General features: G+C 44.3%; 46 protein-coding genes and 2 pseudogenes (2 of these 48 cut by a window edge). 15 read left to right on the top strand and 33 right to left on the bottom strand.

The genetic code is table 11. The annotated features are described in order from the left end of the window. The 3 genes from AC3CH3_RS19270 to AC3CH3_RS19260 form a co-directional block, all read left to right on the top strand. On the top strand, nt 1-611 hold the end of the coding sequence (locus AC3CH3_RS19270; RefSeq protein WP_488539020.1) for a PTS transporter subunit EIIC. 823 nt of this gene lie to the left of the window's left edge; only the last 611 of its 1,434 coding nucleotides appear in the window; its start codon lies off the left edge, out of view; the stop codon is at nt 609-611. A gap of 106 nt (nt 612-717) precedes the next feature. Next, nucleotides 718-1,686, top strand: a complete 969-nt coding sequence (locus tag AC3CH3_RS19265) for a sugar kinase (RefSeq protein WP_488539019.1) — start codon at nt 718-720, stop codon at nt 1,684-1,686. Nucleotides 1,687-1,690: 4 nt separating this feature from the next. Next, nucleotides 1,691-2,320, top strand: coding sequence for a bifunctional 4-hydroxy-2-oxoglutarate aldolase/2-dehydro-3-deoxy-phosphogluconate aldolase (locus AC3CH3_RS19260; protein ID WP_102433567.1), 630 nt, complete (start codon nt 1,691-1,693; stop codon nt 2,318-2,320). A gap of 98 nt (nt 2,321-2,418) precedes the next feature. On the opposite strand, the gene melR is transcribed toward AC3CH3_RS19260, so the two are convergent. Then, entirely contained in the window at nt 2,419-3,423 is a 1,005-nt protein-coding gene (gene melR / locus AC3CH3_RS19255) for a transcriptional regulator MelR (protein ID WP_488539018.1), read from the bottom strand. A gap of 328 nt (nt 3,424-3,751) precedes the next feature. On the opposite strand from melR, the gene melA reads away from it, so the two are divergent. The 3 genes from melA (at nt 3,752) to AC3CH3_RS19240 (ending at nt 8,909) form a co-directional block, all read left to right on the top strand. Next, the gene (gene melA, locus AC3CH3_RS19250; protein WP_488539017.1) at nt 3,752-5,104 is read left to right on the top strand and encodes an alpha-galactosidase; all 1,353 of its coding nucleotides are present in this window, start codon (nt 3,752-3,754) and stop codon (nt 5,102-5,104) included. 71 nt (nt 5,105-5,175) lie between these two features. Further along, nucleotides 5,176-6,594 (top strand): melibiose:sodium transporter MelB, encoded by a 1,419-nt coding sequence (gene melB / locus AC3CH3_RS19245; protein WP_488539016.1) that lies wholly within the window; start codon nt 5,176-5,178, stop codon nt 6,592-6,594. A 104-nt stretch (nt 6,595-6,698) separates the two neighbouring features. Further along, complete coding sequence (locus AC3CH3_RS19240; RefSeq protein ID WP_488539015.1) at nt 6,699-8,909, top strand: hypothetical protein; 2,211 nt, start codon at nt 6,699-6,701, stop codon at nt 8,907-8,909. Between the two features lie 123 nt (nt 8,910-9,032). Here AC3CH3_RS19240 and AC3CH3_RS19235 read toward each other — a convergent pair. Further along, nucleotides 9,033-9,292: pseudogene (locus AC3CH3_RS19235) on the bottom strand (DUF5062 family protein). 83 nt (nt 9,293-9,375) lie between these two features. Between AC3CH3_RS19235 and AC3CH3_RS19230 the strand changes: the two are divergent. Next, nucleotides 9,376-9,456, top strand: a pseudogene (locus tag AC3CH3_RS19230) (helix-turn-helix domain-containing protein); the annotation flags it as partial. Nucleotides 9,457-9,703: 247 nt separating this feature from the next. Here the strand turns inward: AC3CH3_RS19230 and AC3CH3_RS19225 are convergent. The 5 genes from AC3CH3_RS19225 to AC3CH3_RS19205 form a co-directional block, all read right to left on the bottom strand. Further along, complete coding sequence (locus AC3CH3_RS19225) at nt 9,704-11,128, bottom strand: aspartate kinase (protein ID WP_488539014.1); 1,425 nt, start codon at nt 11,126-11,128, stop codon at nt 9,704-9,706. Nucleotides 11,129-11,206: 78 nt separating this feature from the next. Continuing rightward, a complete protein-coding gene (locus tag AC3CH3_RS19220; RefSeq protein WP_010431969.1) occupies nt 11,207-11,593 on the bottom strand; it encodes an ectoine synthase in 387 nt (128 codons plus the stop codon). A gap of 13 nt (nt 11,594-11,606) precedes the next feature. After that, nucleotides 11,607-12,872, bottom strand: coding sequence for a diaminobutyrate--2-oxoglutarate transaminase (gene ectB, locus AC3CH3_RS19215; RefSeq protein WP_076644928.1), 1,266 nt, complete (start codon nt 12,870-12,872; stop codon nt 11,607-11,609). A 35-nt stretch (nt 12,873-12,907) separates the two neighbouring features. Next, complete coding sequence (gene ectA, locus AC3CH3_RS19210) at nt 12,908-13,441, bottom strand: diaminobutyrate acetyltransferase (RefSeq protein ID WP_076644929.1); 534 nt, start codon at nt 13,439-13,441, stop codon at nt 12,908-12,910. 468 nt (nt 13,442-13,909) lie between these two features. Then, nucleotides 13,910-14,170 (bottom strand): DUF5062 family protein, encoded by a 261-nt coding sequence (locus tag AC3CH3_RS19205; RefSeq protein WP_065677671.1) that lies wholly within the window; start codon nt 14,168-14,170, stop codon nt 13,910-13,912. 449 nt (nt 14,171-14,619) lie between these two features. Between AC3CH3_RS19205 and AC3CH3_RS19200 the strand changes: the two genes are divergently transcribed. Further along, a complete protein-coding gene (locus AC3CH3_RS19200) occupies nt 14,620-14,835 on the top strand; it encodes a hypothetical protein (RefSeq protein WP_026012328.1) in 216 nt (71 codons plus the stop codon). Between the two features lie 133 nt (nt 14,836-14,968). Here AC3CH3_RS19200 and AC3CH3_RS19195 read toward each other — a convergent pair whose 3' ends face one another. The 7 genes from AC3CH3_RS19195 to AC3CH3_RS19165 all read right to left on the bottom strand — a co-directional run bounded on the left by AC3CH3_RS19195 (nt 14,969) and on the right by AC3CH3_RS19165 (nt 21,446). Then, nucleotides 14,969-15,715, bottom strand: coding sequence for a phosphatase (locus AC3CH3_RS19195; RefSeq protein WP_019824519.1), 747 nt, complete (start codon nt 15,713-15,715; stop codon nt 14,969-14,971). A gap of 18 nt (nt 15,716-15,733) precedes the next feature. Continuing rightward, nucleotides 15,734-16,468, bottom strand: coding sequence for a nucleoside/nucleotide kinase family protein (locus AC3CH3_RS19190; RefSeq protein WP_019824521.1), 735 nt, complete (start codon nt 16,466-16,468; stop codon nt 15,734-15,736). An 8-nt stretch (nt 16,469-16,476) separates the two neighbouring features. Next, on the bottom strand, nt 16,477-16,995 hold the full coding sequence (locus AC3CH3_RS19185; protein WP_167353367.1) for an MltR family transcriptional regulator: 519 nt from the start codon (nt 16,993-16,995) through the stop codon (nt 16,477-16,479). A gap of 56 nt (nt 16,996-17,051) precedes the next feature. Further along, nucleotides 17,052-18,323: a zinc-binding dehydrogenase gene (locus AC3CH3_RS19180; RefSeq protein ID WP_488539013.1), complete on the bottom strand. Its 1,272-nt coding sequence runs from the start codon at nt 18,321-18,323 to the stop codon at nt 17,052-17,054. A 50-nt stretch (nt 18,324-18,373) separates the two neighbouring features. After that, nucleotides 18,374-19,777 (bottom strand): PTS mannitol transporter subunit IIBC, encoded by a 1,404-nt coding sequence (locus tag AC3CH3_RS19175; RefSeq protein ID WP_488539012.1) that lies wholly within the window; start codon nt 19,775-19,777, stop codon nt 18,374-18,376. Nucleotides 19,778-19,802: 25 nt separating this feature from the next. Then, nucleotides 19,803-20,246, bottom strand: coding sequence for a PTS sugar transporter subunit IIA (locus tag AC3CH3_RS19170; RefSeq protein ID WP_488539011.1), 444 nt, complete (start codon nt 20,244-20,246; stop codon nt 19,803-19,805). Between the two features lie 543 nt (nt 20,247-20,789). Beyond that, nucleotides 20,790-21,446, bottom strand: a complete 657-nt coding sequence (locus AC3CH3_RS19165; RefSeq protein WP_488539010.1) for a Qnr family pentapeptide repeat protein — start codon at nt 21,444-21,446, stop codon at nt 20,790-20,792. Nucleotides 21,447-21,764: 318 nt separating this feature from the next. Here AC3CH3_RS19165 and AC3CH3_RS19160 point away from each other — a divergent pair, with 318 nt between their 5' ends. Next, on the top strand, nt 21,765-22,343 hold the full coding sequence (locus AC3CH3_RS19160) for a TetR/AcrR family transcriptional regulator (protein ID WP_488539009.1): 579 nt from the start codon (nt 21,765-21,767) through the stop codon (nt 22,341-22,343). 99 nt (nt 22,344-22,442) lie between these two features. Here the strand turns inward: AC3CH3_RS19160 and AC3CH3_RS19155 are convergent, their stop codons facing one another. From AC3CH3_RS19155 to AC3CH3_RS19090, 14 genes are all read right to left on the bottom strand, one after another. Further along, the gene (locus AC3CH3_RS19155) at nt 22,443-23,690 is read right to left on the bottom strand and encodes an anaerobic sulfatase maturase (RefSeq protein ID WP_488539008.1); all 1,248 of its coding nucleotides are present in this window, start codon (nt 23,688-23,690) and stop codon (nt 22,443-22,445) included. A 118-nt stretch (nt 23,691-23,808) separates the two neighbouring features. Next, on the bottom strand, nt 23,809-25,554 hold the full coding sequence (locus tag AC3CH3_RS19150; RefSeq protein ID WP_488539007.1) for an arylsulfatase: 1,746 nt from the start codon (nt 25,552-25,554) through the stop codon (nt 23,809-23,811). 75 nt (nt 25,555-25,629) lie between these two features. Beyond that, nucleotides 25,630-26,046: a tetratricopeptide repeat protein gene (locus tag AC3CH3_RS19145; RefSeq protein ID WP_488539006.1), complete on the bottom strand. Its 417-nt coding sequence runs from the start codon at nt 26,044-26,046 to the stop codon at nt 25,630-25,632. Between the two features lie 159 nt (nt 26,047-26,205). Next, nucleotides 26,206-27,411 carry an iron-containing alcohol dehydrogenase gene (locus AC3CH3_RS19140; RefSeq protein WP_488539005.1) on the bottom strand — a complete coding sequence of 402 codons (1,206 nt, stop codon included), beginning with the start codon at nt 27,409-27,411 and terminating at the stop codon, nt 26,206-26,208. Between the two features lie 215 nt (nt 27,412-27,626). Next, the gene (locus tag AC3CH3_RS19135; RefSeq protein ID WP_488539004.1) at nt 27,627-28,070 is read right to left on the bottom strand and encodes a hypothetical protein; all 444 of its coding nucleotides are present in this window, start codon (nt 28,068-28,070) and stop codon (nt 27,627-27,629) included. A 43-nt stretch (nt 28,071-28,113) separates the two neighbouring features. Next, entirely contained in the window at nt 28,114-29,529 is a 1,416-nt protein-coding gene (locus AC3CH3_RS19130; protein WP_488539003.1) for a coniferyl aldehyde dehydrogenase, read from the bottom strand. A gap of 275 nt (nt 29,530-29,804) precedes the next feature. Continuing rightward, nucleotides 29,805-30,287, bottom strand: coding sequence for a MarR family winged helix-turn-helix transcriptional regulator (locus tag AC3CH3_RS19125; protein WP_017632044.1), 483 nt, complete (start codon nt 30,285-30,287; stop codon nt 29,805-29,807). A gap of 362 nt (nt 30,288-30,649) precedes the next feature. Further along, nucleotides 30,650-31,861 (bottom strand): choline ABC transporter ATP-binding protein, encoded by a 1,212-nt coding sequence (gene choV / locus AC3CH3_RS19120; protein WP_488539002.1) that lies wholly within the window; start codon nt 31,859-31,861, stop codon nt 30,650-30,652. A gap of 2 nt (nt 31,862-31,863) precedes the next feature. After that, complete coding sequence (gene choW / locus AC3CH3_RS19115) at nt 31,864-32,706, bottom strand: choline ABC transporter permease subunit (protein WP_009845976.1); 843 nt, start codon at nt 32,704-32,706, stop codon at nt 31,864-31,866. Nucleotides 32,707-32,801: 95 nt separating this feature from the next. Next, nucleotides 32,802-33,773, bottom strand: a complete 972-nt coding sequence (locus tag AC3CH3_RS19110) for a choline ABC transporter substrate-binding protein (protein WP_004732435.1) — start codon at nt 33,771-33,773, stop codon at nt 32,802-32,804. Between the two features lie 145 nt (nt 33,774-33,918). Then, nucleotides 33,919-35,646, bottom strand: coding sequence for a choline dehydrogenase (gene betA, locus AC3CH3_RS19105; RefSeq protein WP_488539001.1), 1,728 nt, complete (start codon nt 35,644-35,646; stop codon nt 33,919-33,921). Between the two features lie 72 nt (nt 35,647-35,718). Continuing rightward, nucleotides 35,719-37,179, bottom strand: coding sequence for a betaine-aldehyde dehydrogenase (gene betB / locus AC3CH3_RS19100; RefSeq protein ID WP_488539000.1), 1,461 nt, complete (start codon nt 37,177-37,179; stop codon nt 35,719-35,721). 119 nt (nt 37,180-37,298) lie between these two features. Then, nucleotides 37,299-37,901: a transcriptional regulator BetI gene (gene betI, locus AC3CH3_RS19095; protein WP_004732441.1), complete on the bottom strand. Its 603-nt coding sequence runs from the start codon at nt 37,899-37,901 to the stop codon at nt 37,299-37,301. Nucleotides 37,902-38,332: 431 nt separating this feature from the next. Further along, the gene (locus tag AC3CH3_RS19090) at nt 38,333-39,430 is read right to left on the bottom strand and encodes an alpha/beta hydrolase (RefSeq protein ID WP_488538999.1); all 1,098 of its coding nucleotides are present in this window, start codon (nt 39,428-39,430) and stop codon (nt 38,333-38,335) included. A gap of 287 nt (nt 39,431-39,717) precedes the next feature. Here AC3CH3_RS19090 and AC3CH3_RS19085 point away from each other — a divergent pair, with 287 nt between their 5' ends. From AC3CH3_RS19085 to AC3CH3_RS19065, 5 genes are all read left to right on the top strand, one after another. Next, complete coding sequence (locus AC3CH3_RS19085) at nt 39,718-40,422, top strand: response regulator (RefSeq protein ID WP_488538998.1); 705 nt, start codon at nt 39,718-39,720, stop codon at nt 40,420-40,422. Nucleotides 40,423-40,458: 36 nt separating this feature from the next. Then, nucleotides 40,459-41,778 (top strand): sensor histidine kinase, encoded by a 1,320-nt coding sequence (locus AC3CH3_RS19080; protein WP_488538997.1) that lies wholly within the window; start codon nt 40,459-40,461, stop codon nt 41,776-41,778. A gap of 135 nt (nt 41,779-41,913) precedes the next feature. Next, the gene (locus tag AC3CH3_RS19075) at nt 41,914-42,189 is read left to right on the top strand and encodes a hypothetical protein (RefSeq protein ID WP_017065177.1); all 276 of its coding nucleotides are present in this window, start codon (nt 41,914-41,916) and stop codon (nt 42,187-42,189) included. A gap of 592 nt (nt 42,190-42,781) precedes the next feature. Next, a complete protein-coding gene (locus AC3CH3_RS19070; protein ID WP_488538996.1) occupies nt 42,782-45,151 on the top strand; it encodes a M4 family metallopeptidase in 2,370 nt (789 codons plus the stop codon). Nucleotides 45,152-45,302: 151 nt separating this feature from the next. Further along, nucleotides 45,303-46,859 carry a M28 family metallopeptidase gene (locus AC3CH3_RS19065; RefSeq protein ID WP_488538995.1) on the top strand — a complete coding sequence of 519 codons (1,557 nt, stop codon included), beginning with the start codon at nt 45,303-45,305 and terminating at the stop codon, nt 46,857-46,859. Nucleotides 46,860-47,002: 143 nt separating this feature from the next. Here AC3CH3_RS19065 and lhgO read toward each other — a convergent pair whose 3' ends face one another. The 4 genes from lhgO to AC3CH3_RS19045 all read right to left on the bottom strand — a co-directional run bounded on the left by lhgO (nt 47,003) and on the right by AC3CH3_RS19045 (nt 53,309). Next, nucleotides 47,003-48,217, bottom strand: a complete 1,215-nt coding sequence (lhgO, locus tag AC3CH3_RS19060) for an L-2-hydroxyglutarate oxidase (RefSeq protein ID WP_488538994.1) — start codon at nt 48,215-48,217, stop codon at nt 47,003-47,005. A gap of 25 nt (nt 48,218-48,242) precedes the next feature. Continuing rightward, nucleotides 48,243-50,420 carry a TRAP transporter permease gene (locus AC3CH3_RS19055; protein WP_488538993.1) on the bottom strand — a complete coding sequence of 726 codons (2,178 nt, stop codon included), beginning with the start codon at nt 50,418-50,420 and terminating at the stop codon, nt 48,243-48,245. A gap of 213 nt (nt 50,421-50,633) precedes the next feature. Next, nucleotides 50,634-51,647 (bottom strand): TAXI family TRAP transporter solute-binding subunit, encoded by a 1,014-nt coding sequence (locus AC3CH3_RS19050; RefSeq protein ID WP_010432072.1) that lies wholly within the window; start codon nt 51,645-51,647, stop codon nt 50,634-50,636. A 318-nt stretch (nt 51,648-51,965) separates the two neighbouring features. Beyond that, nucleotides 51,966-53,309 carry a sigma-54-dependent transcriptional regulator gene (locus AC3CH3_RS19045; RefSeq protein ID WP_010432074.1) on the bottom strand — a complete coding sequence of 448 codons (1,344 nt, stop codon included), beginning with the start codon at nt 53,307-53,309 and terminating at the stop codon, nt 51,966-51,968. Between the two features lie 208 nt (nt 53,310-53,517). Between AC3CH3_RS19045 and AC3CH3_RS19040 the strand changes: the two genes are divergently transcribed. After that, on the top strand, nt 53,518-55,599 hold the full coding sequence (locus AC3CH3_RS19040; RefSeq protein ID WP_488538992.1) for an ATP-binding protein: 2,082 nt from the start codon (nt 53,518-53,520) through the stop codon (nt 55,597-55,599). Nucleotides 55,600-55,719: 120 nt separating this feature from the next. Here the strand turns inward: AC3CH3_RS19040 and AC3CH3_RS19035 are convergent, their stop codons facing one another. Beyond that, nucleotides 55,720-57,671, bottom strand: the 3' portion of a protein-coding gene (locus tag AC3CH3_RS19035; RefSeq protein ID WP_488538991.1) for a family 20 glycosylhydrolase. It continues 499 nt past the right edge of the window; the window shows 1,952 of its 2,451 coding nt (coding positions 500-2,451); its start codon lies off the right edge, out of view; the stop codon is at nt 55,720-55,722.

Raw genomic sequence — 57,671 nt, 5'->3', positions numbered from 1 at the left:
TGACTTCAACCATCACACTATCATTTGTTGGCCCTGCGGGTATCTGGCTAAGTAATGGCGCGGGTTGGGTAATGAGTTCACTACTGGAAATCTCTCCGACGTTAACAGGCTTTGTTTTTGGTCTGACTCGTCCTATTACCATCGTATTTGGCATCCACCACAGCATGACGCCGATTAGCCTGAACAACTTTGCACTGTATGGTAAGGATTTACTTATGCCAATCATGTGCTTAGGTAACATGGCAATTGCTGGTGCGACAATGGCAATCTGGCACAAGCAACGCAAAACGGTTTCGAAAGAGCAATCTTCAATTACGATGGGCTCAAGTGTTACCGCTATCTTAGGCATCACGGAACCGGCTCTATTTGGCGTCCTAACCAAATACACCAAAGCGATGATGACCGCGAGTTTAGCAGCAGGTGTGTTCGGTGCTATCTCGGTAACGATAGATACTCACTTAACCAGCTACATTCTTTCTTCTGTGTTCAGCTTGCCGGCTTACCTTGCAGGCGGCACACAGAACTTTATCCAAGCGATTATGGGTGTGGTTGGTGTGTTCGCACTGTCTTATGTTCTAACGCTGTTGTTCGTGAAACTAGACAACAAATAAGACCTCCTCCCAACCTATTGGGAACAGAATCAACGTGGCTACTTTCCTTGTAGCCACGTTCCATCATTTATACCTAGCAATACCAATCTTTCTGTAAGGGCACACTATGAGCCACATTGCGATTATCGGCGAGTGCATGATAGAACTGAACGGCGCTCCATTCGGTACCATGCAACAGACCTATGGTGGGGATACGCTCAACGCCGCTGTTTATTTGAACCGAAGTGCCACCAGCTATTCCTGTTCGTCAGATACACCTATGATTCGTACCAGTTATGTCACAGCGCTAGGCTCAGACGCTATCAGTCAACAGATGCTTAACCGATGGCAAGATGAAGGGCTATCAACTGATTTCGTACTGATTGACGAGCAGCGCTCGCCAGGCCTGTATCTGATTCAATTAGACGACGTTGGTGAACGCACATTTCTGTATTGGCGTAATGACTCGGCTGCTCGCTACATGGTACAGCACCCAAATTTCGACAAAATAACCGCCCAACTTGAAGATGTCGATATGGTGTTTTTGAGTGGAATCTCTCTGGCGATCTTGCCTCATGGCGATCAACTAAAGTTACTCACTATCATCCAAGGTCTACGTGAACGTGGCGTGGCCATCGCCTTTGATAGTAACTACCGACCAAAGTTGTGGGACTCACAAGACGCAACCAAAGAAGCTTATCAGCTTGCCTATAAAGCGACGGATATCGCCTTAGTCACCTTCGACGATGAGCAACTGTTATGGCAAGACCCCCAGCCACAAGACACCATAAAAAGACTGCATACACTCGGCGTCAAAACCGTTGTTGTAAAGCTTGGTGCTGAAGGCTGCTTGATCAGTGAAAACGCTGAAGCTGAGCCCGTAAACATCACAACGACACCTGTCGAGACTGTGGTTGATAGTACCTCTGCTGGCGACTCTTTTAACGGTGGTTTCTTATCTTGTTACCTCTCTGGAGGTTCTGTTTCAGAAGCCTGCCAACAAGGTAATGCACTAGCGAGACTAGTGATTCAGCACCACGGTGCAATTATTCCAAAAGCCATCACCGACACTCTTTCAAACCCTATTAAGAAGTAAACCCATGCCTACAATTAATGACCAATTAAAAGCACTTAAAGTTATCCCTGTTATCGCGATTGATAACGCTGAAGATATTATTCCACTAGGTAAAGTTTTAGCGGAAAACGGTCTGCCTGCAGCAGAAATTACTTTTCGTTCTGACGCCGCTGTTGAAGCTATTCGACTTCTACGAGAAGCTCAGCCTGACATGCTGATTGGTGCCGGAACGATTTTGAATGGTGAACAAGCACTGGCCGCGAAAGAAGCGGGCGCAACCTTTGTGGTATCACCGGGGTTTAATCCAAACACGGTTAAAGCATGCCAAGAGATAGGCATTGATATTATCCCGGGAGTGAACAACCCGAGCACCGTTGAAGCAGCATTAGAAATGGGATTAACGACTCTCAAGTTCTTCCCAGCAGAAGCATCGGGCGGCATCAGTATGGTTAAGTCGTTAGTTGGCCCATACGGCGATATTCGGCTAATGCCTACAGGCGGCATTACGTCATCAAACATCGATAATTACTTGGCTGTACCTCAGGTATTAGCCTGCGGTGGCACTTGGATGGTGGATAAGAAACTGGTTGAAAATGGCGAGTGGGATGAAATTGCCCGCCTAACACGCGAGATTGTTGAACAAGTGAATCGCTAGTCGATAACGATCTAGAGAGCACAAATTCTCTTGATTCCATAGCAACAAAGCCACAATACATGCTGTGGCTTTTCTTTTATCGAGTTGTATCAATATCGCTAACTGTCCGTCGTTGTTAACGGCCTTTTCCCATCACACGCCCCTTTCTCAAGGTCGTATAGCGGACTAGCCCCATGACTGCTCCATCGGTGATCTTCTCTAGCTAATTTTCTATATTGAGTCGGCGTGACACCAATGTACGTTTGGAAGGTTTCATAGAATCGGCTACTCGAATTAAAGCCCACCGTGAGTGAGATATCGAGAATGGTTCTATCCGTATCACTCAACAAAGCACGAGCGTGGTTGATGCGCATCGCAGTAATGTACTGCTTGATGGTCATCTGCATCGTTCTCTGAAATACGTTCATCGCATAGTTGCTGTGTAACCCGATATGTTCAGCGATATCTTTAACGGTCAATGGCTGATTATGGTGAGTCGCAATGTATTCCAACATCTGGCTGACATAGAATTGGGAGTGTTTCGACACCCCTTTTTTGGTCGATTTGTCCTGTCGATTTACGAGCAGTTGTTGCCAACCATCAAGGCAGATTCGCTTAAGCATCAAGCCAATTTCATCGATGGCCAACTGCTGGCGACTTTCTGACGAATGCTTTATCTCTTGTACCCATCGGGCAATTTCAAATTCACTCACTAACGAACAAGAGTTCGATTGCAACACACTGCCGTGAGTTATCTGATTGACTAAATCTCGACTGAGAGTCCACGACATAAAATGGTGAATCGGTATGTTGATGATCCCCATATTATGGCTTTGGCCGGGATTGGTGAGTCGATGAGGTACCGATGCCCAAAACAAGCCAATCGATCCGCTCTTAACCACGATTGGGCTGCCGTTAATGATGTATTCCACATCGTCCCCAAAAGGAATATTCACCTCAATTTGACCATGCCAATGATAGCCGGGCATGGAGTGAGGAGCTCTAAGTTCGATATCGATTTGCTCATAGGAAGAATAAAGAGAAAGCGGACTTACCGACACGGTCTCGGATGAGTACTTATCTAAAGTGATAATTCTCAGCGTATCAGGGGTTGATTGCGACATATCTCGCTCCTTAGGAAATCGTATAGCTGATTTTTAGCAGTTCCTCGATAATAAAACTCTGAAGGCGATCATAGTGCCGAAATACCCCAATTCATAAGATCATCACGATGTGATTAGAGTCAGCACCTTAAGTGCAAAACTCGCTTCATTGCATACCCTCCTCTCCTTAAAAGCCATCAAGTTATCCCATTTCCTAAGATTTTGATTCGGTGATTTGAAAATATTAGAAAACGGGAGAGCTATTAGATTATCTGAGACGAATCGACATGGGCTCTAGGTGTAATTTATCTGCATCAACAAAGAACTCAGAGAGATAAAGGATTCCACTATGCAAAGCCCTAAAATCACATTCATCGGTGCTGGTTCAACCATTTTTGTTAAGAACATTCTTGGCGACATTTTCCACCGTCCAGCATTACAAAACGCTCATGTCGCATTGATGGATATCGATGAGACCCGATTAGAAGAGTCTCATCTTGTCGTCAGCAAGTTGATGGAATCATCAGGCGCTACTGGCTCTATTTCATGTCACTTAAATCAGAAAGAAGCGCTACAAGAAGCAGATTTTGTCGTCATCGCTTTCCAGATCGGCGGTTACGAACCTTGTACCGTCACAGATTTCGAAGTATGTAAGCGCCATGGTCTGGAACAAACGATCGCAGACACACTCGGCCCAGGCGGGATTATGCGTTCACTACGCACAGTCCCGCACCTTTGGAGTGTCTGTGAAGACATGACCGAAGTTTGCCCGAATGCCACCATGCTCAACTATGTTAACCCAATGGCAATGAACACATGGGCAATGTACGAGAAGTATCCGCACATTAAACAAGTCGGTTTGTGTCACTCAGTACAAGGCACAGCTGAAGAGCTCGCACGCGACCTAGACTTAGATTACGCAGATCTTCGCTATACCTGCGCAGGCATCAACCACATGGCTTATTACCTAACCCTCGAGAAGAAGACAGAAAGCGGTGAGTACGTCGACATTTATCCAGACCTACTTGAAGCTTTTGAGAGTGGCAAAGCGCCTAAACCAGGCATCTATCACAATGGTCGCTGCACTAACTTAGTTCGCTATGAAATGTTTAAGAAGCTTGGTTACTTCGTGACAGAGTCTTCTGAACATTTTTCTGAATACACCCCCTACTTTATCAAGCCAAATCGTCCAGATTTAATTGAACGTTATAAAGTGCCACTTGACGAATACCCTAAACGTTGTGTCGAACAGATTGCCGATTGGAAAAAGGATCTTCAAGAGTTCAAAACAACCGACAAGATCACCGTTGAAGAGTCTCATGAATACGCCAGCACCATAATGAATTCTATCTGGACAGGCACTCCAAGCGTCATCTATGGCAACGTTAAAAACGAAGCCTTAATCGATAACTTACCGCAAGGCTGCTGTGTTGAGGTCGCATGTTTAGTTGATGCGAATGGTGTGCAACCGATCAAAGTTGGGCGTCTACCAAACCACTTAGCGGCATTAATGCAAACCAACATCAACGTTCAAACTCTATTAACCGAAGCCATTCTCACTGAAAACCACGACCGTATTTATCATGCTGCAATGCTGGACCCACATACTGCCGCTGTACTTGGAATAGAAGAGATATACGCGCTGGTTGACGACTTGATTGAGGCTCATGAGGGTTGGTTACCAGAGTGGGTTAACAAGTAATTTCATACTAATAAAAAATACAATAACGTGAATATTAGCGTCTTCTCACAGAGGAGGCGTAAGGAGTGGCAATGAGTATCTCTATGAATACCAAGCTAAGTTATGGCTTTGGGGCGTTTGGTAAAGACTTCGCAATCACCATCGTCTATATGTACCTAATGTTTTACTACACGGATGTAGTCGGTATTTCTGCCGCTACAGTCGGAACCATTTTCCTCGTCGCGCGCATCTGGGATGCCGTCAATGACCCTATTATGGGGTGGTTGGTCAACAATACGCGCACTCGATGGGGTAAGTTCAAACCTTGGATTTTAATTGGCACACTGGCTAACTCAGTCGTTCTATTGATGGTGTTTAGTGCGCATTACATCGAAGGCCCTTGGCTCATCGCATACGCCGCTGTCACCTATATCTTGTGGGGCATGACCTACACACTAATGGATATTCCTTTTTGGTCACTGGTCCCAACACTGACTTTGGACAAGCGTGAACGTGAAGAGCTTGTGCCATACCCTCGATTTTTCGCGAGCCTTGCATGGATAGTAACCGCAGCTATCGCTATGCCTTTCGTGAACTACGTAGGTGGGGACGATAAAGGGTTCGGCTTCCAGATTTTCACCCTCTTGTTGATCGCTTGTTTCTTAGTCTCTACTTTCATTACTTTACGCAATGTGAAAGAGCGCTATTCAACGGCTAACCTCGACACAACACAACCGGAAGAAAAGGTTTCACTGAAAAAGCTTCTCGCGCTTATCTACAAAAACGACCAACTGACCAGTGTTCTGTGTATGGCGTTGTCTTATAACCTCGCGACCAACATCATTACCGCCTTTGCTGTTTATTACTTCACTTATGTTGTTGGCAACGAAGAGCTGTTCCCGTACTACATGGCGTATGCAGGTATTGCTAACCTCATCACACTGGTGCTGTTCCCTAAACTTGCCCAGATGTTCTCACGCCGAGTTTTATGGGCCTGTGCATCCACTTTCCCTATCTTAGGCAGCGCGGTACTCATCTATGTCGGCATGTATGACAAACAAAGTATTCTGCTGATATCAACGGCGGGCGTCTTCCTGCAAATCGGTACCGCTCTGTTCTGGGTATTGAACGTGATTATGGTGGCAGACACGGTCGATTACGGTGAGTTTAAACTGGGTTCTCGTTGTGAAAGTATCGCTTACTCGGTGCAAACACTGGTTGTAAAAGCAGGCTCAGCATTTGCCGCTTTCTTCATTGGTATCGCACTCACCGCTGTTGATTATGTGCCCAACGTAACGCAAAGCCCTGAAACCGTATTCGGCATGCAATGCATCATGGTCGGCCTACCTGCTTTCTTCTTTGCCATTGCGTTAATCATCTACTTCCGCTTCTACAAGCTGAACGGTGCTTATCACCAAAAGATTCAAGATCACTTAACAGAGAAATACGACCACATTACAAACGAAGGCTCAGACAAAGGGGAAACCGCGAAACCGGCACAAGCAACATAAATCGTAAAGCAACGTCAATGTAGGTTTTCGGAAACCACATTGACGTTCATAGCAACAACTCTCAACCCTCACTAGCCTTTCTACTTCCAATAAAAGAGATCCGTATGAAACTCAAAGTACTTGCTTCTGCCATCACTTTCTCACTCATGCTATCAGCTGGAGCTCACGCACAAAAAAACGACAACATTCTTACTAACCCAAGCTTTGAAAACAAAGGGTTAGGATGGAGCTACTGGTTTTCTAATATCAAAAATGACTTCACTCATGAAGGAGAATACCGAGGTCGTATCGCTCAAGGCAAGAATCACCACATCAGTCAAGTCGTAACGATTCCCGAGACAGGCTACTACGATTTATCTGCGTATTTTATTAGTCCTTCTAACGATGCCACCATCGCAATGACTAACCTCACCGATCAAATATTAGTGAGTGACACAATAAAACAAAGCACCAAATATCAACGAAAAAACCTAAAACACATCCCACTAGAAAAGGGCGAGCAGCTAAAAGTCTGGTTCTCAGGTTCTAACCAAGGAGGGGTCAGTGTCGACAGCGTTGCGTTAATCAAAAGTAATAAAAGTAAACCTCTACATTTCAACCAAATTATTCAGTTCTCAACTCAAGAACAAGTCGGTGTCACTAGCGTTAATAAGATTTCTAGGGATATAAAGTTCCAGGTCCCGTTTGGCACAGATCTAACCACATTAACCATAGGAAAATTCCTAATCTCTGAAGGCAGCTATTCGTCTATCAACACAGGTGATGTCATCGACTTCAGTCAGCCGGTACAAATAGCAGTGATAGATGACAACAATAAAGAACAGCTATGGACGATCACGGCTATCGAGAAAGAAAAGCAAGTGGTGGTCACCTCTTCGAATACGAAGCTTCAAGACTCTTTCGAATGGGCTATGGAGAAAACTCAGCGCTTCGTAATGACAGGTCAACACGACCTCGTGAACCGGGATGAATACAATAACGATGGTGATGGCAGCGTAGATTACATTCCATCTTATTGGGCTGGCTATTTTGACCGAACAGCATTTTACTCGAGAGACTTCTTACACCAAGCAAGTGGCGCAAAAATCGCAGGACTTGAACCAGAAAACTTCTCAATGTTCAAAACCTTCGCCAAGCATTCAACCGAGTCAAGAAAGTGGTACACACTATGGGCTATTAATTTCGATGGTACGCCACACACTATTGATTATGATGACGACAATTGGTTTGTTCGTGAAGTGCCAGCACAGTTTGAATTTGTTGAAAAGGCATGGAAGCAATATCAATGGACAGGAGACAAACGCTATATAGAAGATGATGATCTCTGGCAGTTTTATACCAAGGTTCTCACCGATTACATCGAGCTGCATGATGACCAAGATCCAAATGGTATCGCTGAAGGTTATGGCGGTATTTTTGAAGGATCTGCAACGTACAACGAACGAGGAGAGTTTCCAATCGAAGCCGGTGACGGAATTGGCTCACAATACCAAGCTACTCTCGCTTACTCAGCAATGTTAGAAGCACGAGAAGAATATAATGAAGCCATACTCTGGCGAGAAAAAGCCCAAGAACTTAAGCGTTATTTTAATGAAGACTGGAGCGTCGTAGATCTAAATAAACCACTAGAGAACTACGTTAACATTGTTCAAAAAGATGGGCTCCGCCTAAACGATTTTGGTAAGGAGAATAGTTGGTTCATGCCGATGAAACTCATCACTGAACCAGGAGAAAGAAACAACAGGTATCTTGATTTCATTGCTAACAATCTAGGCGATGGCATTGGTAGCACACCAGAGGCACCAAACAATATTGAAGCCTACACCTACATTCCTGAAACCTACTTTCCATATAATCGCAATGCCGAAGCATGGAAGTGGATGCAGTACATAATGGACACTAAAGATGAGCCACACGAACGTCCAACTCAAGGAACCAATGGTGACTACCCAGAAATATCCTTTACATTCATTTCAAATACGATTGAAGGCTTAATGGGTATAAAACCAAACGCCGCAGAGCACCGAGTGTCGACAGCTTCTCACCTCACCAGTGACATAGAATGGTTAAGTGTGGATCAGTTACCAATGGGTGAACATGAGCTAACCCTACGTCATGATGGGCTCACGAAGTCAACGCTTACTAACCGTTCTGAGCATGCCCTCGAATGGGAAGCATGGTTCTATGGCGATTACCCAACATTAATCGTAGATGGTCAAGCCATCCGCAGTCAAACCAAACAAGTGAACGGGCAACAAGTCAGCTATGTAATTGTACCCATAGTGAAAAATTCTACTCGAGTTATTGAAAGGTAACGCTTAAAACAAAGCCTAGCGAGTAATCGCTAGGCTTTCGTACATTAAAACAATAAGTGAAATTAGGGGAAAGGGAAAGCATCAGTTCAAATCAGGTGAAATGCACCAGTATTCATAACTTCTTTATTTTAGCGGGTCATTGTCCGGCAGTGCATTATGAAGCCAGAGTGCTAAACGCTTCTTAATGTTCGCGCCATCAAGCTTATCGTCAGGTAACGTGTGATCTGATTGACTTCAACCAGGAACAAGTACACCGCTTTAACCTTTATCGGTTGGGATGAATTTGGCAAATCAAAACCTTGTAGCTTTGCCATCTTACAACCGACTTCAACTGCTTTTTTTACCAACTTATCTTCATTAATGATCTTCGCGGTTTTCGACATATCATCTCTATCGTCTTTATCGAATGAATTCGGGGTTAACTATAGGACTACATAGAAAGGAAATAAAAGCACCAAAGATGATTGGCAACAAAAAGGAAACAGCACAAGACTTGGGAATCAGCATCAAAACGCTTTATAACAAGCTCGATAAGTATCAAGAGTAGTAATACTCATATCTGATGTTGCTATGTGAAAGGTAAAAGGTGAAAGGTGAAAGGTGAAATAGCCGATAACCGAATACTTAATAAATCACCGATTAATTCAAGAAAGTACAGTATCAACACGAAAATCAAGTAACGTTTACTGTATCTGTGTGATCAAAATAGATACAGGCGATCGTTAATTTGCAGTTGATGTTTTGCTTTGCCATGAAAATGTAACAGTGGAGGGTGAGCCCTCCACTGTTACATTTTATGCTGCATTCACCGATGTCTCGGTTCTTTTATCTTGATCAAAGAACTCTTCATGCAACGCGCAAATCGCTTGTTGATACTTGTCATCACTCACAACAAATTGCACATTTACGTTTCTCAAAGACGAATGTAATGCAATAGGCGTAACACTATGATTCATCAAAGCCAATACACCATTAGCGAGCGTTTTATTGGTATCAATTTGAGAACCGATCGCTGAAATTATAGCGACCATTCGACCTGAAATAGATGCCTGAGGGTAACGTTTCTCAGCTTTATAAGACACCTTGTTTAAACTCTCGGTGCTACCACCTAGATAATAGGTAATAGAATTGGCGTTCATCTCTTTACCGATAAGGCTCACTCTAGCATCTGCGATAATCTCCATTAACTCATAACTAACATTGTCCGCCTTACCGACCATTCCCTGGTCAAAAACGTGTAACGCATATACCTTCTGTTTTCCGGCAATGATCTCAATGTGATTAGTGTCTGGTCGGTAATCAGAAGAAATCAGTGTTCCCTCATGTTCTGGCTCGAAAGTGTTTTTGATTTGCAGTTCTATGCCACTTTCTCGTAACCCAGCAGCCGCATTAGAGTGAATAGCTTCCATACCAAGGTTAGCCAGTTGATCGGCAACATCATAATTGGTTGCCCCAATCGGTTTAACCGAACCTACACCAACGACTTTTGGGTCAGCCGAACTAAAATGATACTCCTTATGGAGGATCGCCAATGATGCCTCAGTAATAGTAGCGATACGACTAAACGTCATCTCACTGTAACCACGATCATAAGTATGCATCAAACCTTCTTTGCAATATGCATAACCAGTTACTATGGGAAGCTCCTCAGTAACATCTATGTCAGAGAAAGCCTCTCTAATGGTATCATCCAAACTTTGAGGGGTTTTGTTGTCCCAACCAGAAAGGTCAACAAAGGTCGAGTTTATACCAATGTTTTTTAATTTAAGAGCCGTGTTGTATGCACTATGTGACTCTCCAATTGAAGAAAGAAACTCTCTAATCTGTGGTAAATAATGTCTCAGTGAAAACTGTCCGTATTGGCACGTTTCAAGAATGTTAGTAATACAGTTTTTAGCTTCTGAAATACGAGACCGGATGAACTTATCTGCTCTCATACGATTCATTGGATCCGCAAAAATATGCTCATTGGTCAATAGCATGCGGCGTTCAATATAAGATAGAGCATCCTTCCACGAATCGTCACGCATCGCTATCAATTGATAGACACCAGGCTTACCTGTTTTTTTACATTCCAACAATGCATCCGTCATACCGCTGTATGCGGACACAACAAAGATTCGGTTATACGGATTTTGAGGGCGGAGAATAATATTGTCGAGCACAGCATCAAATGCTGTCATTGATGTACCGCCGATTTTTTCTACGGTAAATGTCATAAAAGACCTTTTGTTCTTGAAGAGATTAAAGACGAAATAATAGAGGGGGGGGTGAGATATCACCCCTGAAGATATGGGTTAATCAACGAGTGGATAAACGCCGTTTTCATCGTGTACTTCAGCGCCAGTAATTGGTGGGTTAAACACACAAGCCATTGTCATTTCTTTGTTTTTATATGCGCGTAAATAATGCTCATCATTCTTATCTAGGATGTACAACGTACCGGGTTTGATTGGGTAAGTTTTACCACCAACGACTTCAATCTCCCCTTCACCACTCATACAAAACACAGACTCCAAGTGGTTTTGGTAATGGATATGTGTTTCTGTCGCTTCGTAAATTGTTGTGATATGAAAAGAAAATCCCATATTGTCATCTTTCAATAACATGCGAGTACTTTCCCAGTTATCCGATACAATACGTCTTTCACTATTACGACATTCATCAAGTGTTCTAACAATCATTTTACTCTCCCTATTACGATGCTTTCTTGAAATGCTTGGTTGCTACCACTTCAACTGAGTCTTCGAAAATAGTTAAACCTTGCATCAATTCCGATTCTGAAATGGTTAATGGACAAAAGAACTTCAAGATTTCATCGTTTGGACCTGCGGTCTCAATTACCATGCCCTTGTCAAAACACACTTTTGCAATCTCATCAGCTGTGTTCCCATCTTTACATTCAATGCCAATCATCATTCCGCGTCCCTTGCGTTGAACAAATAGCTCAGGGAAACGCTTGAGATTGCGTTGAATGACATCATCGACCATGCTTGAGCTACGTTGAATATGATTTTCAAAATCATCATTTGACCAATACATTTCTAACGCTTTCGCAGCAGTAATGAACGCATGGTTGTTACCACGGAAGGTGCCGTTGTGTTCTCCCGGCTCCCACTTGTCTAGTTCAGGTTTTAATAAAACCACAGCCATCGGTAAGCCATAACCACTTATCGACTTAGATAGCGTAACGATATCTGGTTTTATACCTGAAGGTTCAAAGCTAAAAAACGTTCCTGTTCGACCACAACCGGCTTGAATATCATCCACAATAAATAGGATATCGTGGGCTTTACAGATTTTGCTTAACTTCTGTAGCCATTCATTTGAAGCGACATTTAACCCACCTTCACCCTGAACTGTTTCCAATAAAACGGCGGCAGGTTTATCCATACCAGCGGAATTATCGGCTAACATCGTTTCAAATAATTTTAAACCATCAATTCCAGCGTAACCTTCAAATGGCAAACGCGTAACATTGTTCAGATTTGAGCCCGCACCTTGCCTGTGGTGTTGGTTGCCTGTAGCAGCCAATGCACCCGCCGTACAACCATGAAAGCCATTGGTAAATGCAACAATACTGCTTCGACTAGTCACTTTTTTTGCCAATTTAATCGCTGCCTCAACCGCATTTGTTCCTGTCGGGCCGGTAAATTGAACTTTGTAATCTAATGCTCGAGGTTCCAAAATAAAGCGACTAAGAGCTTCTAGAAATTCAGCTTTGGCTTCTGAATGCATATCTAAGCCATGTGTAATTCCATCCATTTCAATGTACTCAAGTAGAGCTTGCTTTAGTATTGGATTGTTGTGACCGTAATTGAGAGATCCTGCTCCAGCAAGAAAATCGAGGTAACGATCACCTTGTTTTGTTTCAAGCCAGCAGCCTTTTGATTTAGCAAAAGTTACTGGAAAACTATTCGAGTAAGAACGTACGTTAGATTCCTGCTTCTTAAAAATATCCATGATAATGCCGTTATTTAATTCCTATAAGTGTTTGATTATTTGAGGAGGATTCGATAGAGATACTCGGTATCGTGCTGCCCGTTAAAATGAAGGTTTTCATCTAAGAAAGTAGTCACTCGCCCGGTGTTACCGTTTTTTTCGTCCAGCTTTTTGAACAGTGCCCAAGACGCTTGGTTTGATTTAGTGATAGTCGTTTCTATCGCTTCAATGCTCTTTAGGCACTCTCGATTAAGTAAGGTGTTCAGCATCTTGTAGGCTAAAGCATTACCTCTAAACTTAGGCGCCACCGCTACTTGCCAAATAAAGAGAACATTGGGCTCACTAGGTTTCCGGTAGCTAGAAATAAAGCCAGCAAGGTCACCTTCATGCTCCACTAAAATGCAAGTTTTACTAAAGTGAGTAGACTGCAAGAAATTGCAATATGAAGAGTTAGTGTCTAATGGAGGGCACTCTGAAATTAATTGATAAATGTTGTTGCCATCCGAAACTTCTGGCTCGCGAAAATTCCACTTTTCAATCATTTTTTCTACAACCTCTGGATACAAGATCCAAGGCGCTGATGTAATCATACCGATAAAATCCTTTGAGCTCTAATTAAATTCCTTTTTATTATGAGCATTTACTGCCTGATAAGATCAACAACCTAACCTTTAAAATTAGAAAAAAGTGACACAAATCACACTTAATAACGATCGCCATGAATAAAATAATATTTTGAGCTCTAATGTATTTTATTGATGAGGATTTTAAGAAAATGTCTTAAACGGAATAAGCGCCAAAAGAAAGTTAGAGTTATTAGAAAATAACGATGCTCAGATTGCTAAACAAGCGGCATAAATCACCAAAACTCTCAATGCTGAACATTCTGTCGAGTCGATAGCAACGCTTCTAATGGCAGCGACTCGTTATCCACTATTAAAATACCTGTCTTAAAAAAACAAAAAACCTAGCGAGAGCTCGCTAGGTTTCTTATCTAACATATCGATGAATAATGAACTCAGAGGGAACGAGTTCAGGAATATCAGCTTAGAAAAGGTTTACTTCAAAGGGTCATTGTCAGGAAGTGCATTATGAAGCCAGAGTGCTAAACGCTTCTTGATGTTCGCACCATCAAGCTTGCTCTCAGGGAGAGGTGTGATCTGATTGACTTCAACAAGGAACAAGTACACCGCTTTAACCTTTATCGGTTGAGATGAATTTGGCAAATCAAAACCTTGTAGTTTTGCCATCTTAAAACCGACTTCAACTGCTTTTTTTACCAGCTTATCTTCATTAATGATCTTCGCGGTTTTCGACATATCATCTCCATCATCTTTATCGAACGAGTACTGAGTATATCAAACCGAACAACTCACAAGATTACCTCGCTCTCAATTTGAGGCGTCGCTTTGATAAATAACAGAAAAAGTGTAGCTGGTTAAAATTTTGATTGTAGCCTGAGTGATATTTACTAGGTAAATATTAGTAAGCAACCAGCCTCTTAATAGAAGACTCAATAAATGAGATCTTCAGTCAAGAAACCAAAAATCGAACAATATTTGACTTACAATACTAAAGAATACGGAATACCATGATTCTAATATAAATGTTACGTATTCTATCAATATAGAATAACTTTATGTTATTTAACCAGTTTTATACTAGAACGACTTAGATCATATTTATGAACACCTGTAACCAAAACCTATTTACAAAATACTCATTAAGAAAATAGAATAAATCCACTAATATTGTACGGGTGTTAAAAATGCGTTACCTATGGGCTTCATTCTGTCATAAAAACCCTATTCTTGGACGAATCGTTCATATCCTTGTTATGTTGGTCGCGTTGGCTTCTATCGTCGTTCCACTGATTTCCAAAGATGCCACAACCATCATAGCCTCGCTGTGTGTCGCGCTAGTATGCTTTATCCTATTCGTGTTCTTTGCACTCTGCGACAAAATGCGTTCAGGTATGCATTAATCAGCCCTATATTCGCCAAGCATTCTCTTTTCTAAACTTCATTATAAAATGCAGGCTCCGAATACAGAAAGCCCAAAGCTATTAGCTTTGGGCTTTTCTTTTTAGTATCAATCTTGATTAGTAAAACAGAAGCTTAATAGAGCTCTGAAAACTCTTCGATCCTACTCTTCCCGCGTAAAAGTAAAAAGTTTAGGAAACGAGATGTTGAGGTAGTGATGATTTTGTCTTCTTCAACACTGTGCTTTTCAAGTAATAATTTTACAAGATCCAAACGAGCGATTTCTTCACAGAAGTGAGCATCAGAACCCGTTGAGAAATAAACGCCGATTCGTTTACCGATCTCGACAATTTTTGAGCATCGCACATCGCTTCCTTTTCGGCTCTTGCCTGTCAGTGACGTATTGTTCACTTCAATTGCAACATTGTGCTCCTTTGCGCACAGCAGAACCGCTTCCATATCGAACTTGTAGTTTGGGTTCCCTAAGTGCCCTAGCACATCAACTTTGCCACTCCTAATGACGTTGATTAACGCCTGTGTATGTTCTTGTTCCGTCGATGGCTTGAAAACTGGCTCATGCAAGCTCGCAATCACCCAGTCTAAATGTTGGTAAGAAGAAGGAGGAAGATCCAACTCTCCAGCAGTATTCAATGTGTTGGCTTCCACACCCCGCAAGATACCTACATCGTGCAGAAAACGGGGCAAAATCCTTTGGTTATTGAAAAACCAGTAGTGGGGGGCTCCCGGCATTTCAGGAGCATGATCCGTTGTACAAAGGAGTTTTAGCCCCTTATTTTTCGATGCCAGTGCATTTTCGATAATGGTGCTATAGGCATGGCCACTTGCCAATGTATGAGTATGGCTGTCGACAACAATCTCCATTATGACCTCCTAAATTGTTTAATTGATTTGAAACGAGCCGTCTTGATTCATGAAGAGTGTTAGGTCAGCAGGGATAGAATGGTCTAACACTTTATCGACGTTTTTTGAGTCTGAATTTTTATAGAACTCTACCGCTTCTTCTAATGTGGTACCTCCTCGCACCTTGCGGTTTACTAAGCGCTCTTCGAGGAACTTAGCGTCGGTGTCTATGAAGATGGTGAAATCAGCCAACTCATGCAATCCATTCCAAACTGGCTCGTTCAGTAACAACCAGTTGCCTTCAATCACGACAATGTCCTTGTCTACCGAGATTGCGTCATCCACAGGGTCATGAAGATTTCTATCGTAGTACGGCCATGTAGGATTTTTTACTTTCAGCTGTTTTAACTTATCGATCAACGAGGTTAGATTGAACGTTTCGTGAGAGCCTTTAATGGTACGGAGTTTAATTTTCTCTTCATCACGAACGATGTAGTTTGAGTCCAATATCTCATTGGGGTAATGAAAACCGTCAAATGGCAATACCTGAAGTGGCTCAACGTTGGTTTGTTGATGGGACAAATGCTCCCAAAACGCGGCTAACGTCGATTTACCACTGCCAGGGGGGGCACACAAAAAGATAATCGTACGTTCTTTTTTCTGCTCAAAAAGTCGCGTAAATTTTTCAACCAGTGGTTTATGAATCTGTTCAATATCTTTATCAGGGAATGTCGCTTCGGTTTCAAAGCCACTCACATTTAAGGAAACTTTCATGTTCAACCTTATCCTAATATCTCTTTCTCAATATTTTCCAACAAGTTCTCGCAACAGAGTTTCAGCACTGTTTTAATCAGTGATTCGTAACGTGTTTGAGTGAATGAATCGAATGACGAGAATTTTAATTGGTTAATTGAATCTAAGTAGAAGCTATCTTTGCCTTTCGAGAGGTTTGATTGATTACTGATGAAGTCGTAAACCATGTCATCGCCAAATGTCAGCACTTGCGATTGCTTACTAGTGTATTCATACATTTGGTCGAATAAGCCAATATCTGCGTAGGTTTCCAAAGAGATCTTACCCATCGCAAACATCAATTTAGAGGCGACGTCGGTTGTCACAAGAGGCCCATCTTCTTTTAAAAGAGGTACGACGGCGTACTCCATCACCAAAGCATCTTGAACAAACACGTTCGGTAATAGCTTTTTCAGTTTTTGGTTTATTAACTTATTAGACGCTTCGATCAAACTCGTCGCGGAATCACACTGTTCCAATGCGTCTAATAATTCATCTTGCAACAAAATATCAATTACCTCATGAAGCTGTGGTGACTGGCTAGCCACCACAATAATGAACCATATTAAACGGTTAAGCTCACATCATAAAATTCAAGTAGCGCTTTTTCTGCCAATTCATTCCAAACGTAATTATTGGCTTTCAAAATTTCATCAAGCTCCAGGAAGAATGGAGACTGCTCTGCCAGTGTATGGAATTGGTCAATCGCTGTCAGCGGTAAGTCGATATGTGGGTAAATCAATTTCTTGCCACCTGGAAGATCCAGCTGGTTCAAAATGGTATGTGGCGCGGCTTCAAGGCCACCGATGTGCGTTAACATGAACGATGGGTTGATCTTGCCTGCTTCTGACAACTCTACTGACTCAATCAAATCACCTGTTGAACCACCAGAGGTACCGACGATATGCGTTGATTCGTAGTGAACGTTGTAGAAATTAAACGGTACTTTGAATTGCTTATCCGTAGGTCCAGCAAAGAAGTTTAAACAACCATCATTACCAAGTAGCTCATCGGCTTGCTCTAGCACCTGTGCAACCGCTGCGTATACCATGACATCGTCATAACCTTTATCTTTATTCAGACTTTTTAGGAAAGTAACCGGGTCATCAACTTTAGCGGTATTCACATAATGTAATTCAATACCATTTTCCGCGGCTTTTGATACTGGAATAAGGCTTTCAGCGCGCGCTAGACGTGCTTCATCAATGTCTGTCACCACAATCAAGCTTGGTTTCACGGGGCCATTAATCGCATAATCAATAGCACCGATCCCCATAGGGCCAGCACACGCAAGTAAAGCAAGTGAGCCGCCTTCTTTAATACCCATTTGATGCTCATAAACATATTGCGTTGTATGGTAGCTCGCGTGGAATGCACCAATAATACAAGACATTGGCTCAGCTAACGAAGCATTAGCGTAATATGGGCTTTTGTATGGAAGGACACAATCAAGGTCAATTGCCACTTTCGGGATAATCGAATAAGTCGCATTCCCGCCAAAGGTTTCGTAGCTATAGCCTGCTGAGTAGCCAGTTGGTAGGCCCATTGCAGGTTGCAGTACAAATGGTTCGCCCGGCTTAAAGCGATCTTTTAGGTTCGCGCCAACCTCAACAATCACCCCCGCATATTCGTGGCCAGTCATCACAGGTACTTCTGAAATGTTGTCAGGAACTCGTTTATGATTGCTTCCTAGCAGTGCTGCTTTGTAAGTTGAAAGGCAAATGCTATTAGAAATATTTTTTACTAGCAGTTCATCATCCGAAATCTTTGGTAGATCAAAGGTTCTCAATTGAACGTCTTTCTCACCACAAATTACCGCTGCAGTTGTTTGAACCATGATTTTATCTCCGAAAGGTGGGGCAATGACCTGACCCCAAAATTTAAAATTTAAGCTTGTTGACCGATTGTATCCATTAGCGTGTCTAACGCTGGATCATGCAGGAAGTTCTTAATTGTTACGACTGGCAAACCTGTGGCTTTGATTGCTCGACTCTCAAGGCTTTCGTGAGTAACCACTACATCGGCATGGCTAGGCACTTTCTCAATCGCATAGTTTTTCACTTCAACTTCGTAGCCTGCTTTTTCGAGCTTTCGTTTGAACGTTGAAGCGCCCATGGCACTTGAACCCATCCCTGCATCGCATGCAAAAGCTACAAATTTGATGTCTTTCGCTTCAGTTTTCGCTGCTGAAACAGGAGTTTTAGCCACTGAACCTTCTGCTTTCATGTCTTTCATGTCAGTCATCGATTGTTCGAATTCCTCTTCTGTCTCTTCCTTCTTACTCACTTTCAAGATGGCACTTGCCACTAGGAAAGACACAATCGTTGCTGTTGCTACACCAGCGATGGTTGCGAAGAAGCTGCCTTTTGGTGTTAGAGCTAAGTAAGAGAAGATTGAGCCAGGGCTTGGGCCAGCAACCAGACCACCATCAAGCAGGTTGAATGTTGCGATGCCTGTCGCTGCACCCGCAATCATCGCGAGAATCATGATTGGCTTCATTAAAACGTATGGGAAGTACAACTCATGGATACCACCAAAGAAGTGAATGATGATTGCACTTGGTGCTGACTTCTTACTTAAACCTTGACCGAACTTAGCGTAAGCCAGAAGCATACCTAGACCAGGACCAGGGTTAGACGCCACCATAAAGAAGATAGATTTGCCAGTTTCCGCCGCTGCTTGCAGACCTAATGGGTAGTAAATACCTTGGTCGATAGCGTTGTTTAGGAACAGTACTTTTGCTGGTTCATTAATAATGGCAAGTAACGGTAGAAAACCAGTTGCTACAAGCGCTTCGATACCTGATTTAACAAATAGGTTCGCAGCAGTCACAGCAGGACCAACAATCGCGTAAGCAAATAGACACATCAACATACCGAAGATGCCTAGCGAGAAGTTGTTTACCACCATCTCAAAACCTGAAGGGATCTTGTCTTGTAAGCGTTTATCGATTTGTACGATCACCCAGCCACTCAATGGACCCATGATCATTGCGCCAACAAACATTGGAATCTCAGCGCCAGCGATAACACCCATAGTACCTATCGCACCAGCAACTGCACCACGCTTATCCCCGACAATTTGTCCACCGGTATAACCAATAAGCAGAGGAAGTAAATAAGTGATCATCGGACCCACTAATTCACCAAAATATTCGTTAGGCATCCAACCCGTTGGAATAAATAATGCGGTAATAAAGCCCCATGCAATGAAGGCTCCGATATTTGGCAAAACCATCGCGGTCAGATGACCACCGAAGGCTTGTATTCTAGCTCGTAAATTTGTAGACACGTTATATCCTTATACAAGGTTATTATTAGTAACTTTTGATTATTTCAAGTACGTCTTGTTTCGATGAAGAAGCGGCCAATTTGGCAATATTTTCCTCATCACAAAGCATTTCGCTTAATGCTTGAATCACTTCAATGTGAGTATCTGAATCTTGTGCAGCTAGGGTCAGTAATACGTGCGCTGGACCCATATCTGAACCAAAGTCGACGGGGTTAGAAAACACATGGATACCAAGGCCTGTTTTTAGAACCCCAGCCTCTGGACGGGCATGAGGCATAGCAATGCCTGGACAAAGAACATAATAAGGTCCATTATCATGCGTTGACTGAATGATCGCGTCTGCGTAGTTATCGGTAACGTAACCTTTGTCTTGCAAATAACGAGTCGTTTCTTTAACTGCATCTTCCCACTTATATTCAGAGTGGTTAATGACATCAATTAAGTCGTGGTCAATAAGGTCATAAAGCATAATATATCCCAGTTATTCTTATTCGTTGTTGTTGGGATTATTATCAATGGAAGTTGTCGAATCGAGAAATGGCAAAGAAACGTGACTTTAGTCACCTATAAATAACTGTCAATCGGATATTTCTACGCTACCCCTCAAATTAAAGCTGTAATTAAATTACAAATTTATAATTAGAAACAAGTCAATAGTCTAAGTTTGACATTAACCCCAATAACCTAAATTAATTTAAAATAAGAAAATGAGACATGAGTTCAGGTTAGACGGTTGACCATAAATTAATTGTGATAATGATGATGTTTATATTCGTAAAGCAAGGAATGTAACACGCTAAAATCAGTGATCAAGATCGCGTATGAAATCCAAACACCATTCAACTGAAATTTTACGACATAACAAACTGCTGACTCACTCATCTAGCCTCACGACATGCAAACGACTTGCATAAAAAAGTCAGATGGGACACCAAATACGGAAAAGTCCAAAGTTATTAGCTTTGGGCTTTTCTTCTATCGACTGTGGTTGATTCCAACCGAGTGAAAAAAATCAATCAGGCATTACCACAATACCCATGGTCTCAAGCAGTTGCTCTTGCTGCCAAGCAACGATTTTAATCCCCGATGTGTCTACCTTGCGAGGATCTAACCCTTCTAATTCAGCATGGCATAAATTAGCACCTTCCATACTGAATTGCCCCCATACGTCTTCCGAAAACACACCTCGGCTGAGATCAGACTCTTTCAGTGACGCGCCTCCAAGGTAAGTACCTATCCAACGGTTCTCAAACAGCTCGCACTTCTCTAAACAAGCTTGTTCAAAATTGGCATATGACAGGTTACAGCCCGTAATATACGCTGAGCAAAAATACATTCTATTGCTTACCTGATTGGCAAAGTTAGCACGAGTGAAGTTCGCCCCTTTCAAGTCGCATTCACGTAGCTCAATCCCATAGCAATTCGCATTACTAAAATTCGCCATCGCCAGATGACAATTCTGGAAGCTTGCATCTCGTAAGTCGGCAACATCAAAGTGGCATCCCTCAATATCGCCTTGTTCAATAAACTTACAGTTAATAAACGTTGCATCACGCAAGTTCGAACGTCTGAAATCACAACGGATAAACGTGCAGGCTGTAAATGTAAGCTCTGATAAGTCTTGCTGAGCAAAACTGTGCTGATGATAAGTGCTGTTATTGGTGTCCATTTAGCCCCCTAAAAAAATTAAGCTAAGACTACCATTGCGATCTTAAGAAAACACCAAATTAAAAACGAACAAAAACAGCAACTTAAAACACCCTAATTTAGCCATTTTAAGGCACCAAACAAGCCCTTTAAGGTTGTTATTTTCGATTTATAGGATGTGTTTACCTTGAAAAAAGTTTTGTCGTTTAGAAGGCCAATAAGAGAAAAGTCACTTTCACGAAACGAGTCAATTATTGACCGCGTCCTAACGCGCTAGACTGGACGGTTGGTATGTTGCTCGTTACACTATTCCTCATTCTCAGCATAAAGAGTAAGAACAATGAAAGACATGCGACAAGCTATGCTCGATGCAGGATTTAGCCTTATTAATGATCACGGGTTTGCTGGTGTTGGCCTGATGAAGATCATCAACCAAGCGGAAGGCACGAAGGGTTCTTTTTACCACTACTTTAAATCCAAAGAGCACTTTGGTGAGATCCTTCTTACCAACTACTTTGATGAGCATCTCGCTAAGCTGGATGACTTTTTAAGTGATGAGTCGCTTTCTCGTCGTGATCGCGTTAAAGCCTATTTCGAGTTTTGGTGCGCATCAAAACTGACTGAGGACTTCAATATCCAATGCCTTGTCGTAAAACTGGCGGGAGAAGTATCTGGCTCTGCTAACCCATTGCAATCAACCATGGCAGAAGGTGCTGAGAAGATAATCCTACGTATGGCAAAACTGTTTGAAGAAGGCAATGAGGCTGGTGATTTCACTATCGCAGAGCCAGAATCGCTATCTCGAACGCTTTACGGTCTTTGGCTAGGATCTACGTTAATAGCTGCGATGCAAAGAAATCGTTCGATTCTAAGCAATGCGATGGAAGAAACCTTACTCGCTTTGAGTTCAAAAGACTAATCAACGACAATGCTCAAAGGCTCGCATATTTAGCGAGCTTTTTTTTTCAAGCTCAATGATTGTCTACTTCGACTTTTATTTGTCACCAGTAAGATAACTTTACCTTGCACGCTGCAGCATCCCATTGGCTTGCAAAAGGGCATTAAGTGTAGGGTCGATATGTTTGAAAAACTTGAGCCAACCTTCACACAAGTAATTTAACCCAGCCTCACCGTCACGACTGGTGATGATTCGGTTTTTAGGACACTCGCCATGACAAGCAAACTTAAACTCACAAGTTTGGCACTGTTTAGGTAGTGACTTTTGCTTAGCAAATCCAAAGGTTTGTTGGTCTGGTGAAAACGCTAATTTTGACAATGGCTTATCGTGGATATTACCCAACTTAAATTCTGGGTAAACATAGTGGTCGCATGAATACACATCGCCATTAGGTTCGACCGCCAGCCCCTTTCCACAAATTTCACTCAAGGTGCACATGGTGCTTTCTCTGCCCATCCACACTCCGACAAAATTTTCAAAGTACGGCACTAATACCCGACCAAAATCGTGCTCAAACCACTCGTCAAAAACGGTAGTGAGGAATTGTCCCCATTGTGCAGAATCGACACTCCAAGCCTCAACCTCGCCTGATACGGGAATGATCGCTTGTTGATGAGTGAGCCATTTATTGTTGGTATGAGCCTCACGCTTATCCACCACAGGGATGAACTGCAGCTGCTTTGAACCCACTTCGTCGCGTAAAAAACGATAAACTTCTAACGGGTATTTTCCTGTCACATCGTTCACACAGGTTAAAGTTGCAAACTCAACGTTATGTTTTTTTAAATAACCGATTCCGCGGATGGTTTGAGAAAAAGTGCCTTTGCCTGCACGGTTGGTTCGGTAGTGATTATGTAAGTGTTCGGGGCCATCAATGCTCACACCAATGATAAAGTCATTGCTCTTGAAGAACTCGCACCAATCATCATTCAACAAGGTGCCATTGGTTTGAAGGTCATTGCTGATCTTGCTGTGGCTAGGGCAATATTTTTTCTGCAGTGCGACCACCTTTCGAAAATATTCAATCCCCAACAAAGTAGGTTCTCCACCATGCCAAGAAAAGATAATCTCCGGCGTATTCTGCCCCTCAATGTACTGCTTGATATAGAGCTCTAATAGCGCTTCATCCATCACATATTGAGACCCTTTTGGGTATTCAAGCAACTGCTGTTTCTCTAAGTAATAACAGTAAGTACAACTGATATTACACACCGCACCAATAGGTTTTGCCAACGCTTGAAGCTTGCTGTGCGCCTTGCCGTTAAACTGCGGAACCGAACTCAGGTTTGATAGTGATAATGTCGTCATGAAGAATTCCTCGATGTAAAAGTTATTGTATTAGCCAAAACAATTCGTAATTCCTTTACACGGTGTTCATCGGCCAACCAAGCTTGTGGCATTAGGTTGGCCGAGTGGTTCATTTCCTCTATTTCACGTTCTCAAACGGGTTCCACGCTTCATCCACTGGGACAATATTTTGCGCTTTTTCGTACTCTTGATACTCAGCAACCATCTCTAGGAACAAGTCTGGCTTTTGGTTTCTTAAGTCATGCTGCTCAGCCGGATCCTGTTTGGTGTTGTATAGGTGCCATTCACTGTCACCGCCCATGCCCGTAGAGATTCGGATGATCTTGTAATCCCCTTTGAGCAAAATTCCGCTACCAAACAATTCAAATGGAATCGCATTATCGGCACTGTGCACCTCTCCCGTTTCACCTTTGAAGTAAGGCAGCAAGCTCACACCACTCATTGGTGCTACTTCTCGGCCTTGATACTTAGTGCCTGGATGCTCTACGTCGGCGATTTCAAGAATGGTGGCTGCGATGTCTTTTACTTGTGATAAGTCATCGGTTTGAGTGCCTGGTTGCAGCGCTTGATCGCCCTCTAAAAGCGCTTTCGCAGGCTTAACAATGAAGGGGACTCGAATACCCCCTTCTGCCGTGTACGCTTTATACCAAGACAAGCCACCTGTTGATGCGCTTGCCCATTCTGGGCCTAATGAAACGCTGGAGTTTGCTTTGCCTAGGTTTTCCGTCGAGTTGTCAAAGTGATGTGCCGTCCATGTGCGAATCAAATCACTGATGTTTTCACCGGTAATATCTGCCGCTTCAGGACCGTTGTCTGCCAGATACATGATGTAGGTATTGTCGTATTCCCCAATCTCTTTGAGGTAATCGACAACCTGACCGACTTGTTGGTCTTGCATCTCCATCATGCCCATTGCCACCGCCATCTTCTTGCCATACCACTCTTGTTCTTTCTCAGACAAAGAGTCCCAAGGGCGACTTAATGCATTACGACTTGAGATATCGGCGTCTTTAGGAATGACGCCCATCTCCTTCATGCGTTCAAAGCGGTCTTCACGAATCGAATCCCAACCATGCTCGACGTAGTAGTCGACTTTATCTTGATAGGCCGACTCAGGCGCTTGCAACGGAAGGTGTATGGCGGTGAAAGGAAGATAAGCGAAGAAAGGCTTACCGTCGTCTTTCTTGCCATCGATCATCTTGATGAGTTCGTTGGTGTAGACTTGGTCGGAGTACTCGCCTTGGTATTTATCCTCAACGACTTCACCGTTTCTGTAGGTAGGCTCAACTTCAACGCCGGGAATGTCGCCTTTTTGAAGCGCTTCAGCGGTAGCCGCATTTTTGGCAGGGAACATCATGTCGCGGTTAAAGTGATTCGAACCACCCGCTAAAATGCCGTAACTTTCCGAAAAGCCTCGGTCATCGGGCAGGAACCCATCATCATGACCTAAATGCCATTTACCTGATAAATACGTGTTATAGCCATTTTCTTTGAGCAGCGTAGCCACTGTTACGCTCTTCTTGGTCAGGTAGCCTTCATAGCCCGGTTTGCCAATCGCGCCCGGATAGACAGCATAATCAAAGGTACCTAGCCCAACTTCGTGGCTATTTGCTCCGGTTAACATCATAGAGCGAGTCACTGATGAGGTTGGTGAGGCATGGAAGTTAGTGAATTTAACCCCCTCTTCAGCCAACGCCATCAAGTTGGGGGTTTCGGCTTCTGAGCCATAAGGCTGGGTATCAGCAAAGCCAACATCATCACCGACAATAACAACGATGTTCGGCTTGTCTGATTCGGCGGCGAAGGCGGCGCTACTTACGGCGGCCATTGCTGTAAATAGTAGGGATTTCTTGAATGTCTGCATAAGACGTCTCCAATAGCTGTGATTAATTTTTCTGTGATTAACCTTTTCTGTGACTAACTTTGGTTAGAATCTGAATTAGTGCGCGGCTTGGGACATCCAATGTAATAAGTCGAGCGCAGGGTCATAATCTTGAGCGGCTGCCAGACCTATCCAGGTGACAGCTTCCGCTTGGCTAACCTCAACGCCACTTCCAGAGAAGTACATTAGGCCAAGCTGTGTTTGAGCTTCAGGGCTACCGGCACTGGCTGCAGTTTCAAACCATTCCGCCGCTTTCTCGTCATTCTGCTCAACACCATCACCACTCAAATACCGATAAGCGAGAGCAAGTTGTGCTTCAGGCTTTCCTCCATAGGCTTCATCCAACACCTGAACAACATCTCGGTGCTGTTCAGACAAAGCCGCGGAGCTTTCACTTCCAACGCTTGCCTTGGCAAAAAGCAGAACAGCCAAAACACCAGTCAAAGTCACGGTAGTTAAACGTTTATTGAACATTTACTTCCTCCTCAGGAATAAAGGTCACAACGTCCCTGTCGAGTGAATTAGGTGAAAAGTAGGAATGGCGCGATGATGCACAAGCTCGATAGCAATACGTTTTCAATCTTCATAATTTGTCCTCGATTTACAGTGAGTTTTTGGATGCTTAATCAGACACTAAATTGATTTTTCAATAATCTGTTCAATCGTTTGTTTTGAGATTGGGTAGAACTGGAAGCAGATATCTTTCTCAATCGCTTGAGCAATATTGCGCTTCTCTTGGTCATCAAATTCCCAGCTACTGAAACGCTTCATCGCACCAACTTGGGTTTGGAAGTTGTGTAAGAAATCCAAAACTCGTTGGTAAATCATCTCATCCGTTCCAGTGCTCTCTAGCGAGAACGCTTGAGCTAATTTGAATGCGTTTGGCATATAGAATTCCGGCAGAGCTTCAATCACAACCGGCATCAATACCGTGTTGGCATCGCCATGCGGGATATGGCTAATCGCACCAAATGCATGAGCACAGTTGTGGATTGGGATACCGCCCAGTGAAGAGTAGAACGCAGAGATCGCCATGGTGCTCGCTTGAAGAAGATTGCCGCGTGCCGTTAGGTTTTCAGGCTCCTCAAGTGCCACGGGTAAATTTTCAACAATCAGTTTTGCAGCTTGAATGCCGTAAGCATCGGTAAAGGCATTGCTCATTGGAGAAACAATGGCCTCAACGGCGTGCGTTAATGCATCCATTGCTGTTGAGCGAGTCAGATGAGCTGGTAGTTTGGTGGTAACAGTCGGATCAAGAATCGCAATGTCAGCCTCTAAACCAGACGCCACTAAGCTTGCCTTAATGTTTTCATGCTCGTTGTAAAAAACCGCAATCGGAGAAGCTTCAGCGCCAGTTCCCGCCGTTGTTGGTACGGCAATATGAGGCACTCGAATGTCTTCATTGTTTGGCCAAACTTCCATAAAACCACCGCCAGCAATTACGGTACGGATATCATCAATCTGCTTATGAAGTGCGTATTTCACGCCCTTAGAAGCATCAATCACACTGCCTCCACCGACAGACAAAATAGCGTCGGCATTTAAGCTATTAGAAAACTCAATCGCAGCGTTGATGTTGTCGCAAGTCGCGTCTGGCGCAATATCGGTATACACACCGACGAGCTGAGTCGCTTGTGGGGTTACTTCTTGATTCGCCGTCTGGTTTGAAAACAACGCAGAGAATTGCTCAACAAAGCCCAGAGACTCCAAACCTTTGTCAGAAAAAAGCACGACTCTTTTTGCACCTAAGCGAGCAAACAGAGAAGGGATATTTTCGATGCCGTTCTCTTGAGCATGAACAATGGTTTTCAGTTGAAAGTTAAAGTTATTGGTAGTCATGGTGTTTACCTCGTTTATGTTTGATGACTAAACAATAACCAATACAAACCGGTCGGTCTAGAGTGTAGGTGTCAAAGATATATCAATTAAGATCTTTATGGATCATTGCCCCAAAACGAAAAAAGCCCGCAAATGCGGGCTGTAATCATAGTAAGCTATTGATCATTAAAGAAGTGTTATTAACTCACCCTGAGCAACTCACAAACGGTTAACGATTAACGAAGGTGAGCTGGGACCTTGCTCTTATCTCTAGTGAGGTAGTAGTACAGATAAACCAAAGAATAAACGGTCACAAACGCATCGAGCGCAAACACACCACTCCAACCATAAAACCACTCATAGTCATTAATGCAGACGTTGTATAAGAAGATGCCAACAAACATCGACTTCTCAAATGCGCTGTAAATCATGGTCGAAGTACGCAGCGATTTGTACTTGGTCGAGAACATCAGCAACACACCAATACAGCCAACCATCACACCCCAGTGCTGATATGTACCCATCAAATACGTACTACTGTCCAACATCGTATCGTTGTAAGAGAACAGGGTCTGCATGCTCCAATCAGGCGCAAGAAAAGTAGCGAAAGCCGTAGCCGTTAAGAAACCAGTAACCATCAAATACGCTTTCATAGTTCGTTCAAAAAATCGTTCTAACATAAAAATAACCTCTCAAAATAAACAGTGTCATACCAACAGTGATTTACTGACCAAGCATGCTCATCACTGCTGTTTTTAATTCGTTTTCTTCTTTTGCAAACAGATGCTTAACTCGATGATCTAAGCCCGTTTCCAAGACTGTTTTGGCGTGGGAGAAAGTCAGGAAACCTTCTTTTCCGTGATAGTTGCCCTGACCTGATTCACCAATGCCACCAAACGGCGCGTCATCAACCGCTAAATGAAAAACACAGTCATTGATACACATGCCACCGGAGTGAACTTGGTGCTTAACCTGAGCCTGTAAGCTCAAATCAAAGCTCATTAGGTAGAGTGCTAACGGCCTTGGTTTGCTATTGATGACTTGGAACGCCTCTTCGACATTGCGATACGTAATCAAGGGCAATAATGGGCCGAAAATTTCTTCGTTCATCACCTTGGATGACAGGCTTGGTTCAACGATCAAATGTGTCACCAAGCGATGAGTATCTAGGTCCATCGCTTCATCATGGCAAGCAACGATTCGTGTCCCTGCTTCCTGCTCTTCATTCAATAAACCAGCAATACGATCACATTGGCGAGGGTTAATGAGCGAGGTTAAACTCTCAGAGTAGATCCCTTCATCAAACAGCTGTTGGTATTGTTTTTTGTACTCCAGAATGAAGGCTTCGAGCTTATCTTCAGGGAGTAGCACGTAATCTGGAGCGACACACACTTGGCCGTTGTTTAGGCTTTTACCATAAATGATTCGCTCTACCGCAATATCCATCGGCATGTCTTCTGCAACGATAACCGGCGACTTTCCACCCAGCTCTAGCGTGACTGGGGTTAGCGTATCAGCCGCTGACTTCATCACTTGGCGACCCACTTGGGTTGACCCTGTAAACAGAAGATGATCAAACGGCAACGCCGAAAATGCGGCTGCGATTTCTACCTCACCTTCAACCAAACACACCTCATCGGCATGGAAAACTTCCGCCAATAGCGCTGTTAATACTTGGTTCGTCGCTGGGGTAAATTCGCTCATCTTGATCATGGCGCGATTGCCTGCAGCCAGAGCCGAAATAAGCGGGCCGACGGATAACATGATCGGGAAATTCCACGGGGCAATAATCCCGACGACGCCTTTGGGTTGATAAACCACTTCAACACGAGAGGTTGAAAGCAATGGGCCGGAATGACGAATTGAAGATGTCGACCAATGAGGCAAACATTCAATGCTGTGATCAATATTTCCGATACAAGGCAATATGTCAGCCATCAAAGTATCTTGTCGGCTGCGGTGACCATAGTCCTCACTCACAGCTACACACAAACGATCTGTGTAATCGATTAGCGCAGATTTAAGTGCGAGCAGGTGCTCAATTCTCTCCGATATCGCTGGCATCGGTTTCTGTGCAAAAGCTCCCTGCATGCTGTTCAACGTCATGGTCATTTGTGTTGGCGTCAATTCGTGTTTCATACATCACCTCGTGGTTAAGATGAGCACACAATAATACACAACAGACCGGTCGGTCTAGTGTTTTATTGTCAGAGAATCGTCAATGGAGTTTTGATTACAATCCAATGAGGCGGCTACAAACGGGGCAAAAAGTCAGGGGAATTTAAAATAAGAAGGCGTAACTAACACGCAGGGCAAATAGAGATTTTAAATGGCAGGATCAAAAATGGCCGCTTAGTGCGACCATTTAATAGTTACTTAAGTTTTTGTTCTAAATAAACAATTTAAAAATTACATTAGCTCTTGGCTACGTTTGCAATGCCTTCAAGTTGAAGTACTGGAGCGGCGTCGATGTCTTCTGCATTCATCATTGATGATACTCGCTGCATTGAAGAAAGCAGTAAGCTTTGCTCCCACGGCTCTAGGTTTTGGAATTTTTTAACGAAGTTATCTTGCAGCGGCGGTGGCGCATTATTTAGCAACTCTTGACCTTTTTCCGTCAAGTTCGCATGCACTTTACGGCGGTCAGCAACACTACGGATACGTTGTACGTAGCCATTCAACTCTAGGCGATCGATGATCGTGGTTGTGGTGGCTTGGCTTACATTGGTGTGATTAGACAATTCTTTGATCGTCACATTACCCATTTCTTGGATTGCTCTCATTAAGATTAATTGAGGGCCAGTCAAACCATACTCTTTACTCAGCTTTTTCGAGTGTAAATCGATAGCGCGAATAATTTGTCGAATAGCGACCAGGATTTCGTCATGTTTGTCCAAGATGCAGACCTTTGTACTAATATACTGTGAATGGTTTTACAGTGTCGAAGCGATGAAATGTCTCGAGTGATTACGTCACGCGCGCTCGAATTACACTGTAAATTGATAAATTACTTCATTGATTTTTCCGCATTGTACTGATGTTCATACTATTCTCAATCTTTTCTATACCACTAAACTTGCGTGGTACGGCACTTTTACTTAATGAAGGGGGAATGAAAGCTTCAATGAAGGCAAAAATAATGAATCAGAGAATACAAGTTCAAAGAATAATATATTTTAATAATCATAGAGGTAGAGAGACTTAACCCTCTCCACCCAATAGAAAACCAGCCTCAATAGCTAAGCTGGAAAACGAAATTTTACGCGGCTGTATTCATCTGAAAATTACCGGTCAGCGCGTTGTAGAACTCGCTGTTATCCAAGATCCCAACCAATTGATTGTCTTCAACCAGCAAAATCGGATGGTTACTGATCTGCTTGAGCTTAATCGCATCACGCATACCAATTTCAGGGCTTGCCACTACGACACTCGATGCGTTGATAGCCGTTAAGTCGTCAGACTCACTCCACTCAACAAGTGCCAACGTCGGTTCACCTTTTACCGATAAAGCACCTTCACTCTGTTCAATCCAGAGATCTTTAGAATCGCAGATCTTCCAGCTTTCATTCTCTTGAGTCAGTGAGTCAAGAGGCTGCATCAAAGAACGGCCTTTAAGTACATTCAATGGGTTAGTATGAGCAACAAAGTCCTTCACGTATTCCGTTTTCGGTGTGAGTACGATCTCTTCCGGCTTACCGTGTTGGATCAGTTTGCCTGACTCCATGATCGCGATGTTGTTACCAATCTTCAGTGCTTCATCTAGGTCGTGACTCACGAACAGAATCGTTTTGTTGAGTTTGTTTTGCAGCGTGATCAGTTCATCTTGCAGTTGAGCTCGAATCAGTGGGTCAAGCGCCGAAAACGGTTCATCCATCAATAGAATGTCAGTATCCATTGCAAACGCACGTGCCAAACCAACACGTTGCTGCATGCCGCCAGAAAGCTCATGCGGGAATTTGGTTTCCCATTCGGCTAGGCCGACCATTTCCAATTGCTCACGCGCTTTTGCACGACGAACATCTTTTGCTACACCCTGCATTTCAAGACCAAACGCCACGTTGTCTAATACGTTAAGCCATGGCATCAAAGCAAACTTTTGGAAAACCATTGATACACGGTGAGTACGAAGATGACGCAGAGTCGCTTCATCACACTGTGCTAAATCGACTTGTTGGTCACCGTCTTTGATTGTCAGTGAACCACGGCTGATCTCATTCAAGCCATTAACTGCACGAAGCAAAGATGATTTACCAGAACCAGACAAACCCATCAATACACAGATCTCGCCTTCTTCCACCGTCAGCGACACATTATCTACGCCAACCACTTGGCCAGTTTCATCAATGATCTCTTGGCGAGTTTTACCTTGGTCGAGTAGCTCAAGCGCTTGTTTCGATTTATTACCAAACACAACATCGAGATTCTTAATGGTAATCGCGTCCATTGTCTTTTTTTCCTGAGAGTTAGACATGATTAAGCTTCCTTCTGATTTGGTGTTTTGCACAAGCGGTCAAGGATGATTGCGACTAATACAATCGCTAACCCAGCTTCAAAACCTTGTGAGATGTTCACTGTGTTCAATGCACGAACAACAGGTTTACCAAGTCCGTCAGCACCGACAAGAGCGGCGATAACCACCATCGAAAGCGACAACATAATACATTGGGTTACACCCGCCATGATGCTTGGTAAAGCCGCCGGTAATTCGACCTTCATCAGCAATTTCATGCGGCTGGCACCAAACGCTTTACCCGCTTCAATCAACTCTTCAGGGACTTTCGTTACCCCTAAGTAGGTCAAACGAATCGGTGCAGCTATTGCGAAAATAATGGTCGAAATCAAGCCAGGAACAATACCCAAGCCGAATAGAACCAGAGTAGGAATCAGATAAACGAAAGTTGGGACTGTCTGCATCAAATCAAGGATTGGACGCAAAACTGTATAAAGCCAAGGACGATGCGCTGCCATGATGCCAACCGGTACGCCAATTAATACGGAAATCGTTGTCGCCGCAAAGACGAGAACAAAGGTTTCCAGCATTTCTTGCCAGTAGCCGAGGTTAAGAATAGTCAGCAGTGCTGCGACCACAAAGATCACCAGCGAAGGTTTACGGTGTAAGTACCATGCAATCGCAGCAGTCATCACGATTGGCAGTGCAGGCGGCATCCACTTAAATACATCGACTAAAAACATAATGACGGTTTCTAGAAAAATCGAAATAGCGTCAAAGAATCCTGCTGCATTGATTGTTAGCCAATCAACACCCGCTTCCATCCATTGTCCGACAGGGATTTTGTTTTCCGTAATAAAATTCACAATATTGCCTTTTATTATGGGTGGGCTACTTCAAACCAATCGATAAATTGGCAAGCCCACCTTTATTATTTATGTAGCTGTTGAGATAGGTAGAACTAAGCTTTAACTTGTTTTAGGTATTCAGTAACCGCTTGAGTCGCTGATTCACCTTTATGCGTTTTTACGTTGTCTAACCAAGCTTCAACTTGTTGAGGGTTCTTGTTCAACCATTGTTGAGCTGCTTTTTCTGGCTTCACTTTTTGGTTAAGAATCTCTTCCATCAACTGGTTTTCCATCTCAAGAGTGAATTCTAGGTTTTGTAGAAGTTGACCGACGTTTGCACACTCAGACAGGTAGTTTGAACGAACGTTGGTGTAAACATTCGCGCCGCCGTAGTTAGGGCCAAAGAAGTCGTCACCACCTGATAGGTATTCCATTTCAACATTGCTGTTCATTGGGTGCGGAGCCCAACCAAGGTAAACAATCCATTGGCTACGACGTGCTGCACGTGATACTTGAGACACCATGCCCGCTTCACTTGATTCGACTAGGCTGAAATCTTTCAAGCCAAACGCGTCAGAATCAATCATTGATTGGATTAAGCGGTTACCGTCGTTACCCGGCTCGATGCCGTAGATGCGGTCTTTAAATTTGTCGGCATGTTTTGCTAGGTCTGCGAAGCTTTTTACGCCAGAGTCGTACACATATTTTGGTACAGCTAGTGTGTATTTTGCGCCTTCAAGGTTGGCACGAACGGTTTCAACCGTGCCCGCTTCACGGTACTTAGCAATATCGCCTTCCATGGTTGGCATCCAGTTACCTAGGAATACATCAATATCGCCGTTCGCCATTGAAGAGTAAGTCACCGGTACTGAAAGTAGGTCGGTTTTGGTTTTGTAACCAAGGCCTTTTAATAGTTCAGAAGTAACGGCGGTTGTTGCGGTAATGTCAGTCCAGCCTACATCAGCGAAACGAACGTTTTCACATTGCTGTGGTTCAATAGAAGCGTTAGCACCAAATGCAAATGAACTGATGGCTAGTGCTGTTAACGTTTTCGTGGTCATGTTCTGAATATTTAGAGTCGTCATAATGGTTCCTTTTTATCTTTCCTTTTTCTGCTCGATATCAACACCGATAGAGAGCAGTTCTTCTGACTTTTGACTAATTTTTGTTGTTACTTTTTGCTTTTTCTATTTTTGAACTACTTTCTATTTTTAAACTAATAACAGAGGCTTACGCTTCTCTTACTGGTTTATTTATTCTTTGCTTCTCTTGCCAATCAGGTGCAATCCACACTGGAACGCCCTGCTCTTTGAGCATCGGCTTACCTAAAATCAAATCGGAAGCACGCTCAGCAACCATAATGGTCGGGGCGTTCAAATTACCGTTTGGAATGGTTGGGAAAACCGATGAGTCGACAACACGTAAATTATCGACACCGCGAACGCGACACTCTTCATCAAGCACTGCCATTGGGTCGTTATCTGAACCCATTTTGCAGCCACATGAAGGGTGATATGCACTTTCAACGTTCTGCTTAACCCATTCGTCAATCGCTTCATCAGAAGTAATGTTTAGACCCGGCTGAATCTCTTTGCCTCGGTACACATCCATCGCAGGTTGAGACAAAATCTCACGCGTCAGACGAATACAATCGCGCCAATCTTGGCGATCTTGTTCAGTCGAGATGTAGTTGAAAATGATCTCTGGCTTGGCATGCGGATCAGCAGAAGTGATCGCAACCGTACCGCGACTCTCTGGCTTGTTAGGCCCAACGTGTACTTGGAAACCGTGACCATCAAAGGCCGCTTGCCCGTCGTAACGCATCGCTGCTGGCAGAAAGTGATATTGAATGTTTGGCCACTTTAATCCTTTGCGAGAACGAATGAACGCGCACGATTCAAAGTGGTTAGTGGCACCAAGGCCTTTACGAGTCAGAATCCATTCCGCGCCAATCATGCCCTTGCTGACCAAGCCAAGCTTGCTGTTGAGTGTGATGGGTTCGTTGCAGTGATATTGGAAGTACACTTCTAGGTGATCTTGAAGGTTCTCACCGACGCCGCTCAGTTCGTGTTTAAGCTCAACGCCGGCCTTTTCAAGCACGGCTTTCGGGCCGATACCAGAAAGCTGCAGCAGTTGAACAGAACCGATAGAGCCCGCAGAAGAGATCACTTCTTTATTCGCCACAGCCACTTGAGTATTGCCTGACTTTTCAAACTCGACACCAACAGCTTTCAGCCTTGATTGACCTTTTGATGACTGGTCTTTTACGACGAGTGCTTCAAGTAAGAAACGACGCGCCACGATGCCTTTTTTCAAGGTAAGGTTTGAACGCTTCAATGCACGACGTAGATAAGCGTTAGAGGTTGAGGCTCTAACACCCTTGTCTACCGTCATATGCATAGTGCCGAAGCCTTCTTGCTGGTAGCCGTTGTAGTCTTGTGTTTCTGGGTAACCGGCGTCTTTACCTGCATCGATGAACGCTTGGTAAAGCGGGTTGAGCTCCATATCGTTACCATTACAAGTGCCAACAGGGCCATTGTCTCCACGGTATTCATCACCGCCTTTGTTCCATGATTCAGCACGGCGGAAATAAGGCAGACATGTTTGGTAGTTCCAACCCGCAGCGCCCTCTTCTTCCCATTGGTCAAAGTCACAGGCGTGGCCACGAACGTAAACCATGCCGTTGATCGATGAGCTGCCGCCTAACACTTTGCCACGTGGGCAGTGCAGTTCACGTCCATCAAGGCCCGGTTCTTTCTCTGTTTCAAATTGCCAAGCGTACTTTTCAGTATTCATTGGGTAAGAAAGCGCGGTTGGCATTTGGATAAAAATACTCTTGTCCGTACCACCAGCTTCCAGTAATAAAACGCTATGTTCACCGCTTTCCGTTAGCCTATCCGCTAACACACAGCCGGCCGAACCCGCGCCGACGATAATATAATCGTAGCGTTGTTCCATGTTTTGATTTCCCTGAGATAAGTCAGTGGGGCTAGCTCTGTTAAACTAGCCCATAAAATTGAGTGTTACGCGTTAGGCATAAGGGCTGGCGTAGTCGCCAAGTTCAATAAGAATGCTCTTAGTCTGCGTATAGTGAAGTAGGGTTTCTGGTCCATTTTCACGGCCAATACCTGAAAGCTTGTAACCACCAACAGGCATTTCTGCAGGTGAGTCACCCCACGTATTAACCCAACAAATACCCGCCTGCATTTGATGGATCACGCGGTGAGCACGAGAAAGGTTTTGCGTGAAAACGCCAGCCGCAAGGCCATATTTGGTGTCGTTAGCGCGGCGAATCACGTCGTCTTCGTCGGTAAACTTCAACACTGACATTACAGGGCCGAAGATCTCTTTTTGAACGTGAGGCATGTTGTCTTCGCAATCCACAAACACGGTTGGGATAACAAAGTTACCGTTTTCGAGGCCGTTGTCCGTCACTTGATAGCCGCCCGTCAGCAAGGTTGCACCCGACTGTTTTGCCAGCTCAATCGCTTCGAGAACTTTTGAAAGGTGTTCTTTAGAAATCAACGCGCCGATCTGAGTCTCCATGTCCATTGGATCACCAATGATCAGCTTCTCAGTGCGTGTTTTAAGTTGATCGATGAATGCGTTGTAGATGTTTTCGTGTACATAAACACGGGTACCGTTAGTACACACTTCGCCTTGGGTGTAGAAGTTAGCAACCATCGAAGCGGAAACTGCATCATCCAATTTCGCATCATCAAACACGATCATTGGTGACTTGCCGCCAAGTTCCATGGTGACTGATTTCAGCGTCTTAGCGCTGTCTGCCATTACCGCTTTACCGGTACCGGTTTCGCCCGTGAACGACACTTTCGCGATATCTGGGTGCGCAGTTAGCATCTGACCAACACGGTAATCGCCCTGAACCACGTTGAACACGCCATCAGGAAGACCAGCTTCGGTAAAGATCTCAGCAAGCTTGAGCGCTGTGAGCGGCGTTTCTTCTGAAGGTTTGAAAATCATCGCGTTACCCGCGGCCAATGCCGGAGCTGATTTCCACATCGCGATTTGAATGGGGTAGTTCCACGCACCAATGCCCGCACAAATGCCTAGCGGTTCGCGGCGAGTGTAGAAAAATTGAGATTCACTCAGCGGTTGTTGGTCGCCTTGTAGCGTTGGTGCCAAGCCAGCAAAGTATTCAATAACATCAGCGCCAGACGCCACATCTACTTCAATCGCTTCTTGCAGCGGCTTGCCCGTATCAACAACCTCAAGGTTTGCAAGGTCATTATTTCGAGCTCTAAGTATTTCCACTGCCTTCAAAAGAATGCGGCTGCGTTCCACAGCGGTCATTGCTGACCATACCGCAAATCCGCGCTTCGCAGATTCAATAGCACTGTCGACATCCGCTGAAGATGCTTGGCCTAACGTCGCGATAGGTTCACCGTTTGCAGGGTTAATGCTATCAAAGGTTTCACCAGAGGTTGCTTTAACCGCTGCGCCATCGATGTATAACGAGTTCATTTCCATTTGAGATTCTGACTTAATTATTGTTATTAGACTCTACTGGTCTATATGTGAGTATTAGGTGCGAATAGTGGTCGTTCTAGCTCTTGCTCTAGGTCTAGGTCTAACGCTACCACTGCGATCTATTTGCTGTGACACGAGTAGAACGTAAGTTGCTTATCTAGATAGTCATTGATGATGGCACGCGCCTTTTGAGCATCGATACCATCTGGGTTTAATGTGCCTCTCAGCCACAAACCATCGATCAGAGACGCAATCCCGTGAGCAACGAGATCCGCTTGTTCATGATTCAAAATACCTTTCAACTCAAGACGTAAGTGTGAAATCAAACGTTTTTCATTCACCCGCTGCAGTCTTTTCAGCTGCTCGTCATGCATTGAATATGACCAAAATGCCAACCACGCCTTCGCGACCTTATTTTCTGCTTGGTAACCTTCGAAGTTACCGTCGATGATCGCGTTTATTCTCTGTTGGTGAGCATCAACAGGAAGCGCTTTTAGCGACGTGGTGATGGTATTGGAGAGTTGGCGAAGGATTTCACGCATGGTCTCTTCGAGCAGCCCATGCTTCCCGCCAAAATAGTGATTAATAATGCCAGTGGAGACTCCCGCTTCTTTGCTGATCAACGCAATACTCGCGGCATGCAAACCCACTCGATCAATCACCGTCATGGTGGCTTGAACAAGCTGTGGTTTACGTATATCAGGCATCCCAACCTTCGGCATTTCTCAGTCCTTTTATTTTATATTGAACGTTCAGTTAAATATAAAATGACAGAAATTTAGTTAGGGTTCAAATGATTATTTAAAACAAAATCGTAACAATACAGCATTCAAAACAACAAAAATCATTATAAAACAATAAATTAACTATCATTTAGAGCACTAACGAAAACAATTAAAGATTTGAGGTGTGATAGTTATTGGTCAAATGTTTTTGCTTGGAAAGTTCAAAAATCAATCAGTGAGAGTCCGTGTAGAAACTTTTTGGGGAGGGAGTGAAAAGGAAGTATCAAGGAATTTTTATACTGAAATGTAAGACAAGGAAATCCACAATCAACACAGGTAACGAATCAAAAAATGAACAAAAAAGGTTGGTGACAACAACGTCATCACCAACCTTATCAAGTCGTTTCTTATGTTATTACGAGCCTAAGCTACTCAATACGTGTAATGAAATCGTATTTATCTGAGTCGGCCTTAGTCACCCAGTGTTCACCAGAAGCCGGAGCAGAATCTAAAGTGAATATATAGAAGTCGATTCCTGTATCTCCCATGACCTTTTTAAAGTAGGTCGCTTGCTTGCGATGGCTTTCGTTCTTGTATGGGAAGTCTTTGGCTGTTTTATCATCCTCAGCCCAACTGTGCACACCAACCTGTTTATTAAGCTCAATAGCTTTGGAGGTATCTGCTCGTTGCAAAACCCGTGGGTTACCCGCAGCGAACAAATCCGTGCCGCCAGAGAACACCGACCCCGTAGGCGTTACGATCGTCGTCATGTTGTTACTGTGGATCATGCGCCCGGTATACATATTGATATCGTCGTCAGCGCTGCCACCAATATGATTAGTGAATTTCAACGTCATCTCGCTGCCTGGGTACAACTTTACGATATCAAAGAGCTGAGAATAGGTGGATGCACCCAAAGTCGATTGAATTCGCTCAACAGCGCCAGTCTCTTTGAGCACATCTCGGTAAAAGGCATTGAAAGCAAATGAAGTGGTGATGGTTACCTTGTTCCCACTTTTAGTGTTACTCAGAATGGTAGACCCAAGGCTAGTCACGTATTGAACCAGTTCATTGTGATACTCAAGCTCAACGGCTTTTGCACTGTTCGCTTTTGTTTGGATTAGCGTGGTCTCATTAGAAACAGAGCGTTGGGCGGCGCTGCAATCAAACACGTCCAACCCCTTGCTCTCAGTGTAGACACCGCAGCTATCAAACACTGCATCAGGAAAATACAAGTCAACACTTTGACCTAAACGGCTCGCAAGCCTAACAACTTTTTGCTTCTCACTGATTTCTTCAGCAAATTGAATTTTGTCATACTGCACACCGTCATAGGTCAGTTTCATAGACTCTTGAAGCTCTTCTCGTTCTTGATACAACTTACCTAATTTTACTGACGAAAATACGTAATCCGCCTTAGGTTTCACTTGAGCTTTAGTCGTCGCTTTACCTGAACTAGAATTTGAATTACACCCAGCTAAAATAATCAAAGTCAGTGCCAGTAACGTTTTTCTATAGTTATTCATGCGTCATCCCCAAAGTGTTTGATGAGAAAATTCTATTGTTTAGCGCTGAATTTATCTGTCGTGAGAATGTATGAGAATGTCGAGCCTATTTGAACGATGTTTTTTATTTTCCTATAAATGCCAATTCATCATTGAACTAACTTATAAAGTGTTTAATCATTCGCTTTAGGTATTTGGCGAAGCATGTGAACTTATATGCAACAGCGTATAATCGTAATGGTTCATCACGACGAAGACTCGCTCACCTAATCTCAATAAGTGAAACGCACGACAAGGCTGATAATGGAATGACAAAACCTAAAATGATCATCGTGGAAGACGATTTGAAACTTCAGAAAATGTTGCAGGACTACTTTGTCGCGCAAGATTTTGATGTCACGGTGTTGGACGATGGCAGTGATGCCGCACAGACCATCCTCACGGAGCAACCTGACATCGTACTGCTGGATTTGATGCTTCCTGTAACTGATGGACTTACAATCTGCCGACAGACGCGTACGCACTATAAAGGTAAAATCTTGATGCTCACCGCTAGCGATGACGACTTTGAGCACGTCGCTGGTTTAGAGACAGGGGCTGATGACTATGTCACTAAGCCAATCAAACCAAGAGTTCTGCTGGCCAGAGTTCGTTCGCTATTACGCCGCCAAGACACCAATACCGCTTCAGTCGATGACTCAGACACCCTTCAGTTCGATCAACTCGTTCTGAAAAACACTTATAAGAAGTGTGAACTTTCAGGTGCGGTTTTATCACTCACTGACAGCGAGTTTGACCTACTTTGGTTATTGGCAAGCAACCCAGATACGCCGTTATCTCGTGATTACTTGACGCAAACATTGCGCGGCATTGAGTACGACAGAATAGACCGTACGATTGACAACAAGGTTGTACGTTTAAGGAAGATTTTGGGCGACGACCACACACCAGCAGAGAAAATTCAGACCATTCGCGGTAAAGGCTACTTGTTTGTTTCAACCGCCTGGCATTAACTTCGCTCAGTACGAGCGTAATGAAAGAGAGCGATTATGCGACGTATCTTTTTGGAGTCCCTATTAGGGCTGTTAGTTTGCTTCATGAGCGGCATTGTCGCTTACGAAATCTGTGTCTATCAGCTCAATACTGACTACGAATATGTTCTGCAAGATTATGAAGCCACAGCCCACCAGCAACTCATAGAAAACATCGCAAAAAGTCAGGGGCTTGAAGCGGCTCAACAAGCCATGAATCAGTTTGTCGAAACCACTCGAAATAAACTGATTACGTTCAATCCAAAAGATGAAATACCAAGCCCTGTTTCAGAGTTCTTCTCGACTAACCCAAATACCTTTATCTTTCACGATGATGAGCGTGATCTTTGGTTTCGCTTAGCAAGCAGTGACAATACCTATCATTACCTACCCAACAGTGAAGCGTTCGTTAGACAAAAGATAGAATTGGAAGATGACCTCATTTGGTTGTTCTTCCTAGCCAGCTTTATCTTATATGGCGTATGTCACCTATTTATCATCTTCCGCCGAGTTAAGAAGCTTGAGTCGGCGACGCTCGCCTTTGCAGAAGGGGATCTTTCCTCGCGAGCCGAGACCTCAAGCGGCATTGCAATCGGCTCACTCAATAAGTCTTTCAACCTAATGGCTGATCGCATTCACCGCTTGATTGAGAGCAATCGCTCGCTCACTAATGCGGTCGCCCATGAGCTGCGCACACCAATATTCCGTATCCAATGGCAAGCTGAAATGCTCAAAGACACACCGCTCAACGAATCTCAGCAAGAGACTGTAGAGAGCATTGTGGAAGATACCGAAGAGATGGAGAAGATGGTCGACGAGCTATTGTGTTACGCCAAGCTGGATAGCTGCGACCTCGAGAATTTACAGCAACATGTCGAGATAAATGACTTTCTTGGTCACGCAATGACGCGCTGGAACAAGGATACAGAGCTCGACATCAACCTATCACTACCAGAGCAACCTTACGAGATTCTTGCGGATGAAATACTGCTGAACCGCGCTCTGGATAACCTCGTACGCAACGCCATGAAATTCGCACGCTCTCAAGTGTTAATTGAAGCCAGCGCGCATCAAGAGCAACTGCAGATAGCTGTACATGATGATGGTGATGGTGTGACTCAAGAACATCAGGCTCGCTTGTTTGAACCGTTTTACGTTGGCGACAAAGCACGTAACAAAGCCAAGAGCGGCCATGGTTTAGGGCTTTCTATCGTCGAGAAGATCTGTGCTCAGCACAACGCAACCGTGGAAGTGGGTCAGAGCCAAGCCTTAAAGGGTGCGGTATTCACCATAACCATTCAGCTATGTAATGATTCAACTGACAAACCCATACAGTAACTACAAAACACCTCTGGAATAATGTTCAACATCGGTCGGGAGATGCTGTCTCCCATGAACTTATTGAATCTAGATAATCATGACACTGCCTTTGTGGCTTGCCATCTCGATTCCAATCATTCTTAAGGTATTTTTATGAAAAAGTTATTAGTTGTTTTAGGCATTGTTTCTCTAGCAGGTTGTTCAGGTATCAGCCACAACGAAGAAGTTTACACAGCGCACGCTGAGAGCTTCAACATTGTCGGTTTCCAAGTTCCTGGTAACACACAAGATCGTGCAATGGAATTAGTACCTGAAGGCGCTACGGTTGATACTATTCGCTCAACAAACTCTGATACAAGCTCTGTTCTGGGTATCATCAACCGTATTATCGGTATCGACTACGTTCAAGTTGGCGGTAAGAAGCAATAATTCGTAAAAACAATAGCTCGTTAGAAAGCAATAGCTCGTTAAAAAACAGTAATTTGCTAAAGCTTGTGTGACTTTACACGCTAGCCTGTACAAACTAAGTGCATCTAAGCCAGTGACCTCGTCACTGGCTTTTTTCATCCAGCCGTTTTTGTGCTCTGTGCCAAAGAAGTTCCAAATTACCCTGCCCTGTTATAAGTAACAATTCAGAAAATAAGTCCAAAAATCGTCAATTCCTTATCAAAATGGCCCTTAAATTCGCTTAATTACCTCCCGCTTAAACTGACACGCCCAAATCGTTGATCCTTCTATCAGCCCAGAATCCGTTAATTGAGGCACAGATCAATTTACCCAGAAATCTTAATTTCCATAAAAAAATAACACTTAATAAAAGTGTCATGATTTTATAAATAAAACCTATGAGTGCGTTCAAAAATAAACAGAAACGATAACTATCTGTAAATACGAGAAATATAAGTTTCATGAATAAAAGAGATCATTGCCATGCTACTAATTAATTAGATCGAATGATGTAAATTCGTTGTGATAATTTTGTTACGTTTTCTTTGATTTTACATGGAAAGAGAAAATAACAATGAAAATAAGAAAGCGTTTAGTTGCCGTTGCTATAGCCAGTGCTATGTCTTTGTCAGTGCATGCAAGTGAATCCGTTCAAATCGATCAACCGATCAACTTTACTAACTTCTCTGGGTTAAACGCTCAGTTAGGAGTCAGTAACGCCTCTAGCTTCAAGATGGTGAAAGAAGTAAACCTGAAAAAGCGTGGCATCTACAAAGTAAAGATCCAGCAAAACATCTGGGGAACGCCAGTATGGGGGCACTACCTAAATGCCACCCAAAGTGCGCAAGGTGGCGCGTTAAAGTCGGTGCAAGGCAGCTACCTTAAAACAACGACCTTAGAACGATCTTTTGTTAAGCCATCAATCAACAGCGCTCAAGCGGTTGAACTCGCAAGTAAAGATCTAAAGACTCAAGGCTTAACCAGCAAATCTCTAGACAACGTCCAACATCAGCTATTTATCTATCAAGGCTCTGTGAAGCAAGGCATCGGACAACAAAGCGTAGATAAAACACGACTAGTGTACGTTGTCTCTTACCTAGTAGAAGGCAGTGAACAGCCGACTCGACCGTTCACCATGCTAGACGCGCACACAGGCGAAGTCATCGACCGTTGGGAAGGTATTGCTCACGCACAGATCGGTACAGGTCCTGGCGGTAACGAAAAAACAGGCATGTACGAGTACGGCACCGACTACCACTACCTTGATGTTCAAGAAGTGGGCACAGAGTGTGTGATGGAATCGGAAAACGTGGTCACTGTTAACCTGAACGGTGCGACCGACGGCGACACTACTTACAGCTATGAATGCCCTCGTAACGAATATAAAGCCGTGAACGGTGCGTTCTCACCACTCAACGATGCACACTACTTCGGTAACATCGTGTTCGACATGTATAAAAACTGGTTCGACACAGCACCACTCTCCTTCAAGCTCATGATGCGTGTTCACTACGGTGAAAACTACGAGAATGCATTTTGGGACGGCAAGGCCATGACCTTTGGTGATGGTGAAAGCTTCTTTTATCCGCTTGTTAGCCTAGATGTATCAGCCCATGAAGTGAGCCACGGTTTCACTGAGCAAAACTCAGGTTTGATATACGCAAACCAATCCGGCGGTATGAACGAAGCCTTTTCTGACATGGCAGGTGAAGCCGCAGAATACTACATGAAAGGCACCAACGACTGGATGGTCGGGCGCAATATCTTCAAAGGCGAAGGAGCGCTGCGTTACATGGACGATCCATCACGCGATGGCTCTTCAATCAACAATGCATCCGAGTACTACGATGGCTTAAACGTGCACTACAGCTCTGGCGTGTTCAACAAGGCGTTCTACCATCTTGCAACCACACAAGGTTGGGACACCAAGAAAGCGTTCGAACTGTTCGTGCTAGCCAACCAAATCTACTGGTCTGAAAACAGTGATTTCTGGCAAGGCGCTTGTGGCGTGAAGAACTCAGCAACCGATCTTGGCTACAGTGCTGATGATGTTGTTTCTGCGTTTAACTTAGTGGGTGTATCACCGTGTGGCGAACCACCTCTTCCACCAGAACCGGAATATCAACGCCTTGAAAATGGTGTTGAAGCCGCAGTTGCTGGTGAAACAGGTTCGAAAACTTACTTTGATATCGAAGTACCATCAGGCCAAGAGAAACTGACGATTGATCTTACTGTGTCTACGGGTGACCCAGATATTTATGTCGGCCTAGATTACGCACCAAGCTCTCAAGAGAATATCTGTAAGAGCGAAACCGTGACCGATGAAGTGTGTGTGATTGAAAACCCAACCGCAGGTCGTTATACGGTTAACGTTTTAGGTTACTCAGATTACGCAGGTGCAAACCTAAAAGCATCGTACGAATCAGGCAACGCTAACGTACCGCCCGTCTCTTCTTTCGAACACTCGATTGTCGGCAAAGAAGTAGAACTGCGCAGCACAAGTTCGGATAGCGACGGTCAGATCGTTTCTTACCAATGGAACCTAGGCGATGGCAACACGCAAACAGGTGAAGTGACTCGTTATACCTACGCTGAAGCAGGCAACTACGTGGTAACGCTAACCGTGACTGACGATGCAGGCGTTGCAACATCAACCAGCAAGTCGATTACGATTGAAGGTGACTCAGCAGAAGGCTTCCCACTAAAACTGAAGTTTGGTAACAAAAACCCGAACGGCAAGGCGCGCGTTAAGCTGGCATGGGATTACGATACCAACGACTACTTCGTGATTAAGCGTAATGGCAAGAATGTTGGTGCTACAGACTTCAACTCATACGTCGACAAGTTCCGTCACAACGGCACAGTAGATGTTGAGTACCAAGTGTGTACCTCAAGCGATATCTGTTCAGAAACCAAGCATTACCGTTTCATTAAGACTCAATAATCGAAAGTAGATTCAGGGCTCCTTATAGGAGCCCTTTTCGCTATTTGGCTAATGAGTTATTTAGCGAATGAAACGTCTACATGAAAAACCACGCATTACACAAAAATCGAACCCATCAAGATAACAATACTCACCATAAAAAGGACGACAAATGGCTATTCAAAAAAGCATGCTAGCTTTGGCTGTGCTCGGGGGATCTTTAACCCTAATCAACAGTACTGCGGTTTACGCATCCCTAGGTATCACACCACCAGCGAACGAAGAAGTTTGGATCACCACCGATGCGGACGCACAGCATATAATGACTCAGCATGGCGCAACGGTTTACCCAAGCGTGACGGGAAACAAGCATTCCATCGTCGCGAAAATCAACCAGAAAGAGCTGGCTAAACTATCCAGCCACATGCATGAAGAAACTCACCGTTGTGGTGGCTACATGGTGCACGAAGACAAAGCAAGTGCACTCAAAGCGGCAGCTATGCCACTGACCATGAGCAGCTTCGAAAAGCCAGTGATCAGCCATCAAGACACAGTGAACGATCTACTCGCTCAGGTCGAGCCGAACAACATGGTCACGACCATCGAAAATCTAACCAACTTCACCAACCGTTTTTATACTACTTCTACTGGTGTCGCTGCTTCGGATTGGCTTTTAGAGCGCTGGAAAACCGAAATTCAAGATGTGCCGTATGCGTCTGCACGCCAAATCGCGCATGCTGAATATCCGCAAAAATCCGTTGAAGTGACACTGCTTGGTGCTAAATATCCTGAAGAGATCGTGGTGGTTGGCGGCCATCTTGATTCAACGGTAGGTTCTTGGACAAGCGAAGGCACAATCTCACCGGGAGCTGATGATGATGCGTCTGGCATTGCTACGGTAACAGAGTCGCTTCGCCTGATGATCGCCAGTGGTATTCAGCCAGACAAGACCATCAAGTTTTATGGTTATGCGGCAGAAGAAGTGGGCCTACGTGGTTCTCAAGATGTCGCCAACGCTTTAAGAGATGAGCAAGCCAACGTTGTGTCCGTATTGCAATTAGACATGACCAACTACAACGGTTCTGCGCACGATATCACCTTCATCACGGACTACACCGACAGCAACCTCACCGCCTACTTAAGCGAGCTGATCGACACTTACGCGAGCGACATCAGTTACGGTTTTGATGATTGCGGCTATGCCTGTTCTGATCACGCCTCTTGGCACAATGTTGGCTACCCAGCAGCCATGCCATTCGAGAGCATGTTCAATGATTACAACCCAAGTATCCATACAGAGCACGACACGCTTGAAAACTCAGATCCAACGGCGACACACGCGACCAAGTTCGCTAAGTTGGCAATTGCTTACCTAGTAGAAACCAGCCTTGATTCGCCTGTTGCAGGTCCTAAAGAGCTGCAAAATGACGTGCCTGTTGAAGGACTTACTGCAGGATATGGTGAAGAGCAATTCTTCACATTTACGACGGAAAGTGCAGGTCAATTAACCATAACCTTGACCGGCCCTCGTAGTGGCGATGCCGACTTGTATGTGAAACACAACGGCACCGTATCGAAAGCGAACTACGACTGCCGTCCATACCAGAACAGCAGCAACGAACAGTGTGTATTGAACGAACCTGCGGGTGAATTCAACATCATGGTGCGCGGTTACCGTAACTTTAGTGATGTCACTATCGTCGCTAACTTCGTCCCTGATTGGCTGTAAGGTTAATCGATTGACTAACTAACGTTAATCCGAACAAAGATGGCGAAAACTAAAAATCCGCGAGTTCGATCCTTAATAGAATTGAGCTCGCGGATTTTTTATTCTCTTTGGAGAAAAGTTCGATCAATGATCCTCAGTTATCATTAAGCCGTCTTTTTCATTACCTTGCCACAAATGTATTCACCAATCGGCATTGCAGAGGTCGCTGCTGGCGATGGCGCGTTACACACATGCAAGCTTCTTGGGCTTTCGGCAAACAGAAAATCATGAACCAAGGTACCATCCTTGAGGACCGCTTGGGCGCGAATGCCTGCTGGGTAAGGTTTGAAATCTGACACCGTAATGCTCGGGCAATATTTATTCACTAGCTTTAGATAGCCCGGTTTCCACCACGAGTTCTTAAACTCGACCAAACCGGTTTTCAGATTATTCGCAGTCACCTTCCAAAAGCCCACAAAGCTCAGCATCTGCCAAGTGTCCTTGAAACTAAAGTTAAGCTTGCCATAACCTTCTCGCTTCCAGCCTTGAACTGCATTTGGCCCTACTGTTACGGAGCCATCAATCATGCGTGTTAAATGCACGCCCAAGAAAGGCAGTTCTGGGTCAGGGATCGGATAGATAAGGTGATTCACCACTTGGTTGTGTTTGGCGTCCAACTGATAATATTCACCGCGATAAGGCACGATTTGGAAGTCGGTTTCAATGCCAAGCATGCTGGTCATTCTATCGGCCATCAAGCCAGAACACGTGATCAAGAATCGACTGTTCAGTTGTAGAGTTTGACCGTCGACTTTGCACGTCAATTGCACCTCATCTTCCTGCTCATCCGCCATAATCACTTCAGTGCCAAGGCTGAGCTTGCCACCCGCCTCAACAAACTCTTGAGCCATTACTTCGGTGACTTTTTTGTAGTCGACGATACTGGTGGTTTTGACATAAATCGCGCCCAAGCCCGTGATGTTCGGCTCGGCAAGTTTCAGCTGCGCCTGATCTAAGAGGTCGACATCAATGTCGTTATCATGACAACGTTGATAGAGCGCGTTCATGCGCTCGACTTCCTGCTCATTGGTCGCGACCAACAGCTTGCCACAGTTTTCGATAGGGATATCGTGTTGGCTGCAAAAGGCGATGGTGCGCTCTACGCCGCGTTTACAAAAATCCGCCTTTAAACTGCCCGGAGCGTAGTAAACGCCAGCGTGAATCACACCACTGTTATGGCCAGTTTGGTGCTGCGCAAAACCACGTTCCTTCTCGACTAAAAGGATACTTTTATCAGGGTGAGCTTGTTGTAATTGCCATGCCGTCGACACACCAACAATGCCACCACCAACGATAATATAGTCGTATGTTGAGTTCATAATATTCCTACATTCAATCCTTTAATTATAGGGAAGACGCGACAGTGTTAGACCCGGTTTGAGGTAACTTTTTTTCCTCAATTTCTGATTCCTTTTTCACTTGATTAGCATCGTATTTACGACCGCTGTAGATAAAGATGCCAACAAAAATGGCAACACATACCAAACGGATCACGACTGAAACATCAGGCCATACTAGAGCTATACCTATCGCAACCAACACTACTCGAGTAATAATATTAACTTCGCTCTCTAGATAACCTTCAATCGCCGCGATAAACGCGTAAGTACCAATAACAGCAAAGCCACCCGTGACTAACACGGAGGTCACATCCCAACTTACCAAGTTAGTGTAGGCAATCAACAATGGTACTAAATACAAGCCTTTGGCGATCTTCCATGCCATTAAGCCCGTTCTCATCGGGGGTGTTTTAGCAATGGTTGCAGCCGCAAATGCAGTTAAACAAACAGGCGGAGTCACGTTGCTGTCTTGCGATAACCAGAAAATAATTAAGTGAGCCGAAAGCAGTGCGAGGCTGATTGCTTCTAAGCCAAGGCTCTGTTCAAGCAGAGTTTCCACAAAATCAGCAGGAACCAACGCAATCATCTCTTTCGCCGTTTCCAACGCCATCGGTGCGTTCAATAGATCAAGCTTATCTGGCGCAGCCAACATAAAGATGGCTTTAGCTTGCTCAGGAAGCTGCCCTGACACCAACAAGTCGAGCAGCTGACTTTCAGCAATCAATTTATACAAGGCAGGAGAAGACAATGTTCCCAACACAATATAAGCCGCCGTTACTGGTAGCCCCATACCCAGAATCAAAGACGCCAGTGCGATCAACGCAATCATCACCAGTAACTCGCCATTCGCCCAGCTGTTGATCATCAAAGAGAAGGTGTTACCAATTCCCGTAGTGCTAATGACATTAACAACTAGACCAATACCAACTAATAACACAGCCGTTGTCGCCATGTTTTTTGCGCCTTGAGACAAGGCTTCAATGATCGCTTTCGGTCCCATTTTGTGATTTTTAGAGAACCATGATGCCACCACCACAGAAAGAATCGAAATACCCGCAGCGTAAGTCGGCGTAAAGCCTTGAACGAGCAAAGTCACTAACACGGCCAATGGGATCAGGTTGTGCCAACCCGACAGCAATACCTTTAACAAAGGTTCACAGCCAGAGGTCACCTTTTGTACACCACTACGCTTCGCTTCAATACGCACGAAAAAGGCCACAGACAAAAAGTAGATAAGCGCAGGAACAAAGGAAACCGCAATAATATCGACATAAGGGATCTGCGTGTAAGAGGCCATGATGAACGCGCCCGCACCCATCACAGGTGGCATTAACTGCCCACCCGTCGATGCAGCTGCTTCAACACCGGCCGCGAATCGCGAAGGGAAACCTGCCTTTTGCATCAAAGGAATACTGATAACACCCGTCGATACGGTGTTTGCGACGCTCGAACCAGACACCGAACCCATTAAGCCTGAGCCAATCACGGCGATGAAGCCGGGGCCACCAATCACTTTGCCTGCCGCTGCGCGAGACACATCAATGATGTAATCACCGACACCCGAACGTACTAAGAAAGCACCAAATAGGATGAACATGAACACGAAGGTCCAGCTGATTCTTGAGATCGAACCAAACATCCCTTCTGATGAATAAAAGCTTCGATAAAGTAACGTCTCAAGGCTTAAACCCGGAAAATGAAAAATACCGCTGGTCCATTGTCCCCAAAGCACTACATAGCTTAAACACACTAAGATAAGCACTGGAATGAACCAGCCCATAGTGCGTCTAATCAGCTCAATGACGATGGCAATCGCCAAGATAGAGAAAAACCAATCACTGGCGATAAATTTTACGCCTCGGTCATACAACGCATCTTCGGCAAAGGGAATGTAGATAAGGCAAGCTAAAGCAGCCAAGGCAATCCCAATATCGATAGTTAATGCTATTTTGCTTTTTTTAAGCGAGACATGGGCGGGATACCAAAGTGCGCAAATGATTGCGAAACCAGCGAAATGCGTCGCCGAAATCCAAAGCTCTGGCAAGGTAGATAAAGTATTAAACCAAATATGTAGGAGGGAGAGTATCACTCCCATTGTCGTTATTGCTTTGCCTACCCAAGGGAAATCTGTTCGGGTAGGCAATTCGAATTTTTTCAGTTCCTGCTGCAGCGAATCGCTCATAGAAAACTCCTGCTCTCCACAGCCAAACGCGCAGAGAAAATCCATAAAGTAAGGTGGTGCGTTTTCACTTCAAATAATCGAACAAGACGGAGACGGTCAAATCAGACAAAGTAGCCGAAACAGATGAAAACGCACCAAGCAATTAATTAACGCGAATATTCAGTTCACGCCAAATAGCGAGTTAAAGATAAATGGCTAATCGAAGACAAAGGGTTAGTCGACGATCAACTCAGAAGGGATTTCTATACCCACTTCTTTATAGTAACGAGCAGCACCTGGGTGAAGCGGAACAGGAAGGCCTGCGATCCCTTTCTCAAGTGCCATTGCTTTGGTTGCTTTGTGGATACCTTGTAGGAAAGGTAGGTTTTCATAGATAGCTTTAGTCAGTTGATACACATCTTCTTCAGAAATGTCTTCACGAACCGCTAGGAAGTTAGGTTGGGCAATCGTAGTAATTGGTTTATCGACACCTGGATAAGTGTTTGCTGGGATCTCATACTTGGTCCAAATATTGTAATCACCATTCGCTTGTTTGATTTGTGCATCGGTAAACGACAAGATTTGAATATCTTCACCCAGTGCTGCAAAGGCTTGCGTCACCGCACCAACAGGAACACCAGCAGGCGTGTTCATACCATCAATTGTGCCATTTTGTAATGCGCTCGCACTGCCACCGTAACCCATAAAGGCGAGTTTAAATTGTTCTGGGTCCACGGATAAGCCTTGCATGATTTGACGACCTGAGTTTTCAGTCCCAGAGTTCTTCTTACCGATAGAAAATTTCTTACCGTTTAGGTTCTCTAGATCGCTTACCGTACCTGTTTTTGCTAGATCTGAACGCACAATAAAGTGTTCTACGTTTTGCCATAACATGGAAACTGAACGCAGTTGAGTTTGTCTGCCAGATTTCTCATATGGCCCTAAACCCTGCCAAGCCCAAGCACCATACAAACCTTGTAGAATAGCGAACTGAGCTTCGTTCTCGTTCAACAACTTTACGTTCTCACCTGAGCCCGCAGAGCTGATAGCCGCTAAAGAAAAGTGCTGCTTAGGCGCAAGCTTAACTTTACTCAATGTCGCTAAGGCCACACCTACCGGATAGTAAGTACCACCCGTTGAGGCCGTCGCTAAAATATAGCTGCGATCTTCTTCAGCTGACGCATTACTGATAAGGCCAAGAGAAGCCATTGCTATCGCTAAAGTTTTAACTAGCTTGTTGTATTTCATTGTTACTCTCCATGCAGGGTTATTCACGTTATATTTTTGTTAACAACAATCACTAGATAGCAAGCACAATGCCAATTTTTAAACTACTGTTTTTATTATAATTTATTTTAAAAGCCACCTAAAGCAAGCCATTTTTTGCTTATTTTACTACTAATGAGTAAGCTATTTTTTGCTTATCCAAAGCCGCAGTTAACATCCCCTTAAAGGTGGTCAGGTCACATCATGTTATATTTATGTGATCAATGTTTGTAAAGTGATAAATATACGATGAGCCATTTATTGCTCATCAATATCCAATAAACACGACTGTCAAACCGATCATTGAGAATCGACGTAGTCACTTCGATTCAACCCATAACGCACCATCTTTTGGTTCAATGTTCGACGAGGTAAATCCAAGTCTTGCATAACATCATTGATGCGTCCCTGATAACGCACTAGCGCATCATGAATCACTTTCCGTTCAAAGCTCTGCACTTGAACCGCCAACGGGATGCCTGCCGTTGTGGACTCTGTGACAGAATTAGGACGACATGCCAAAATATCACCAACGGTCAGGCTTTCATCCAGCGCAAAACGAATCGCTACATTACGCAGTTCACGCACATTGCCCGGCCATGCATACGACAACAAGGCATAGCGATCGGCTTCACTGGCCGCTCGGGTTTCGCTGTTCGCTTCTTGAGTGAAGTGTTCAAAAAGGATAAGAGCATCGTCTTCTCGTTCACTAAGGGGAGGTAAATGCAGTTGAGCAACGTTCAAACGATAGAAAAGATCTTGGCGAAAGTCCGGATGATTTAAAAGGTCGCATTTCGAAGCTGAAACTATTCTTAAATCAACATGTTGCTGTTGATTACCACCGACACGCTCAACAACATTGTCTTGTAAAGTACGTAGCACTTTGACTTGCATCGACAACGGCATACTTTCTATTTCGTCAAGAAAGACCGTACCTTTGTCGGCAAATTCAAGCTTACCAATGCGTCGTTTAGCAGCACCAGTAAATGCCCCGGCTTCATGACCAAACAGCTCGCTTTCAAATAGATTCTCTGGAATCGCACCACAGTTTAGTGGCACAAAAGGATGAGGTTTACGCTGACTAAATTTATGTAAACAAGAGGCAACGAGCTCTTTCCCACAGCCAGTTTCACCATAAATGATCACGTTGGTATCAATTGAAGCGACCTTTTGTATTTGTTCTCGTAATGCACACATCACTCTGCTGCGGCCAATCAGAACTTGTTCAATGCCCTTCAGGTTATCCAAATAGCTTTGACGATTTATCCTATCTTGACCACTTTGATGTTTATCTACCGCTTCCGATACCGTTTGAGACAAACGCTCTGGATCGAACGGCTTTTCTATAAAATCATACGCGCCTTGCTGTAATGCCTTAACGGCCATATCGACATCACCATGTCCGGTGATCAAGATAACAGGTACTTCTGGCACCAAATCTTTAAAGCGACTTAACAGTTCAACACCATCAATATCAGGTAAGCGCACATCGCTAATGATGGTCTGAAAATCACCTTCCACGACCGCATCTAACGCGTCTTGTCCAACCTCAAATGCGGTGACATCGAAGCCTGCCAACTGCAACCATTGGCTGGTTGCTTGACGCACAATTGCATCATCTTCAATCAAAGCAATACGTTGCATGATCTCTTCCCATCGCTTACACCTAAATAATATCGACCACGGTATGTAAAAAAGCCGCAGACTAAAAGGAGCTAGCTCCCACTTTGAATAACACTCCTTTAACAGTTTTATAATGTTTGCTAGCTTCAATTTGTTCCAGATTCAACCTTCCATGTGGTAATAAAACGCAGCTTTTCAACTCAATAATTTAAAAAGGATTTAATCAAGAATGGTTAACAAAAATCGATATTGGTTGTTCCTGTTTGCCTGTTTATTGATTGGTTTAGTTCAGGTAACTACCAAAAGTGGCATAAGCCAATGGAAGTTAGAACAAGCTCAGCGTTACGCAGAACAGCGCTTCCTTGGATACATTGCCGAAGCAAGACGCACGCTCAAACGTTTTTACTATTTGCCTTATCTCGTGACGAACGATGAAACCAGCGTGCGTTTTATTGATGGTGACATTCGCCTCCAAAAACACATTAAAAAACAGCTGATTCAGTTAGACAAAGCGGCTAACACCAAAGGATGGTATCTACTCTCTGCAAACGGTGATTTGCTTGTTTCTAGCGTAGAAAGGAACAAACTCAGTAAAAAAAGCGCCAGCACTATTGTCGCTAAGATCCACCAGCAAGGCGGTGCGATCTCCCTAGTAACCAAAAATAAAGGCGTCACACCCGATTATTTTATTGCTGCACCCGTTTATCGAGCATCCGATGTGGTAGGCATTGTTGCAGTACAAATTGATTTATCATTACTGATCGACCAATGGTTTGCCGATGGTGAAGCCATCTTGTTTCAAAACCCTCGCGATCAGTTTTTTCTATCGAGTGATCACCGATTGAATGCAGATTGGTTCAATGAAAATTTCACTTCACAACCGCTCGCTACAAAGCGTGAGCTATATGACCAAACCCACATTCGCGTATGGCGACTGAAAGATAAAGATTACCTTATTCAATCCATAAAGTTAGACGACCTGAATTGGCGCTTAACCTACCTAACGCCGTTAACCAGCCTAAACCAAACCACAAGTTGGATAAGTTGGAGCGTCGCAGTAGGTTGTCTGTTCATTCTGTTATTGCTGGTTATTCTTTATCAAAGACGTCAGAAAAAGCTCAGCAATTTACGAATACAAAAACTCATCGAAGAGTCGGAAAAGCGTCTGTCTGGGATGATCAATAAAACGCACGTTGGGCTAGTGCTGATCGACAAACATGGTCATATCCATGATATTAATCTCATGGCCAAGAACTACTTCTCACTATCCGATTCAATGATCAGTAACATCAAAGCTTGGCAGTTATTTGAGGCAGGCAATCCAAATTCAACCACCTTGCAATTGCTTCAGAACCTAGAGCAACACCAAGAACTGGCCGAAATAACCAGCGTCGAAACTATGGCAAGGCGCAGCGATGGTAGCTACTTTCCGGTACTGTTCTCTATAAGCGCCTTTCCTTGGCATGCGACCACTTATTATCTGTGTACCGTGATCGATATTAGTAAGCGTAAAAAAGCAGAAATTGCAGTGCAAAATGCTAATAAAACGCTTCAACTACGTGTAGAAGAGCGAACACAAGACCTGAAAGACGCACAACAAGAACTGGTTGAATCAAGCAAACTTGCCGCACTAGGGCGGATGTCGAGTGCGATCACTCATGAACTTAACCAGCCACTGACAGGACTAAAAACTCTGCTTTCAAGTAATCAATTACTGATGGAACGAGGCGAGACCAAGATGTTGAAAGCGAACATGGATCTCGTGATGAGTCTTATCGACCGAATGGCAAACATGACCAGCCAATTGAAGTCATTCGCCTTTAAAAGACTTGAAAAACCATACCCAGTGTCACTGACAGACGCACTGCAAGAAACCCTACGCATTCACCAAGCCGATCTCGAAAACGTCGATATTCGAGTACGAATCGCCTCCAATATTTCTATGGTGATGGGTGAAGAAGCCAGGCTAAGCCAAGTTCTTGGAAACCTGATTCGAAACGCAATAGACGCCACTCAAAATCAAACACCCGCGACCATTGTTATCAGCGCACATACCGATCAACAACGCGTGATCATCAAAGTGCAAGATAATGGCTGTGGCGTGTCAGAAGACCAACTCGAAACCATTTTTGAACCCTTCCATACCAACAAAAAAATGGGCGAAGGTTTGGGTCTCGGCTTAGCTATCACTGCAAACAATGTGCGGGATATGCAAGGCACCTTAATAGCGAAGAACAACCCAGATCAAGGCATGACATTCACGTTAACGCTACAGAATAGTGATAGTGATGGTGATGGTGATTGTAAGTAGCCGCTTACATAGAGTTTAGAGTTCACACACTATTGAAAAACTAAAACTAAAAAACCGCCCCAAAAGAGCGGTTTTGATTCACTTGTTGGCGTGTGACTTATTCGCTAATCCGTTAACGACTTACTCAGCTAACCGCTTCAACAACAGTTCTGTTGGGCGGACAATCGCGATGATCGATTCATCGTAGATTCTCGCTGAATCAGACAGTATCGCTTGGTAGGCATTCACGTCGGCTTCTCTTACTTTCTCGCCTGTTTGTGCTTTAGCAATCAAGGTTAACGCCAAGTCTGCGACTTCCGCCGTTTTCTCTGCAACCACCACGGTATCGACCGAAGACACGTTACCTGCGAAGACAGTTTCAGCCGCTAGTGCAGCCGCTTTTGCCTGTTGATAATGCTCTGTAAGTTGCTCAATCGCTTGTTGATTACCCGTCACGACTTCATTGACTAAATCTTGCATCTCATACACGGCGTAGCTTTCTACTGGCAGCGCATCAACGAAGCGATTTAGACGCTCGTATTGGCTGTATAAAGTGCCCTTAGGTTCAGTAGAATTCCACTTCTCCCAGTTGCGCGCATAGTACTGTGCTGGTTCTGTGTATTTCGCAAGCACGCGCAGGTCGTGAATATCCTGCCCTTTGGCAATACGTTTTAACAGCATGTCAGCGTCCGCATGATGACGAAGTCCAACCGACACTTCAGACCATGTATCCATCGCCTTCATACGCTTGTACATGCTGCGTTCGTCCGTCAATTCCGCATCAGACCAGAAACGTTCTGCAATTGCATAGCTGCGTGGCCATAGGTAGTTTTCGACCGTGAGGCTGTCTTTGTTCTCTAGCCACATGGTGATCTCGCCGCCCAAGATAAGCTCTTTTTCTTTGTCGGTTAATTCCGCAGGGTAACCACCATTTGGTTCAGGAATCACGCTGCCTTCAACATCACTGCTCGCAATCACTTCACCTGTGGTTGGCCAGCGCACGTTACCAATCAACTGATAACTGCCTTCAGCAAACCCATTTGGATTCAGATTCAAGTTGAATTCGGTGTACGACATGAAGTTATCGAAGTGGCCGACAAAGGTTTTACCTGGCACATAATCAAGGATGTAGATCTCTTCGCGAGACTTACCGTTGTAATCACTGAACGCACGGAAAGTACCGTCTTTCGCTTCAATGATAGTCAGCGTTCCCTTACGTGGGCTGCCTTTAGAACGAGGTTTCTGCCATTGGTAAGTCACGAACTTCTCACCACTGTGCAGTTTATCGTCAACCGTGATGCCAGTTGGCATTGGGTCATTACGATAGTGGTAACTGGTAGGCTGAGGTTGGTCTAAGTAGTAACCCGTAGAAAGAATCCCTGGGTAGCCTTCCTTTGCCGCACGACCGATGCTGTCGTGCCCTTGCCAGCTTTGAATCACGATAGAAGTGGGCAGATCTTTGTGCCAAATCTCATCCCACCCCGTCATCTTCTTGCCGCGCTCTTCCAGCATCTTCTCAACTTTTACGTTGAGGTAAGACTGCAAGCCGCGCTCGCCATCGATATTGTTTTCTTCAATGAACTCTTGGTGCTTTTCGCTGTTTTTCCACTGCGCGTAGTTCGGCTCATCACCACCAATATGGAAGTACTCATCAGGGAACAACTCGGTCACTTCGTCGAACACGTCGCCCAGCATTTCATAAAGCTCTGGGTTAAGTGGGTCCATCAATGGCTCAAATACGCCCCAGCCACGCTCTTGTTCGTAGTTTTGACCTTCACCACCCGACATCAAGCGTGGGTAAGCGTGCGCCACTGCAGAAGAGTGACCCGGCAGCGAGACTTCAGGGATCACACGAATACCAAGATTACGGGCGCATTCAACTAGGTAGCGAACTTGGTCTTTGGTGTAGTAATTACCATCAGCGGTTTCAGACCACAGACGCGGCCATGATTCGGTTTGAATGCGAATGCCTTGGTCGTCCCAGAAGTGCCAATGGAACACGTTCATCTTCGCCGACGCCATCGCATCTAACTGACGAATCAGCACATCGAATTCAATGAAGTGACGTGAAGTATCGTAAGAGACACCACGCC

The sequence above is a fragment of the Vibrio sp. QJM3NY_35 genome, assembly GCF_057785915.1.
This window is presented reverse-complemented; position numbering and strand designations above follow the sequence as displayed.

What these genes read in the sequence shown, in the direction of transcription:
- AC3CH3_RS19265 (WP_488539019.1), top strand. Translation starts at nt 718, where the DNA reads ATGAGCCACATTGCGATTATCGGCGAGTGCATGATAGAACTGAACGGC.
- AC3CH3_RS19260 (WP_102433567.1), top strand. Translation starts at nt 1,691, where the DNA reads ATGCCTACAATTAATGACCAATTAAAAGCACTTAAAGTTATCCCTGTT.
- melR (WP_488539018.1), bottom strand. Translation starts at nt 3,423, where the DNA reads ATGTCGCAATCAACCCCTGATACGCTGAGAATTATCACTTTAGATAAG.
- melA (WP_488539017.1), top strand. Translation starts at nt 3,752, where the DNA reads ATGCAAAGCCCTAAAATCACATTCATCGGTGCTGGTTCAACCATTTTT.
- melB (WP_488539016.1), top strand. Translation starts at nt 5,176, where the DNA reads ATGAGTATCTCTATGAATACCAAGCTAAGTTATGGCTTTGGGGCGTTT.
- AC3CH3_RS19240 (WP_488539015.1), top strand. Translation starts at nt 6,699, where the DNA reads ATGAAACTCAAAGTACTTGCTTCTGCCATCACTTTCTCACTCATGCTA.
- AC3CH3_RS19225 (WP_488539014.1), bottom strand. Translation starts at nt 11,128, where the DNA reads ATGACATTTACCGTAGAAAAAATCGGCGGTACATCAATGACAGCATTT.
- AC3CH3_RS19220 (WP_010431969.1), bottom strand. Translation starts at nt 11,593, where the DNA reads ATGATTGTTAGAACACTTGATGAATGTCGTAATAGTGAAAGACGTATT.
- ectB (WP_076644928.1), bottom strand. Translation starts at nt 12,872, where the DNA reads ATGGATATTTTTAAGAAGCAGGAATCTAACGTACGTTCTTACTCGAAT.
- ectA (WP_076644929.1), bottom strand. Translation starts at nt 13,441, where the DNA reads ATGATTACATCAGCGCCTTGGATCTTGTATCCAGAGGTTGTAGAAAAA.
- AC3CH3_RS19205 (WP_065677671.1), bottom strand. Translation starts at nt 14,170, where the DNA reads ATGTCGAAAACCGCGAAGATCATTAATGAAGATAAGCTGGTAAAAAAA.
- AC3CH3_RS19200 (WP_026012328.1), top strand. Translation starts at nt 14,620, where the DNA reads ATGCGTTACCTATGGGCTTCATTCTGTCATAAAAACCCTATTCTTGGA.
- AC3CH3_RS19195 (WP_019824519.1), bottom strand. Translation starts at nt 15,715, where the DNA reads ATGGAGATTGTTGTCGACAGCCATACTCATACATTGGCAAGTGGCCAT.
- AC3CH3_RS19190 (WP_019824521.1), bottom strand. Translation starts at nt 16,468, where the DNA reads ATGAAAGTTTCCTTAAATGTGAGTGGCTTTGAAACCGAAGCGACATTC.
- AC3CH3_RS19180 (WP_488539013.1), bottom strand. Translation starts at nt 18,323, where the DNA reads ATGGTTCAAACAACTGCAGCGGTAATTTGTGGTGAGAAAGACGTTCAA.
- AC3CH3_RS19170 (WP_488539011.1), bottom strand. Translation starts at nt 20,246, where the DNA reads ATGCTTTATGACCTTATTGACCACGACTTAATTGATGTCATTAACCAC.
- AC3CH3_RS19165 (WP_488539010.1), bottom strand. Translation starts at nt 21,446, where the DNA reads ATGGACACCAATAACAGCACTTATCATCAGCACAGTTTTGCTCAGCAA.
- AC3CH3_RS19160 (WP_488539009.1), top strand. Translation starts at nt 21,765, where the DNA reads ATGAAAGACATGCGACAAGCTATGCTCGATGCAGGATTTAGCCTTATT.
- AC3CH3_RS19155 (WP_488539008.1), bottom strand. Translation starts at nt 23,690, where the DNA reads ATGACGACATTATCACTATCAAACCTGAGTTCGGTTCCGCAGTTTAAC.
- AC3CH3_RS19150 (WP_488539007.1), bottom strand. Translation starts at nt 25,554, where the DNA reads ATGCAGACATTCAAGAAATCCCTACTATTTACAGCAATGGCCGCCGTA.
- AC3CH3_RS19145 (WP_488539006.1), bottom strand. Translation starts at nt 26,046, where the DNA reads ATGTTCAATAAACGTTTAACTACCGTGACTTTGACTGGTGTTTTGGCT.
- AC3CH3_RS19140 (WP_488539005.1), bottom strand. Translation starts at nt 27,411, where the DNA reads ATGACTACCAATAACTTTAACTTTCAACTGAAAACCATTGTTCATGCT.
- AC3CH3_RS19135 (WP_488539004.1), bottom strand. Translation starts at nt 28,070, where the DNA reads ATGTTAGAACGATTTTTTGAACGAACTATGAAAGCGTATTTGATGGTT.
- AC3CH3_RS19130 (WP_488539003.1), bottom strand. Translation starts at nt 29,529, where the DNA reads ATGAAACACGAATTGACGCCAACACAAATGACCATGACGTTGAACAGC.
- choV (WP_488539002.1), bottom strand. Translation starts at nt 31,861, where the DNA reads ATGTCTAACTCTCAGGAAAAAAAGACAATGGACGCGATTACCATTAAG.
- AC3CH3_RS19110 (WP_004732435.1), bottom strand. Translation starts at nt 33,773, where the DNA reads ATGACGACTCTAAATATTCAGAACATGACCACGAAAACGTTAACAGCA.
- betA (WP_488539001.1), bottom strand. Translation starts at nt 35,646, where the DNA reads ATGGAACAACGCTACGATTATATTATCGTCGGCGCGGGTTCGGCCGGC.
- betB (WP_488539000.1), bottom strand. Translation starts at nt 37,179, where the DNA reads ATGGAAATGAACTCGTTATACATCGATGGCGCAGCGGTTAAAGCAACC.
- betI (WP_004732441.1), bottom strand. Translation starts at nt 37,901, where the DNA reads ATGCCGAAGGTTGGGATGCCTGATATACGTAAACCACAGCTTGTTCAA.
- AC3CH3_RS19090 (WP_488538999.1), bottom strand. Translation starts at nt 39,430, where the DNA reads ATGAATAACTATAGAAAAACGTTACTGGCACTGACTTTGATTATTTTA.
- AC3CH3_RS19085 (WP_488538998.1), top strand. Translation starts at nt 39,718, where the DNA reads ATGACAAAACCTAAAATGATCATCGTGGAAGACGATTTGAAACTTCAG.
- AC3CH3_RS19080 (WP_488538997.1), top strand. Translation starts at nt 40,459, where the DNA reads ATGCGACGTATCTTTTTGGAGTCCCTATTAGGGCTGTTAGTTTGCTTC.
- AC3CH3_RS19075 (WP_017065177.1), top strand. Translation starts at nt 41,914, where the DNA reads ATGAAAAAGTTATTAGTTGTTTTAGGCATTGTTTCTCTAGCAGGTTGT.
- AC3CH3_RS19070 (WP_488538996.1), top strand. Translation starts at nt 42,782, where the DNA reads ATGAAAATAAGAAAGCGTTTAGTTGCCGTTGCTATAGCCAGTGCTATG.
- AC3CH3_RS19065 (WP_488538995.1), top strand. Translation starts at nt 45,303, where the DNA reads ATGGCTATTCAAAAAAGCATGCTAGCTTTGGCTGTGCTCGGGGGATCT.
- lhgO (WP_488538994.1), bottom strand. Translation starts at nt 48,217, where the DNA reads ATGAACTCAACATACGACTATATTATCGTTGGTGGTGGCATTGTTGGT.
- AC3CH3_RS19055 (WP_488538993.1), bottom strand. Translation starts at nt 50,420, where the DNA reads ATGAGCGATTCGCTGCAGCAGGAACTGAAAAAATTCGAATTGCCTACC.
- AC3CH3_RS19050 (WP_010432072.1), bottom strand. Translation starts at nt 51,647, where the DNA reads ATGAAATACAACAAGCTAGTTAAAACTTTAGCGATAGCAATGGCTTCT.
- AC3CH3_RS19045 (WP_010432074.1), bottom strand. Translation starts at nt 53,309, where the DNA reads ATGCAACGTATTGCTTTGATTGAAGATGATGCAATTGTGCGTCAAGCA.
- AC3CH3_RS19040 (WP_488538992.1), top strand. Translation starts at nt 53,518, where the DNA reads ATGGTTAACAAAAATCGATATTGGTTGTTCCTGTTTGCCTGTTTATTG.